The sequence below is a fragment of the Cupriavidus sp. 291-E7 genome, assembly GCF_057798835.1.
The window spans coordinates 224,233-281,786 of sequence record NZ_JBYOJV010000005.1; the positions used below are offsets into that span (position 1 = coordinate 224,233).

Annotated in this window: 49 protein-coding genes and 1 pseudogene (2 of these 50 only partly in view); 35 read left to right on the forward strand and 15 right to left on the reverse strand. The window is 65.1% G+C overall.

All coding sequences use genetic code 11. The annotated features are described in order from the left end of the window. From leuC to AC3FLX_RS11500, 4 genes are all read left to right on the forward strand, one after another. A protein-coding gene (gene leuC, locus AC3FLX_RS11485) for a 3-isopropylmalate dehydratase large subunit (protein WP_488696577.1) crosses the window boundary here: on the forward strand, positions 1–953 show its 3' portion. The gene continues 463 nt to the left of window position 1, outside the view; 953 of the gene's 1,416 nt are visible here — the last part of the coding sequence; the start codon falls outside the window, past its left edge; its stop codon occupies positions 951–953. 13 nt (positions 954–966) lie between these two features. Then, a complete protein-coding gene (gene leuD / locus AC3FLX_RS11490; protein ID WP_488696579.1) occupies positions 967–1,623 on the forward strand; it encodes a 3-isopropylmalate dehydratase small subunit in 657 nt (218 codons plus the stop codon). After that, positions 1,623–2,501, forward strand: a complete 879-nt coding sequence (locus tag AC3FLX_RS11495; protein ID WP_488696581.1) for an alpha/beta fold hydrolase — start codon at positions 1,623–1,625, stop codon at positions 2,499–2,501. Before leuD ends, AC3FLX_RS11495 begins: the two co-directional genes overlap by 1 nt. 561 nt (positions 2,502–3,062) lie before the next feature. Beyond that, complete coding sequence (locus AC3FLX_RS11500; RefSeq protein ID WP_488696582.1) at positions 3,063–3,650, forward strand: acyloxyacyl hydrolase; 588 nt, start codon at positions 3,063–3,065, stop codon at positions 3,648–3,650. A 15-nt stretch (positions 3,651–3,665) separates the two neighbouring features. Here AC3FLX_RS11500 and AC3FLX_RS11505 read toward each other — a convergent pair whose 3' ends face one another. After that, positions 3,666–5,114, reverse strand: a complete 1,449-nt coding sequence (locus AC3FLX_RS11505) for an aminotransferase-like domain-containing protein (protein WP_488696584.1) — start codon at positions 5,112–5,114, stop codon at positions 3,666–3,668. A 315-nt stretch (positions 5,115–5,429) separates the two neighbouring features. Here AC3FLX_RS11505 and aptA point away from each other — a divergent pair, with 315 nt between their 5' ends. From aptA to AC3FLX_RS11520, 3 genes and pseudogenes are all read left to right on the forward strand, one after another. Then, entirely contained in the window at positions 5,430–6,761 is a 1,332-nt protein-coding gene (aptA, locus tag AC3FLX_RS11510) for an omega-aminotransferase AptA (protein WP_488696586.1), read from the forward strand. 30 nt (positions 6,762–6,791) lie between these two features. Then, complete coding sequence (locus AC3FLX_RS11515; protein ID WP_488696588.1) at positions 6,792–8,309, forward strand: CoA-acylating methylmalonate-semialdehyde dehydrogenase; 1,518 nt, start codon at positions 6,792–6,794, stop codon at positions 8,307–8,309. Positions 8,310–8,572: 263 nt separating this feature from the next. Further along, positions 8,573–9,798, forward strand: a pseudogene (locus tag AC3FLX_RS11520) (amino acid permease). 12 nt (positions 9,799–9,810) lie between these two features. On the opposite strand, the gene AC3FLX_RS11525 reads toward AC3FLX_RS11520, so the two are convergent. Further along, positions 9,811–11,211, reverse strand: coding sequence for an aminotransferase-like domain-containing protein (locus AC3FLX_RS11525; RefSeq protein WP_488696590.1), 1,401 nt, complete (start codon positions 11,209–11,211; stop codon positions 9,811–9,813). Between the two features lie 180 nt (positions 11,212–11,391). On the opposite strand from AC3FLX_RS11525, the gene AC3FLX_RS11530 reads away from it, so the two are divergent. The 4 genes from AC3FLX_RS11530 (at position 11,392) to AC3FLX_RS11545 (ending at position 16,709) form a co-directional block, all read left to right on the forward strand. Further along, on the forward strand, positions 11,392–11,730 hold the full coding sequence (locus tag AC3FLX_RS11530) for a DUF2917 domain-containing protein (protein WP_488696772.1): 339 nt from the start codon (positions 11,392–11,394) through the stop codon (positions 11,728–11,730). 260 nt (positions 11,731–11,990) lie between these two features. Continuing rightward, positions 11,991–15,278 (forward strand): fused isobutyryl-CoA mutase/GTPase IcmF, encoded by a 3,288-nt coding sequence (icmF, locus tag AC3FLX_RS11535; protein ID WP_488696592.1) that lies wholly within the window; start codon positions 11,991–11,993, stop codon positions 15,276–15,278. 102 nt (positions 15,279–15,380) lie between these two features. Continuing rightward, a complete protein-coding gene (locus AC3FLX_RS11540) occupies positions 15,381–15,818 on the forward strand; it encodes an HIT family protein (protein ID WP_488696593.1) in 438 nt (145 codons plus the stop codon). A gap of 36 nt (positions 15,819–15,854) precedes the next feature. Further along, the gene (locus tag AC3FLX_RS11545) at positions 15,855–16,709 is read left to right on the forward strand and encodes a 3-hydroxybutyryl-CoA dehydrogenase (RefSeq protein ID WP_488696595.1); all 855 of its coding nucleotides are present in this window, start codon (positions 15,855–15,857) and stop codon (positions 16,707–16,709) included. 69 nt (positions 16,710–16,778) lie between these two features. Here the strand turns inward: AC3FLX_RS11545 and AC3FLX_RS11550 are convergent, their stop codons facing one another. Beyond that, complete coding sequence (locus AC3FLX_RS11550) at positions 16,779–17,459, reverse strand: Crp/Fnr family transcriptional regulator (protein ID WP_488696597.1); 681 nt, start codon at positions 17,457–17,459, stop codon at positions 16,779–16,781. A gap of 240 nt (positions 17,460–17,699) precedes the next feature. Between AC3FLX_RS11550 and AC3FLX_RS11555 the strand changes: the two genes are divergently transcribed. The 7 genes from AC3FLX_RS11555 to AC3FLX_RS11585 all read left to right on the forward strand — a co-directional run bounded on the left by AC3FLX_RS11555 (position 17,700) and on the right by AC3FLX_RS11585 (position 26,358). Then, entirely contained in the window at positions 17,700–19,664 is a 1,965-nt protein-coding gene (locus AC3FLX_RS11555) for an AMP-dependent synthetase/ligase (protein WP_488696599.1), read from the forward strand. Between the two features lie 24 nt (positions 19,665–19,688). Then, on the forward strand, positions 19,689–20,630 hold the full coding sequence (locus AC3FLX_RS11560; RefSeq protein WP_488696601.1) for an ABC transporter ATP-binding protein: 942 nt from the start codon (positions 19,689–19,691) through the stop codon (positions 20,628–20,630). A 13-nt stretch (positions 20,631–20,643) separates the two neighbouring features. Further along, positions 20,644–21,558, forward strand: a complete 915-nt coding sequence (locus tag AC3FLX_RS11565) for a branched-chain amino acid ABC transporter permease (RefSeq protein WP_488696602.1) — start codon at positions 20,644–20,646, stop codon at positions 21,556–21,558. An 81-nt stretch (positions 21,559–21,639) separates the two neighbouring features. Then, positions 21,640–22,716 (forward strand): branched-chain amino acid ABC transporter permease, encoded by a 1,077-nt coding sequence (locus AC3FLX_RS11570; RefSeq protein WP_488696604.1) that lies wholly within the window; start codon positions 21,640–21,642, stop codon positions 22,714–22,716. Between the two features lie 51 nt (positions 22,717–22,767). Further along, a complete protein-coding gene (locus AC3FLX_RS11575; RefSeq protein WP_488696606.1) occupies positions 22,768–24,105 on the forward strand; it encodes an ABC transporter substrate-binding protein in 1,338 nt (445 codons plus the stop codon). A 169-nt stretch (positions 24,106–24,274) separates the two neighbouring features. Continuing rightward, a complete protein-coding gene (locus tag AC3FLX_RS11580) occupies positions 24,275–25,090 on the forward strand; it encodes an ABC transporter ATP-binding protein (RefSeq protein ID WP_488696608.1) in 816 nt (271 codons plus the stop codon). Between the two features lie 17 nt (positions 25,091–25,107). Continuing rightward, positions 25,108–26,358, forward strand: coding sequence for a phenylacetate--CoA ligase family protein (locus AC3FLX_RS11585; protein ID WP_488696610.1), 1,251 nt, complete (start codon positions 25,108–25,110; stop codon positions 26,356–26,358). A gap of 10 nt (positions 26,359–26,368) precedes the next feature. On the opposite strand, the gene AC3FLX_RS11590 is transcribed toward AC3FLX_RS11585, so the two are convergent. From AC3FLX_RS11590 to AC3FLX_RS11620, 7 genes are all read right to left on the reverse strand, one after another. Beyond that, positions 26,369–26,839, reverse strand: a complete 471-nt coding sequence (locus AC3FLX_RS11590; RefSeq protein WP_488696612.1) for a YbaN family protein — start codon at positions 26,837–26,839, stop codon at positions 26,369–26,371. Between the two features lie 30 nt (positions 26,840–26,869). Continuing rightward, entirely contained in the window at positions 26,870–27,847 is a 978-nt protein-coding gene (locus AC3FLX_RS11595; RefSeq protein ID WP_488696613.1) for an NAD(P)H-dependent flavin oxidoreductase, read from the reverse strand. Between the two features lie 293 nt (positions 27,848–28,140). Next, complete coding sequence (locus AC3FLX_RS11600) at positions 28,141–29,334, reverse strand: class I SAM-dependent rRNA methyltransferase (RefSeq protein ID WP_488696615.1); 1,194 nt, start codon at positions 29,332–29,334, stop codon at positions 28,141–28,143. 4 nt (positions 29,335–29,338) lie between these two features. Beyond that, entirely contained in the window at positions 29,339–29,647 is a 309-nt protein-coding gene (locus AC3FLX_RS11605) for a YbeD family protein (RefSeq protein WP_488696617.1), read from the reverse strand. Positions 29,648–29,667: 20 nt separating this feature from the next. Beyond that, positions 29,668–30,873: a D-alanyl-D-alanine carboxypeptidase family protein gene (locus tag AC3FLX_RS11610; RefSeq protein ID WP_488696619.1), complete on the reverse strand. Its 1,206-nt coding sequence runs from the start codon at positions 30,871–30,873 to the stop codon at positions 29,668–29,670. A 43-nt stretch (positions 30,874–30,916) separates the two neighbouring features. Further along, positions 30,917–31,561, reverse strand: a complete 645-nt coding sequence (locus AC3FLX_RS11615; RefSeq protein ID WP_488696621.1) for an alpha/beta hydrolase — start codon at positions 31,559–31,561, stop codon at positions 30,917–30,919. Positions 31,562–31,635: 74 nt separating this feature from the next. Then, positions 31,636–31,956, reverse strand: coding sequence for a (2Fe-2S) ferredoxin domain-containing protein (locus AC3FLX_RS11620; protein ID WP_488696623.1), 321 nt, complete (start codon positions 31,954–31,956; stop codon positions 31,636–31,638). Between the two features lie 448 nt (positions 31,957–32,404). Here AC3FLX_RS11620 and AC3FLX_RS11625 point away from each other — a divergent pair, with 448 nt between their 5' ends. From AC3FLX_RS11625 to AC3FLX_RS11635, 3 genes are all read left to right on the forward strand, one after another. Further along, the gene (locus AC3FLX_RS11625; protein WP_488696625.1) at positions 32,405–33,694 is read left to right on the forward strand and encodes a dicarboxylate/amino acid:cation symporter; all 1,290 of its coding nucleotides are present in this window, start codon (positions 32,405–32,407) and stop codon (positions 33,692–33,694) included. Positions 33,695–33,824: 130 nt separating this feature from the next. Then, a complete protein-coding gene (locus AC3FLX_RS11630; RefSeq protein ID WP_488696627.1) occupies positions 33,825–35,843 on the forward strand; it encodes a sensor histidine kinase in 2,019 nt (672 codons plus the stop codon). Positions 35,844–35,865: 22 nt separating this feature from the next. Then, on the forward strand, positions 35,866–37,188 hold the full coding sequence (locus AC3FLX_RS11635) for a sigma-54-dependent transcriptional regulator (RefSeq protein WP_488696774.1): 1,323 nt from the start codon (positions 35,866–35,868) through the stop codon (positions 37,186–37,188). A 12-nt stretch (positions 37,189–37,200) separates the two neighbouring features. Here AC3FLX_RS11635 and AC3FLX_RS11640 read toward each other — a convergent pair whose 3' ends face one another. The 3 genes from AC3FLX_RS11640 to AC3FLX_RS11650 form a co-directional block, all read right to left on the reverse strand. After that, positions 37,201–39,309, reverse strand: a complete 2,109-nt coding sequence (locus AC3FLX_RS11640; protein WP_488696776.1) for an ATP-dependent helicase — start codon at positions 39,307–39,309, stop codon at positions 37,201–37,203. Between the two features lie 153 nt (positions 39,310–39,462). After that, a complete protein-coding gene (locus AC3FLX_RS11645; protein ID WP_488696628.1) occupies positions 39,463–39,999 on the reverse strand; it encodes a TlpA disulfide reductase family protein in 537 nt (178 codons plus the stop codon). A gap of 120 nt (positions 40,000–40,119) precedes the next feature. Next, positions 40,120–40,614 carry a thioredoxin fold domain-containing protein gene (locus AC3FLX_RS11650; RefSeq protein ID WP_488696630.1) on the reverse strand — a complete coding sequence of 165 codons (495 nt, stop codon included), beginning with the start codon at positions 40,612–40,614 and terminating at the stop codon, positions 40,120–40,122. Positions 40,615–40,730: 116 nt separating this feature from the next. Here AC3FLX_RS11650 and AC3FLX_RS11655 point away from each other — a divergent pair, with 116 nt between their 5' ends. After that, positions 40,731–41,318 (forward strand): hypothetical protein, encoded by a 588-nt coding sequence (locus AC3FLX_RS11655; RefSeq protein WP_488696777.1) that lies wholly within the window; start codon positions 40,731–40,733, stop codon positions 41,316–41,318. 28 nt (positions 41,319–41,346) lie between these two features. Next, positions 41,347–42,000 (forward strand): LysE family transporter, encoded by a 654-nt coding sequence (locus tag AC3FLX_RS11660; RefSeq protein WP_488696632.1) that lies wholly within the window; start codon positions 41,347–41,349, stop codon positions 41,998–42,000. Positions 42,001–42,280: 280 nt separating this feature from the next. Here the strand turns inward: AC3FLX_RS11660 and AC3FLX_RS11665 are convergent, their stop codons facing one another. Together AC3FLX_RS11665 and AC3FLX_RS11670 are read right to left on the reverse strand one after the other, a co-directional pair. Then, positions 42,281–43,819 carry a YifB family Mg chelatase-like AAA ATPase gene (locus AC3FLX_RS11665; RefSeq protein WP_488696634.1) on the reverse strand — a complete coding sequence of 513 codons (1,539 nt, stop codon included), beginning with the start codon at positions 43,817–43,819 and terminating at the stop codon, positions 42,281–42,283. An 82-nt stretch (positions 43,820–43,901) separates the two neighbouring features. Continuing rightward, positions 43,902–44,165, reverse strand: a complete 264-nt coding sequence (locus tag AC3FLX_RS11670) for an accessory factor UbiK family protein (protein WP_488696636.1) — start codon at positions 44,163–44,165, stop codon at positions 43,902–43,904. A 527-nt stretch (positions 44,166–44,692) separates the two neighbouring features. On the opposite strand from AC3FLX_RS11670, the gene AC3FLX_RS11675 reads away from it, so the two are divergent. The 12 genes from AC3FLX_RS11675 to gshB form a co-directional block, all read left to right on the forward strand. Beyond that, a complete protein-coding gene (locus AC3FLX_RS11675; protein ID WP_488696637.1) occupies positions 44,693–45,499 on the forward strand; it encodes a TorF family putative porin in 807 nt (268 codons plus the stop codon). A gap of 68 nt (positions 45,500–45,567) precedes the next feature. Next, positions 45,568–45,906, forward strand: coding sequence for a P-II family nitrogen regulator (locus tag AC3FLX_RS11680; protein ID WP_488696639.1), 339 nt, complete (start codon positions 45,568–45,570; stop codon positions 45,904–45,906). 32 nt (positions 45,907–45,938) lie between these two features. Then, on the forward strand, positions 45,939–47,474 hold the full coding sequence (locus AC3FLX_RS11685; protein WP_488696641.1) for an ammonium transporter: 1,536 nt from the start codon (positions 45,939–45,941) through the stop codon (positions 47,472–47,474). 466 nt (positions 47,475–47,940) lie between these two features. Further along, positions 47,941–49,569 (forward strand): hypothetical protein, encoded by a 1,629-nt coding sequence (locus AC3FLX_RS11690; protein WP_488696642.1) that lies wholly within the window; start codon positions 47,941–47,943, stop codon positions 49,567–49,569. Positions 49,570–49,587: 18 nt separating this feature from the next. Then, entirely contained in the window at positions 49,588–49,968 is a 381-nt protein-coding gene (locus AC3FLX_RS11695) for an allophanate hydrolase-related protein (protein ID WP_488696643.1), read from the forward strand. A 43-nt stretch (positions 49,969–50,011) separates the two neighbouring features. Continuing rightward, a complete protein-coding gene (locus tag AC3FLX_RS11700) occupies positions 50,012–50,677 on the forward strand; it encodes a cysteine hydrolase family protein (RefSeq protein WP_488696644.1) in 666 nt (221 codons plus the stop codon). A 14-nt stretch (positions 50,678–50,691) separates the two neighbouring features. After that, positions 50,692–51,618 (forward strand): oxamate carbamoyltransferase subunit AllH family protein, encoded by a 927-nt coding sequence (locus AC3FLX_RS11705; protein WP_488696645.1) that lies wholly within the window; start codon positions 50,692–50,694, stop codon positions 51,616–51,618. Then, a complete protein-coding gene (gene fdrA / locus AC3FLX_RS11710) occupies positions 51,615–53,195 on the forward strand; it encodes an acyl-CoA synthetase FdrA (RefSeq protein ID WP_488696647.1) in 1,581 nt (526 codons plus the stop codon). Before AC3FLX_RS11705 ends, fdrA begins: the two co-directional genes overlap by 4 nt. Then, a complete protein-coding gene (locus AC3FLX_RS11715) occupies positions 53,192–54,604 on the forward strand; it encodes a YlbE family protein (protein ID WP_488696649.1) in 1,413 nt (470 codons plus the stop codon). The genes fdrA and AC3FLX_RS11715 overlap by 4 nt, the downstream gene beginning before the upstream one ends. 9 nt (positions 54,605–54,613) lie before the next feature. Beyond that, positions 54,614–55,579, forward strand: coding sequence for a carbamate kinase (locus AC3FLX_RS11720; protein WP_488696650.1), 966 nt, complete (start codon positions 54,614–54,616; stop codon positions 55,577–55,579). A gap of 406 nt (positions 55,580–55,985) precedes the next feature. Next, a complete protein-coding gene (gene gshA, locus AC3FLX_RS11725) occupies positions 55,986–57,281 on the forward strand; it encodes a glutamate--cysteine ligase (protein WP_488696651.1) in 1,296 nt (431 codons plus the stop codon). A 91-nt stretch (positions 57,282–57,372) separates the two neighbouring features. Continuing rightward, a protein-coding gene (gene gshB, locus AC3FLX_RS11730) for a glutathione synthase (RefSeq protein ID WP_488696653.1) crosses the window boundary here: on the forward strand, positions 57,373–57,554 show its start. It continues 772 nt past the right edge of the window; only the first 182 of its 954 coding nucleotides appear in the window; the start codon lies at positions 57,373–57,375; its stop codon lies beyond the right edge, outside the window.

Here is a 57,554-nt window from a genome sequence, read left to right on the forward strand (position 1 = left end):
TGGCGACGCAGACGCTGGTCTACCGGCTGGCGCGCGACATGCGCATCCGCGTGGATGGCCTGCTGCCGGCGGGCACCACGTCGAAGGACCTGATTCTCCACATCATTTCGCGCATCAGCGCGCAGGGTGCGCGGGGCTATGTGGTCGAGTTCACGGGGAGCGCCATCCGTGCCCTGTCGATGGAGGCGCGCATGACCCTGTGCAACATGACGGTCGAAGCCGGCGCGCGTGGCGCGTTGATCGCGCCCGATGCCACGTCGATCGGGTACGTACTCGCGCGCGCCAACGACATCGACACCGAAATGGCGCAGCGCGCGCGGGCAGCCTGGGCGGAGCTGGTATCCGATGCCGACGCGGCCTTCGATACCGAACTGGCTTTCGATGCCTCGGTCGTCGAACCGTATGTGACATGGGGCACCAGCCCCGACCAGGCGATTCCGGTCAGTGCCGCGATACCGCAGCCGGCCGATGCGGCCGACGCCATCGCGCGCGCATCGGCCGAGCGGGCGCTCGACTATATCGGGCTGACGCCGGGCAGCCATTTGCAGGGCCTGCCGGTGCAGCGGGTGTTTATTGGCTCGTGCACCAACGGCCGCATCGAAGACCTGCGCGCCGTGGCGGATGTGGTGCGCGGCCACAAGGTGGCGGCCGGCGTGCGGGCGATGGTGGTGCCGGGTTCCGGTGCCGTGCGCGAACAGGCCGAAGCCGAGGGCATTGCCGCGCTGCTGCGCGAAGCGGGCTTCGAATGGCGCAAGCCGGGTTGTTCCATGTGTCTGGCGATGAACGATGACGTGCTGGCGCCGGGCGAGCGCTGCGCGTCGACGACCAACCGCAATTTCGAAGGCCGCCAGGGGCGTGCCGGGCGCACGCACCTGATGAGTCCGGCGATGGCCGCCGCCGCCGCCATCACCGGCTGCATTACCGACGTGCGCCAGCTTGGCCAATCCCGCTGATCCGGAGACCGATATGTCCGAATTCACGCTGATCGAAGGCACCGGCGCGCCGCTGCCGCTGCCCAACCTCGATACCGACCAGATCATGCCGAAGCAGTTCCTGCGGGGCATCGACAAGGCCGGGCTGGACCGTGGCCTGCTCTACGACATGCGCTTTGACGAACAAGGCACGCCGCGCGCGGACTTCGTGCTGAACCAGCCCGCCTGGCGCGACACCCGCGTGCTGGTGGCCGGCCCGAACTTCGGCTGCGGCTCCAGCCGGGAGCATGCGGTGTGGGGCCTGCAGCAATACGGCATCCGGGCCGTCATCGCGCCGAGCTTCGGCGAGATCTTCTATTCGAACGCGATGAACAACCGCCTGCTGCTGGTGATGCTGCCGCAGGCGGACGTCGACTTCCTGACGCAGGCGGTGAGCAATCCCGTGGCGCCGGCCTCGATCCGCATCGATCTCGATACGATGACCGTGCGCACGGCGGACTTTTCAGCGCGGTTATCGATGTCGGACCGTCACCTCGACATGTTCCGGCGCGGCCTGGACATCATCGGCATGTCATTGACCCATGCCGATGCCATCGCCGACTTCGCCAGCCGTCATCATGCAGCCAGCCCCTGGCTGCGCGACGTGGCCGCAACTACCATGACACGGCTGGCAACACAGGGAGACAACTGATGTTCGAAGGTTTCGAGACGCATCGCATCGTCCACGACGAGGTGCCGATCCATGCCGTGGTGGGCGGGAACGGCCCGCCGCTGTTGCTGCTGCACGGTCATCCGCAGACGCACGTGATCTGGCACAAGGTGGCGGGCGAACTGGCGCGCCACTTCACCGTGGTGGCAACCGACCTCCGCGGCTATGGCGACAGCGGCAAGCCGGCCGGTCTGCCCGACCACAGCAACTACAGCAAGCGGGCGATGGCGGCGGATCAACTGGCGGTGATGCGCCAGCTTGGCTTCGAGCGGTTTCGCGTGCTGGCGCACGACCGGGGCGCGCGCGTGGCGCACCGGCTCGCGGTCGATCATCCGCAGGCCGTGGAAAAGCTGGTCACGCTCGACATCGCCCCCACGCTGGCCATGTACGCGCAGACCAATGAAGCGTTCGCGCGCGCCTACTACCACTGGTTCTTCCTGATTCGTCCGGCGCCGTTCCCGGAGACGCTGATCGAAGCCGACCCGGCGTTGTACCTGCGCCAGACGATGGGCAGCCGCAGCGCCGGCCTGACGCCGTTCACCGAGGCGGCGCTGTCCGAATACCTGCGCTGCCTGCGGTTGCCGGGCGCGGCGCATGGCTTGTGCGAAGACTATCGCGCCAGCGCGGGCATCGATCTGGAGCACGATCGCGCCGATATCGAGGCCGGCCGGATGGTCGAGTGCGAGATGCTGGCGTTGTGGGGCGCCAACGGTGCGGTTGGAAATTGTTTCCAGCCGCTCGACGAGTGGCGCAAGGTTGCGCGTCGCGTTCAAGGCCATGCACTGCCGTGTGGCCACTACATCGCCGAGGAAATTCCGGAGCAACTACTGGCCGAAGTCCTGCCGTTCCTGCGCGGCTGACCGCTGGCAAGTCCCTGATATTGCAGATGTTTCCGCCGCAGCCGCCTTCGCGCGGCTGTGCGCCTCAGTCTCCTCCCGGCAAGCCCGCCCCGCGCGCGGCCGTGCAGTGGTCCGGACGCCGCGTGGCCTCCGATCACATATCGCACCGCAACGTCTTCAATTTCTTTGATCCGTCTGTTTAACGGTCCGTCTGCAGGGTTGCTCGCGTGCTGGCATCATCCAGAACTGGACGAATTCTGATGAATCTATTTGTGGCTTAAGCGGACAGCCACGGATGCTCGATACATGCATTCATGAATGTATGTATAATGCGTCGCAAAAATTCCATCAGAAACCGTCCTTTGCCGTTAATTCCCACAATGACGTACCGATTTATTGCAAGCTGCCTCGCTGTCTGGCTCGGGATCTGTGTTGCCGCGAGTTGGGTGGTGGAGCGGCTCTGGGCCTGACCCGTCCGGAGCGCCAAGGTGCTTCGGCGGGTTTGGCAGTCGATCCCGTCTAGTTGCCGAGCCACTCTCTTCGATGCCTTCTTTCATGAAGTCAGAACAACAAGAACGTCGCATGCACCTTGCCAAATCCCCCCGAACCCTGTTTGTCGTCCGTGCGCTGGCTGTCGGCGCGATGGTTGCTGGTGCCAGTTCGGCCGCCAGCGCCGAAGAGCTGGTCGGCTGGAGCCATCCGGCCGTCCACGTTGCCGTTGGCCGCGATACGAGCCATGACGTCAACAAGTACGAAGTCGGCCTGAACTTCAACACCCCGATCCAGTACGGTAATCCGCAGGGCTGGCTGTTCCGCCTGCAGGCGGAATTCAACGTGGCTGGATGGGACGCGCGTGGCGGCACCAACCAGCAGAATCTGTTCGAATTCGGCATCTCGCCGATCCTGCGCGTGGAAAAGCGCGGCAGCTACTTCGTGCCCTTTGCCGAGGCATCCGTCGGCGTGCGTGTGCTGACGCATACCGGTACGTCCGACCAGCACCGCATGGGCAGCGCCTTCCAGTTCTCGGACATGGTTGGCGTGGGTGTGGGCTTTGGCAAGAACGCCAACACCGAAGTGGGCTTCCGGTTCCAGCACATCTCCAATGCCGGTATCAAGGAACCGAACCCGGGCAGCAACTTCTACACCGGCTACGTCCGCTATCGCTTCTGAGCCAGCGCGCCAGCGCTAGGCGGCCCGGGCGCTTTTCGTCCGGCCGCCGCGCACGGCATCGAAGAACGCCCACAACTGGGGCGCGTCACCGGTGGCCACATTGAAGCGGATCCACGGCGAGTCCGTTTCATCGGGTTCGAAATACGATCCCGGCGCCAGCCAGATGCCGTGCTCCAGTGCCAGCGTTGCCAACTGGTTGCCGGACAGGCTGGCGCGATCGTCATCCTGCGCCAGCCGCGCCCAGGCAAACATCCCGCCATCGGGCCGCAGCATCATCTCCAGCCCGTGCGCTTCCATCTTTTCCGCCACGCGATCCTGTTGCGCGCGTAGCCGCTCGGCCAGCGCGGCAACGTGCCGGCCGTAGTGGCCGCTCGTCAGCACCGAGTACACGAGCCGCTCGGTAACTTCGGACGACGTCAGACCCACCGCCATCTTGGTGCGGGCAAACGCCTTGGCCAGGTCGGGGCTGGCCGCCAGGTAACCCACGCGCAGCGATGGCGTGATCGTCTTCGAGAATCCGTTCACATAGACCACCTGAGACAGACCATCCATTGCGGCCAGCATCGGTGAACCGGCCGGTGCCAGCTCGCGGTAGATATCGTCTTCCACCACCAGCAGCCGGTGCTGCTCGGCCAGTTGCAGCACGCGAAACGCGTTCATGCTGGTCAGGCTTGCCCCGGTGGGGTTCTGCAGCACCGTGTTGACGAACAGCGCGCGTGGCGTGTGCTGGCGAATGGCGTCCTCCAGCGCGTCGGTGTCCAGCCCGGCTTCCGTGCGCGGTACGCCGATGGCTCGCAGTCCTGCCAGGCGCAGGATCTGCAGCAGGTTGCAATAGCAGGGCGATTCCACCAGTACCGTGTCTCCCGGCCGGAGCAGGGTGCGGACGACCAGATCCAGCGCCTGCGTGGCGCCCTGGGTCAGTACCACCTGCTGCGATTGCACGGGGATGCCGTATTGGCTCAGATGCACGGCAATGTGCTCGCGCAGCGCGCCAAAGCCGAACGGGTGGCCATAGCCGGAAACCTGCGCGGCCGGTACACGTGCCGCGCTGCGCATGGCCTGGTGCAGACCTTCCTCGTTGAGCCAGTCGCCGGGCAGCCATCCCGCGCCGGCCTTGATTGGGACGGAATGGTCGGCGAACACATCGGAGAGCAGCCAGGCGGCATTGAGCACCGGGGCTTCCCAGTTCGACGATCGGGCATGACCGGCCGGCGCATGCCGGTGCGCCACGGTGTAGCCGGAACCGGGCCGCGCCGTGAGGTAGCCCAGCGCGGTCAGCCGTCCATACGCCTCCGCCACCGTGAACGTGCTGACGTTGTGCTGTTGCGCAAAGCGGCGCACCGACGGCAGCAGCACGCCCGCGCGCAAGGCACGCTGGTCCACCAGCGCGGCAATCGCAGCGACGATCTGCTCGGTGAGGGTCTCACCGCCACGGCGGCTGCGAACAAGGTTCAGGTTGAGCATCAGGCGTCTGCGGGACAGGAAACCTGTACAGTGTACTGGCAAGGACCGCCGGATGCCGTCATCGGTCCGAGATTGATGCGCCGCAACGAAAATCGGCTGTTTCACCGCTGTAACAGCGCACCACAGGGCCCCGAGTGTGCGGCATCGCACGATGCGAGCCTGTACGGTTGGCGATGACTAAACTGTACGGTAAGGCAGCGATCTCATGACCGTATATTCTTTACGCCAGACCCCGCCGGTAGAGTTGCCGGAAACCGATGCACGGCCGGGCACAGCCGCGCCACCCGCATATCGCACACCACGCCAGGAGAACGTATGGACGCCGCCAAGACCGTGATTCCCGATCTCGAAGCACTGTGGATGCCGTTCACTGCCAATCGCCAGTACAAGGCCGCTCCGCGCCTGCTGGCATCGGCCAGCGGCATGTACTACACGACCCACGATGGGCGGAAGATCCTCGACGGCTGCGCCGGTCTCTGGTGCGTGGCCGCGGGCCATTCGCGCAAGGAGATCGTCGAAGCGATCGCGCAGCAGGCGGCAACGCTGGACTATGCGCCGCCGTTCCAGATGGGTCACCCGCTGGAATTCGAAGCCGCCACCAAGGTGGCCGCGTTGATGCCCAAGGGGCTGGACCGCATCTTCTTCACGAACTCGGGTTCGGAATCGGTGGACACGGCGCTGAAGATCGCACTGGCGTACCACCGCGCGCGCGGCGAAGGCCAGCGCACGCGCATCATCGGCCGCGAGCGCGGCTACCACGGCGTGGGCTTTGGCGGCCTGGGCGTGGGCGGCATCGGACCGAACCGCAAGATGTGGTCGGCCAACGTGATGCCGGGCACCGACCACCTGCCGGCCACGCTGAACATCGCCGAGGCGGCTTTCTCGAAGGGCCAGCCGCAATGGGGCGCCCATCTGGCCGATGAGCTGGAACGCCTGATCGCGCTGCACGACGCCTCGAACATCGCCGCCGTGATCGTCGAGCCGATGGCCGGCTCCGCCGGCGTGCTGATTCCACCGGTCGGCTATCTGGAAAAGCTGCGAGAGATCACCAGCAAGCACGGCATCCTGCTGATCTTCGACGAAGTGATTACCGCGTTTGGCCGCCTGGGCGCCGCCACCGCTGCGGAACGGCTCAAGGTCACGCCGGACCTGATCACGATGGCCAAGGCCATCAACAATGCCGCCGTGCCGATGGGTGCCGTGGCAGTGCGCCGCGAGGTGCACGACGCCGTGATCAATGCCACGCCGCAGGGCGGCATCGAGCTGCCGCACGGCTACACGTACTCGGGCCATCCGCTGGCAATGGCGGCGTGTATCGCCACGCTGGATCTGTACAAGCGCGACAAGCTGTTCGAGCGCGCGGCGGAGCTGTCGCCGAAGTTCGAATCCGCCGTGCATGGCCTGCGTGGCGCGCCGTATGTGAAGGACATCCGCAACCTCGGCATGGTGGCTGGCGTGGAACTGGAATCGCGCCCCGGCGCGCCCGGCGCGCGCGCCTACGAGGCGTTCCTGAAATGCCTGGAGCTGGGTGTGCTGGTACGCTACACCGGCGATATCCTGGCGTTCTCGCCGCCGCTGATCATTTCAGAGGCCGAGATCGACCAGTTGTTCGATACCGTGAAGCAGGCCCTGCAGACCATCAAGTAAGACCTGCCAGAGACATAAAGGAAGACCGCAGTGAACATCGCAGAAAACCGGCAGATTGCCGAAATCCATCACTACATCGGCGGCACCATGCAGCGCGCGGGCACGGACCGCTTTGCCGATGTGTTCAACCCGGCCACGGGCGACGTTGCCGCCCGCGTGGCAATGGGTACCACCGATGACGTGGCCGCTGCCGTGGCTGCCGCCAAGGCAGCATGGCCGGCCTGGGCCGAGATGCCGCCGCTGCGCCGCGCGCGCATCCTGTTCAAGTTCAAGGAACTGCTGGACCGTCACCACGACGACCTGGCCGCGCTGATCACGCGCGAGCACGGCAAGGTGTTTTCCGATGCCAAGGGCGAAGTCACGCGCGGTATCGAAGTGGTGGAATTCGCCTGCGGTATTCCTAACCTGCTCAAGACCGACTTCACCGACAACATCGGCGGTGGCATCGACAACTGGAACCTGCGCCAGCCGCTGGGCGTGGTGGCCGGCATTACGCCGTTCAACTTCCCGGTGATGGTGCCGATGTGGATGTTCCCGGTGGCGCTGGCGTGCGGCAATACGTTCGTGCTCAAGCCGTCCGAGCGTGATCCGTCGCCGAGTCTGCTGATCGCCGATCTGCTCAAGCAGGCCGGCCTGCCCGATGGCGTGTTCAACGTGGTGCAGGGCGACAAGGTGGCCGTGGACGCGCTGCTGGCGCATCCCGACGTGCAGGCGCTGTCGTTCGTCGGTTCCACGCCGATCGCCGAGTACATCTACACGGAAGGCACCAGGCACGGCAAGCGCGTGCAGGCGCTGGGCGGCGCCAAGAACCATCTGGTGGTGATGCCCGATGCCGATCTCGATCAGGCCGTGGACGCGCTGGTGGGTGCGGCCTACGGCTCGGCCGGCGAGCGCTGCATGGCGATCTCGGTGGCGGTGGCGGTGGGCGACGTGGCGGACAAGCTCGTGCCCCGTCTGGCCGAGCGCGCCGCATCGCTGAAGATTCGCAATGGCATGGAAGGCGACGCCGAGATGGGCCCGCTGGTTACTGCCGCGCACAAGGCCAAGGTCGAGGGCTACATCGCCAAGGGCGTGGCCGAAGGCGCGCAACTGGTGACCGATGGCCGCGGCCACAAGGTGGACGGCCACGAGAACGGCTTCTTCGTCGGCGGTACGCTGTTCGACAACGTCAAGCCGGACATGACGATCTACAAGGAAGAGATCTTCGGCCCGGTGCTGTCGGTGGTGCGCGTGCACGACTTTGCCGAGGCAGTCGATCTGATCAACCGTCACGAGTTTGGCAACGGCGTGTCGTGCTACACCAGCGACGGCGGCATCGCCCGCGCGTTTGCGCGCCAGATCCAGGTGGGCATGGTCGGCATCAACGTGCCGATTCCGGTGCCGATGGCCTGGCATTCGTTCGGCGGCTGGAAGCGCTCGCTGTTTGGCGATCACCACGCCTACGGCGAGGAAGGCGTGCGCTTCTACACGCGCTACAAGAGCGTGATGCAACGCTGGCCAGACAGCATCGCCAAGGGCGCGGAGTTCACGATGCCGGTGGCGAAGTAAATCGCGTTTTGCTCTGATGCCTGATGGCATCGTCGTCTTGAAGGCGCTCCCGAGTGGAGCGCTTTTTTTTGCCGATGGCTTGTGGCAATTCGTTGCACACGTACGAGTTTGCGAGGTCGCGCGGCCATGACAAGCGCCGAGCCGGCGCGTATCATCGCGCCCTTCCGCCGGCACCCCTGTCGTTCAAAAGATGCGCAGCCCAGGTCGCCGGTGCGATTCGTACAACCTATAGTCAATGCACCGACTTTTGCCCGGAGCCGCCCATGAGTCTCTTCCGCACCAAGAACATCGAATCGATGCTCGATGTCAGCGAGCATGACGGATTGCGCAAGGTGCTGGGACCGGTGGATCTGGTGCTGATGGGCATCGGCGCCATCATCGGCACGGGCATCTTCGTGCTGACCGGCACGGGAGCGCTGACTGCTGGTCCCGCGTTGACTGTGTCGTTCATCATCGCCGCGATGGCCTGCGGCTTTGCGGCCCTGTGCTATGCGGAGTTTGCCTCCGCCATCCCTGTTTCCGGATCGATCTACACGTACAGCTATGCCACGCTTGGCGAGATCATCGCGTGGATGATCGGCTGGGATCTGCTGCTCGAATATGGCCTGGCCACGTCGGCGGTATCGGTGGGCTGGTCGGGTTACTTCCAGTCGTTGCTGGCCGGCTTCGGCCTGCATCTTCCCGCCGCGATCACGGCCGCTCCCGGTTCGGTGCCCGGCGTGGAAACGTTCGTGAACGTCCCGGCCATCCTGATCATGCTGGCGATCACGTGGGTGGTGTCCTACGGCGTGCGCGAATCGGCGCGGCTCAACAACGTCATGGTCGCCATCAAGATCAGCGTGGTAGTGCTGTTCATCGTGGTGGGCGTGTGGCATGTCCAGCCGGCCAACTGGCAGCCGTTTGCGCCCTTCGGCTTTTCGGGCATTTTCAATGCGGCCGCGCTGGTGTTTTTCGCGTTCATCGGCTTCGATGCCGTGACTTCCGCCGCGGAAGAAGTTCGCAATCCGGGCCGCGACCTGCCAATCGGTATCATCGGTTCGCTGGCGGTCTGCACCATCCTGTACGTGGCCGTGGCGGCCATCATGACCTGCTGCCCGAGGCGCTGTCCAGCGTGCATCCGGTGCACGCCACGCCATTCACCGCCACATGGACGGTCGGCATCATCTTCGCGGCCATCGCCGGCTTTGTGCCGCTGAACGTGCTGGCCGAGCTGATCAATATCGGCACGCTGTCGGCGTTCACGCTGATCTCGGTCGCAACGCTGGTACTGCGCCGCACGCATCCGCATTTGCACCGTACGTTCCGTTGCCCCGGCGTGCCGTTCGTGCCGCTGCTCTCGGTCGCGTTCTGCGTGTTTCTGATGGCGCATCTGCAGATGCTGACCTGGGTCGCCTTCCTGTGCTGGCTGGCGCTGGGGCTGGTGATCTACTTCGCGTACTCGCGCCGTAACGCCGTGCTGCACAACCACGGCGGCCAGGCCGAGGGATAGGACGCAGATGGCTCAGCGCGCGCCTGCTTCCTCGAAGAATGCGCGCGAGCGCGCTTCTCCCGCGTAGGCGGAGTTGATCCGCACCCAGGCCGAGGTCTCCCCGCCGGGGCGAAAGAAATGTCCCGGCGCCAGCGAAATCCCCTGGGTCTCCGCCATCGTGACGAGTTCGCGGGAGTCTTCGATGCCGGGCGCACGCGCCCACAGGAAGTTGCCGCCGGCCGGTTCGCAAAAGACTTCCCAGCCATACTGACCGAGAATTTTCACCGCATCGGCCGTCACTTCGCGCGTGCGGACGCGCAACCTTTCCACATACTTGCGATACGCGCCGCGTTCGAGCATCGTCGCGGTCACCGCTTCCGCAAAGTGCGACCCGGCCACGCTGGTCAGCACCTTCACATCGATCAAGTCCTTGATCAGCGTCTTGTCGGCGACGATGTAGCCCACACGCAGCGCCGCCGATACCGTCTTCGAGAATCCACCGATATAGATCACGTGCTCGAGTTGGTCCAGCGTGGCCAGCCGGTCGGTGAAGTTGAGCTGGAAGTCCGAGAAGATGTCGTCTTCGACAAAGCGGAAATTGTGGCGGCGCGCCAGTTCGAGCAGGCGGAAGGCGACCGGCGGCGCCAGCGTCGAACCGGTCGGGTTCTGCAGCACACTGTTGGTGAAGAACAGCTTCGGCTTGTGATCGCGCAGCAGGCGCTCGCAGGCTTCCGGATCGGGGCCGTTCGGCGTGTGCGGCACGCCAACCAGCTGCACGCCGTGCATGCGTAGCAGACCAAACAGGTTGTAGTAGCCGGGGTCTTCAACGAATACCGTATCGCCGGGCTTGAGCAGGTGGCGCACCACCAGGTCCAGCGCCTGGCTGGCGCCCGAGGTGATCAGCACCTGGGACAGCTCGGCCTCGATGCCAACCTGCCGCACGCGCGTCAGCACGTGCTTGCGCAGTGCCGGATGGCCGAGCGGCGTGGCGTAGTGAATCACGCTGTCGATGTCATGCCGCGTGATATGGCGGATGGCCTGCGTCAGTCCTTCCACGTCGCGCCATTCCTCTGGCACGAAGCCGCCCGCCAGCTTCAGCGTGCCGCTCGGATGGTGGAACTGGTCGATGATGTGCAGCGACAGGTCTTCGGCCAGGCTCGGATCGGACCATCCGCGCCCCCTGCGTCCCGTCAGCGCGCTTTCCGCCACGTAGAACCCGGACCCCTGGCGCGAGTCGATCAAGCCCTGCGATACCAGCCGGTCGTACGCCTCGATCACGGGAAAGCGGCTGATCCGGTGCTCGGCGGCCAGCGCGCGAATCGAAGGCAGGCGCGCGCCAGGCGTAGCTTCACGGGAGCTGATCCACGTTTTCACGCCCAGCACGATCTGTTCGGTCAGCGGGACGCCGGTGGATGGGTCGAGTATGAGTTTCATGAGTGACGGGGGCGGCAACTGTCAGTCAAAACTACTGAACAGTTCAACGAAAACTGTTCGGAACTGTGCATGGGATTGTAGCGCTCGCCATGAATAATTGGAGGCATGGCGCAGCGCCCCCTCAATCCGCCCGATCCATTGATCCAGAGCGGCTGCGCCGGGCAAGACATGGAGACACCGATGCGTGAACTCAGGACATTCGAACTCGACGAACCAGGCCGGCCAGTGAGCTGGCGCGCGCGCCACGGCCAGACCGTGACGGCGCTGGAAGGCCGGCTCTGGCTGACCGTGGAAGGCCACCACCGCGATATCTGGCTGCGCCCCGGCGACACATACGCGCTGGCCGAAGGCGAGCGCGTATGGCTGTCCGGCGACGCGCCGGAGGCCCGCTTTCTGCTGACCGAAACGCCGGCGCTGTGGACGCTGCGCAGGGGCCTGTTCATCGCCCGCCAACTGGCGCGCCGCTGGGGCGAACGCAAGACCGACGCCTTTGGCGACTGCCCGCAGATCCACGCCTGAACCTCTTCTCCTGGGACCCAGGGGCCGCCACCAGCCTGCGCCGACCTCCCGCGGCGCAGGGCGGCCTCCGGGCCCTTCTTCATCTCTCCGCGCTGTGAGACGATGCCGTCAGAGACGATCGGTGCTTACCCGCGTCCCTGGACTTACGTTAACGTAAACGTCATATAATCGTCCGGCCCCTGTGAGTGCGGTCGCCAGAACCGCCGGCATACCAGCCAGCCGCATCGGGCAGCCAGCCACATAACAGAGCGGTGGAGACAATGACTGATCTTTCGGATGTGAGCAGGACGGCGGCCGCCCGGCCCCAGGTGGCGCAGGGCACCGGCCCGGCCAACAAGGTGCGCTTTGTTACCGCGGCGTCGCTGTTCGACGGCCATGACGCGTCGATCAACATCATGCGGCGCATCCTGCAGTCGCATGGCTGCGAGGTGATCCACCTGGGCCACAACCGATCCGTGCACGAGGTGGTGACCGCGGCACTGCAGGAAGACGTGCAGGGCATCGCCATCTCCAGCTACCAGGGCGGGCACGTCGAATACTTCAAATACATGATCGACCTGCTGCGCGAGCATGGTGGCGAGCACATCCAGGTGTTCGGCGGCGGCGGCGGGGTGATCGTGCCCGAGGAAATCCGTGAGCTGCAGGCTTACGGCGTGGCGCGCATCTACAGCCCCGAGGACGGCCAGCGCATGGGCCTGGCCGGCATGATCGCCGACATGGTGCAGCGCTGCGACATCGATCTCACGCGCTACGCGCCTTCGACGCTCGATGCCGTCTCCCAGGGTGACCGCCGCGTGCTGGCGCAATTGATCACGGCGCTCGAAAACGGCCGCGCCGCGCCGCAGCTGGTCAGTGCATTGCATGACAACGCCAAGGCGGCTGCCACGCCAGTGCTCGGCATCACCGGTACCGGCGGCGCGGGCAAGTCGTCGCTGACCGACGAACTGATTCGCCGCTTCCGCCTGGACCAGCACGACGCGCTGTCGATTGCCGTGATTTCGATCGACCCGTCACGACGCAAGTCGGGCGGCGCACTGCTGGGCGACCGCATTCGGATGAATGCGATCAACCATCCGAATATTTTCATGCGCTCGCTGGCCACGCGCGATGCCGGCTCGGAAATCTCCCAGGCGCTGCCTGATGTGATCGCTGCCTGCAAGGCTGCGAAGTTCGACCTGGTGATCGTGGAAACGTCGGGCATCGGGCAGGGCGATGCGGCGATCGTGCCGCATGTCGATCTCTCGCTGTATGTGATGACCCCCGAGTTCGGCGCGGCAAGCCAGCTTGAGAAGATCGACATGCTCGACTTTGCCGACTTCGTGGCCATCAACAAGTTCGACCGCAAGGGCGCGCAGGATGCCTGGCGCGATGTGGCCAAGCAGGTGCAGCGCAACCGCGAGCAGTGGCACGCCAGGGCGGACGAGATGCCGGTCTACGGCACGCAGGCGTCGCGCTTCAACGACGATGGCGTGACCATGCTCTACCAGGGCCTGGTCCAGGCACTGGCCGAGCATGGCCTGAAATTCAAGCCAGGCGCATTGCCGCAGGTGGCGGGCCGAATTTCAACGGGCCAGAACGTGATCGTGCCGCCGGCGCGCAACCGCTACCTGGCCGAGCTGGCCGATACCGTGCGTGCCTACCATCGCCGCGTGGCCGAGCAGAGCCGCCTGGCGCGCGAGCGTCAGCAGCTGCGCGCCACCGGTGCGATGCTGAAATCGGCGAACACCAATGCCGATGGGCAGGCAATCGAAGCGCTGGCCGCCGAGCGCGACGCATCGCTGGGCAGCGTCGAGCGCAAGCTGCTGGCGATGTGGCCGCAGATGCAGGCGGCCTATAGCGGCGACGAGTACGTCGTAAAGATCCGCGACAAGGAAATCCGTACCGGCCTGATCACAACGACGCTGTCCGGTACCAAGGTCCGCAAAGTGGTATTGCCGCGCTTCGAGGATGAAGGCGAAATCCTGAAATGGCTGATGCGCGAAAACGTGCCGGGCAGCTTCCCGTACACGGCGGGCGTCTTCGCGTTCAAGCGCGAAGGCGAGGACCCCACGCGCATGTTCGCGGGCGAGGGCGATGCGTTCCGCACCAACCGCCGGTTCAAGCTCGTGTCCGAAGGCATGGATGCCAAGCGGCTGTCCACCGCGTTCGACTCGGTCACGCTCTATGGCGAAGACCCGCACGAGCGACCCGATATCTACGGCAAGGTGGGTAACTCGGGTGTGTCGATCGCCACGCTCGACGACATGAAGGTGCTGTACGACGGCTTTGATCTGACCAGCCCGAGCACGTCGGTGTCGATGACGATCAACGGGCCGGCGCCGACCATCCTGGCGATGTTCATGAACACCGCCATCGATCAGAATCTGGACAAGTTCCGCGCCGACAACAAGCGCGAGCCGACCGCCGACGAAGAGGCCAAGATCCGCGCATGGGTGCTGCAGAACGTGCGCGGCACGGTGCAGGCGGACATCCTCAAGGAAGATCAGGGCCAGAACACGTGCATCTTCAGCACCGAGTTTTCGCTGAAGGTGATGGGCGACATCCAGGAATACTTCGTCCATCATCAGGTGCGGAATTTCTATTCGGTGTCGATCTCGGGTTACCACATTGCCGAGGCGGGCGCGAATCCGATCTCGCAGCTCGCGTTCACGCTGGCCAACGGCTTCACCTATGTGGAAGCGTACCTGGCGCGCGGCATGCATATCGACGACTTCGCGCCGAACCTGTCGTTCTTCTTCTCGAACGGCATGGACCCCGAGTACAGCGTGCTGGGCCGCGTGGCGCGCCGCATCTGGGCCGTGACGATGCGCGACAAGTACGGCGCCAACGAGCGCAGCCAGAAACTCAAGTACCACATCCAGACGTCGGGCCGTTCGCTGCACGCGCAGGAGATCGACTTCAACGACATCCGCACGACGTTGCAGGCGCTGATCGCCATCTACGACAACTGCAACTCACTGCACACCAACGCCTATGACGAGGCGATCACCACGCCGACCGCCGAATCGGTGCGCCGCGCGCTGGCGATCCAGCTGATCATCAACCGCGAATGGGGCGTGGCCAAGTGCGAGAACCCCAATCAGGGCAGCTTCCTGACGGAAGAACTGACCGATCTCGTGGAAGAGGCCGTGCTGCAGGAGTTCGAACGCATTGCCGAACGCGGCGGCGTGCTGGGCGCGATGGAAACCGGCTACCAGCGCGGCAAGATCCAGGAGGAATCGCTGTACTACGAGCAGCTCAAGCACGATGGCACGCTGCCGATCATCGGCGTGAATACCTTCCGCAATCCGAATGGCGACCCGACGCCACAAACGCTGGAGCTGGCGCGTTCGAGCGAGGAAGAAAAGCAGAGCCAGCTGACCCGCCTGGCGGAATTTCACGGCGCCCATCCGGTCGATGCACCGGCCATGCTGGAGCGGCTGCGTCAGGCCGTGATCGATAACCGCAATGTATTCGCGGTGCTGATGGATGCCGTGCGCGTGTGCTCGCTGGGGCAGATCACGCATGCGCTGTTCGAGGTGGGCGGGCAATATCGTCGCAACATGTGAAAAACCAGCGGGGAAATGCAGGGGAATTGCGGGGCGACGGTTCCCGCGGCGGAGCGCTGGCGCTACACTCGGTGCTCCGCCGATATCTCTTGCGAGACCGTCATGCAAGCCGAGTACGACAGCAACAATATCTTCGCCCGCATCCTGCGTGGCGAACTCCCGTGCTTCAAGATCTACGAAGACGCCGACACGATTGCGTTCATGGACATCATGCCGCAGTCGGATGGTCACGCACTCGTGGTGCCGAAGGAAGCGTCCGTGGATCTCTTCGGACTCTCAGAGCAAGGCGCGGCCGCTGCGATCCGCGCCACGCAGATCGTGGCGCGCGGCGTGCGCGATGCATTCCAGCCGGACGGCATCGTGATCAGCCAGTTCAATGGCGAGGCAGCGGGACAGACCGTGCCGCATGTGCACTTCCATATCGTGCCGCGCTATGCGGCCCAATCGCTGCGCGGCCATGCCCGCGAACAGCAGAGCATGGACGTGCTCAAGCAGCATGCGGAGCGCGTGGCAAGCGCGCTGGCCAGGCTGCAAGGCTGACCGAATACATTCTTTGACAACACCAGGAAGCGAGACATGGCAATCAAGACAGTGGGCATCGTAGGTGCCGGCACGATGGGCAACGGCATTGCGCAGGCATGCGCGGTAGCGGGGCTGGATGTGGTGATGGTCGATATCAGCGACGCCGCCGTGCAGAAGGGCATCGCCACCGTGGCAAGCAGCATGGACCGCCTGATCAAGAAGGAAAAGGCCACCGAGGCCGACAAGGCCGCCGCGCTGTCGCGCATCCACGGCAGCACGTCGTATGAAGACTTCAAGCGCGCCGACATCGTCATCGAAGCCGCCACGGAAAACTACGACCTCAAGGTCAAGATCCTGAAGCAGATCGACGGTATCGTCGGCCCGGACGTGATCATCGCGTCGAACACGTCTTCGATCTCGATCACCAAGCTGGCCGCCGTGACGTCGCGCGCCGACCGCTTCATCGGCATGCACTTCTTCAACCCGGTGCCGATGATGGCGTTGGTGGAACTGATTCGCGGCCTGGCAACCAACGATGCCACGCACGCCGATGTGGAAGCGCTGTCGAAGCAGCTGGGCAAGTACCCGATCACGGTCAGGAACAGCCCGGGCTTCGTGGTCAACCGCATTCTCTGCCCGATGATCAACGAGGCGTTCTGCGTGCTCGGCGAAGGTCTGGCGTCGCCGGAGGAAATCGACGAGGGCATGAAGCTCGGCTGCAATCACCCGATCGGCCCGCTGGCGCTGGCGGACATGATCGGCCTCGATACGATGCTGGCCGTGATGGAAGTGCTCTACACCGAGTTCGCCGATCCGAAGTACCGTCCGGCCATGCTGATGCGCGAGATGGTGGCGGCCGGCTATCTGGGCCGCAAGACGGGACGTGGGGTGTACGTGTACAGCAAGTAAGGCCCGATCATCCGTAGTGCGCTCCCTCTCCCACCACGCGGGGGAGGGAGTGGAACCTCCGCGGCGATATCACTCCCCGTACTGCCGCAACCCCTCCAGATCGAGCACGTCGATCACGCCGTAGTCCACGCGCACCAGCCCCTGCTGTTCCAGTACCTTCAACGCCTGGTTTGCGCGCTGGCGCGAAATGCCCGCCAGCAGGCCGATTTCTTCCTGCGAAATTTCCAGCGTCGAACCGATGCCCGGATAAAGGTGCTCGTTGAACAGTGACGACACCGCGCGCGCCACGCGCGAATCGATGTCCAGCAATCGTTCGTATTCCACCGCGGCAATGAACTGTCCGAGCCGCTCGTTGAACTGCATCAGCAGAAAGCGGGTGAATGGCAGGCTGGTATCCAGCAGCCACTGAAAAGTCTCGCGTGGTACGAATGCGATACGCGAGCGGCGCAGCGCCATCACGTCGTATTTGCGGATTTCCTGCTTGAGCACCGCGCCTTCGCCAAACCAGCCGCCGGTGGGTACGCCGGTAAAGGTGACCGACTTGCCGGAAGGCGACACGGTGGTGATCTTGACGATGCCTTCGACCACGCCCAGCCAGTGCTCGGCCATTTCGCCCTTGTGACAGACGTAGTCGCCTTGTGCGTACTCGCGCACCGTCGTCACGCGTTTGACATGCGCGCGCTGCTCGGCGCTCAGGTCGGCGGCCCAGGCGGCGCCGTCGACGAAACTGGATAAGTCAGCGGTAGGCATCTGGCTCCGTAGGGATTAACCCGGAATTGTCGCCGGCGCGACAACCGGGGGAAATGGCATCGGCTATCTTACGATCACACACGGAACCGGCCCTGCCAGCAATCCTCACCCAATAAGGCAAGGCGGGCGTGATGCAGCGCGGCAATGCCGCGCCCGGCAAACGCCCAGTATAGCGACCGGTCTTGCGGCTTGATACCCGGCATGGCCCTTAGGCCATCCGCAGGGGGAGAGGAGACAGCGATGCAGGAATCGTCGGCAACGACCTTTCCGCGATGGCTGCTGGCACACGCCACGCAGCGGCCCGGCCATCCGGCCTATCGCGAGAAGGACCTCGGCATCTGGCAGGCCTATAGCTGGTCACAGGCAGCGCGCGAAGTGCGTGCGCTGGCGTGCGGGCTGGCGGCGCTGGGCTTCCGCCGTGGCATGAACCTGGCCGTGGTCGGTGACAACCGTCCGCGTCTCTATTGGGCGATGACCGCCGCGCAGGCGCTGGGCGGCGTGCCCGTGCCGCTCTATCAGGACGCCATCGCGGGCGAAATGGTCTACGTGCTTGACGATGCCGAGATCGAATTCGCCATCGTCGAGGATCAGGAACAGGTCGACAAGCTGCTCGAAGTGGAATCGCAACTGGCGTCGCGCGGCCGCGCGGTGCGCCACGTCATCTACGAAGATCCACGCGGCCTGCGCGACTACGATCATCCGTCGCTGCTGTCGTACGAACGCGTGCAGGAGATCGGCCGCGAATACGACCAGGCCAACCCCGGTTTCTTCGATGCGCAGGTGCAGGCAGGCATGTCCGACGACACCGCGATCATCCTCTACACATCGGGTACCACGGGCAAGCCGAAGGGCGTCTGCCACTCGCACGCGGGGCTGATCGGCGCGGCGCGCAATGGCTGCCAGTTCGACGGACTGGGCGCGGACGACGACGTGCTGTCGTACCTGCCGATGGCATGGGTGGGCGACAACCTGTTCTCGTATGCGCAGGCGATGGTGGCGGGCTTCACCGTGAATTGCCCCGAGTCGCGCGAAACCGTGATGACCGATCTGCGCGAAATCGGGCCGACGTACTACTTCGCGCCGCCGCGTATCTACGAAGGGCTGCTCACGCAGGTCATGATCCGCATGGAAGACGCGGGCTTGCTCAAGCGCAAGATGTTCCATTGGGCGATGGGCGTGGCGCGCCGTTGCGGCGCCGACATCCTCGACAAGCGGCCGGTACCCGCGCTCGACAGGCTGCGCTACGCGGTCGGCGAATTCCTGATCTACGGCCCGCTGCGCAATGTGCTCGGCATGAGCCGCATCCGGGTTGGCTACACGGCCGGCGAGGCAATCGGCCCGGACCTGTTCCGCTTCTATCGCTCGATCGGTATCAACCTCAAGCAGTTCTACGGTCAGACCGAAACCTGCGCCTATGTCTGTCTGCAACCCGACGGCCAGGTCAAGTTCGATTCTGTTGGCCCCGCCGCACCGGGCATGGAGATCCGCATCGCCGATAACGGCGAGGTGCTGGTGCGTGGCGTGGGCCTGCTCAAGGCGTATTACAAGCGCGACGACGCCACGCGCGAGGCGATCAACGACGAGGGGTACTTCATGACCGGCGATGCCGGCGTGATCGATGCCGACGGCCACCTGAAGATCATCGACCGCGCCAAGGACGTCGGCAAGCTGGCCGATGGGTCGATGTTCGCGCCCAAGTACATCGAGAACAAGCTGAAGTTCTTTCCGTACATCAAGGAGGCGGTGGCGTTCGGCACCGACCGCGACCGCGTCTGCGCCTTCATCAATATCGACTTCGACGCCGTGGGCAACTGGGCCGAGCGGAGGCACCTGCCGTATGCGGGATACGTCGACCTGGCCGGGCAGCCCGATGTGATCGCCATGATTGGCGAGTGCGTGGAACAGGTGAACGCCGACCTGGCCGCCGACGCCATGCTGGCCGGCTCGCAGGTGGCGCGCTTCCTGATCCTGCACAAGGAACTCGATCCCGATGACGACGAGCTGACCCGCACGCGCAAGGTACGGCGCGGGTTCATCGCGGAAAAGTACGCGGTATTGGTGGAAGCGCTCTATGCGGATAAGGCGGAGCAGTTCATCGACACGCGCGTGAAGTTCGAGGATGGCCGCGAAGGCAGTGTGTCGGCCACGCTGAAGCTGGTGGACGTCAAGCGCTTTCCGCCCGTGGGCGGCGCGCGCGCGGCCTGAAGAAAGCAGAGGGGAGAGCGACAGATGACGGCAACCCAGACAGCGTGGCAGGGCGGCATGGCGCGCGTCGACGCATCGGGCACGATGGTTTCGCCCGGTACGATCGCACCGCCGGGACATGCGGAAGGCGCGCACGGCGACGCCCCGCGTACCGGCGACGCGCATCAGTCGGACACGACGGCCCGCGCCCACACGCGCGGCGATGTGATCCTCGACCTGCAGAACATTTCCCTGTCCTTCGGCGGCGTGAAGGCGTTGACCGATATTTCGTTCGACGTTTGCGAGCACGAGATCCGCGCCATCATCGGTCCCAATGGCGCGGGCAAGAGTTCGATGCTGAACGTGATCAACGGCGTGTACCACCCGCAGCAGGGCCGCATCGTGTTCCGTGGACAGGAGCGCCGCCAGATGCATCCGACGGCCGCCGCGCGCCAGGGCATCGCCCGCACGTTCCAGAACATTGCGCTGTTCAAGGGTATGACCGTGCTCGACAACATCATGACCGGCCGCAATACACAGTTCCGCACCGGGCTGTTCGCGCACGCATTGTGGTGGGGGCCGGCACGCGCCGAGGAAGTGCGCCATCGCCGCAAGGTGGAGGAAGTGATCGACTTTCTGGAGATCCAGGCGATCCGCAAGACGCCGGTGGGGCGCCTGCCATATGGCCTGCAGAAGCGCGTGGAGCTGGCGCGCGCGCTGGCGGCCGAGCCGTCGATGCTGCTGCTGGACGAACCGATGGCTGGCATGAACGTGGAGGAGAAGCAGGACATGTGCCGCTTCATCCTCGACGTGAACCATCAGTTCGGCACGACCATCGTGCTGATCGAGCATGACATGGGCGTGGTCATGGATATTTCCGACCGGGTGGTGGTGCTCGACTACGGCAAGAAGATCGGCGACGGCACGCCGGAAGAGGTCAAGTCGAACCCCGACGTGATCAAGGCCTATCTGGGCACCTCGCACTGAAAGGCCCGCGACCATGACCTTCTTTTTCGAAATCCTGATCGGCGGTCTGCTCTCCGGCCTGATGTACTCGCTGGTGGCGCTGGGCTTTGTGCTGATCTACAAGGCATCGGGCGTGTTCAACTTCGCGCAGGGCGCGATGGTCTACTTTGCCGCGCTGGCCGTGGTGGGACTGATGGACAAGGGCATGCCGATGTGGGCTGCCGTGATCGGCGCGTTCATCGTCATGATCATCGTGGGCATGAGCACCGAGCGGTTCGTGCTGCGCAAGCTGGTCAACCAGCCGCCCATCACGCTGTTCATGGCGACGATCGGCCTGTCGTTCTTCCTGGAAGGACTGGGGCCGCTGCTGTTCGGCAACGAGGTGCGGCCGATCCAGCTTGGCATCGTGGATGAGCCAATCGAGTCGATCCTGACGAAGTTCAATATCGTCGTGTCGAAATTCGATCTTGCGGCCGCGCTGATCGCCGCGGTGTTGGTGGCGGTACTGGCGCTGTTCTTCCAGTACACGAAGGTTGGACGCGCGTTGCGCGCGGTGGCCGACGATCACCAGGCGGCGTTGTCGCTGGGCATTCCGCTGCAGAACATCTGGGCCATCGTCTGGGGCGTGGCGGGCTTTGTCGCGCTGGTGGCCGGCATGCTCTGGGGGTCGCGCAACGGCGTGCAGTTCGCGCTGACGCTGACCGCGCTCAAGGCGCTGCCGGTGCTGATCCTGGGCGGCTTCACGTCGGTGCCGGGCGCCATCGTCGGCGGGCTGATCATCGGCGCGTCGGAGAAGCTGGCCGAGATCTATATCCCACCGGTGTTTCAGTCGATGTTCGGCGGCAACTTCGGCGGCATCGAGGGTTGGTTTCCGTATGTATTTGCGCTGCTGTTCCTGCTGGTCAGGCCGGAAGGGCTGTTCGGCGAGAAACACATCGATCGCGTATAGCACGCAATGTGTTTTCGGCGAAGGCCGGTGGAGGGGAAGCCCCCACGATGCCTTTCCAAATGCTGAAGTCTGGAGAATTTCATGCTCTACCGCGAATCCGGCCAGTTCAAGACCAGCTACGTAGCCGACAGCCAGATCTTTCCGATTCGGCAAGATCGCATCTTCTTTGCCTTGCTGATGGTGGTGGCGTTCGTCGTCATCCCGTTCACCGGAAGCGAGTACTGGTTCAACGCCATCCTGACGCCGCTGCTGATCTTCTCGCTGGCGGCGCTGGGTCTCAACATCCTGACGGGCTACGCCGGGCAGCTCTCGCTGGGCACCGCGGCGTTCATGGCCGTGGGCGCTTACGCGGCCTACAACTTCCAGCTACGCATCGAGGGCATTCCGGTGCTGCTGACGTTCATCCTGGCCGGTTTTTCCGCGGCGCTGGTTGGCGTGGCATTCGGACTGCCATCGCTGCGCATCAAGGGGTTCTATCTCGCGGTGGCCACGCTGGCCGCGCAGTTCTTCGTGGTGTGGGCGCTGACCAAGTTTCCCTGGCTGTCGAACAACAGTTCGTCGGGCGTGATCACGGCGCAGCGGCTGGACCTGTTCGGGGTGGCGATCGACACGCCCGTGAAGAAGTACCTGTTCGTGCTGGCCATCGTCACCGTGCTGGCGATGGTCGCCAAGAATCTGGTGCGCTCGGCAACGGGCCGCGCCTGGATGGCCGTGCGCGACATGGACGTGGCCGCCGAAGTGATCGGCATTCCGCTGATGCGCACCAAGCTGCTGGCGTTTGCGGTGAGTTCTTTCTATTGCGGCGTGGCCGGTGCGCTCTATGCGTTCTGCTACCTCGGGTCCGTGGAGCCTGATGGCTTCTCGCTGGACCTGTCGTTCCGGATTCTGTTCATGATCATCATCGGCGGCGTCGGCAGCATTCTGGGATCGTTCCTGGGTGCCGCGTTCATCCTGCTGCTGCCGATTTTCCTCGATAACGTGCTGCCGGCGCTGGCGGCGCTGCTGCACCTGCCGTTCACGAATGCCACGGTCTCGCACATCCAGCTCATGGTGTTTGGCGGACTGATCATCTTCTTTCTGATTGTCGAGCCACATGGCCTGGCCCGGCTCTGGCAGATTGCCAAGGAAAAGCTGCGCCTCTGGCCATTCCCGCACTGATTTTTCGAGTCGTTCTCATAACAACGCCCGTTCGAGGTGAAGGAGACTGTCATGACAACCGTGTTTCGCAACGTGCAGCGCGCCGCCCTGGTGGTCAGCGTCGCGGCTGCCCTGCTGGCGCCATCGCTGCCGGCGCTGGCGCAGGCCAATGATCAATTCGTCGCGCTGCCGAGCTATCGCGTCGGCCCATATGGCGCGAACGGGCAATCGTTCTATGGTGGTTTTGTCGACTACCTGAACTACGTCAATCTCAAGGACAGTGGCGTCAATGGCGTCAAGCTCTCCTGGGAAGAGTGCGAGACCGAGTACAACAACGCCAAGGGCGTGGAGTGCTACGAGCGCCTGAAGGCCAAGAGCGCCCAGAGCAAGGGCACGGCCTACCACACGATGTCCACCGGTATCTCCTATGCGCTGGTCGACAAGACCGCCGCCGACAAGGTGCCGCTGGTGATGATGGGTTACGGACGCACCGATGCCGTCGACGGCTCCGTATTCCCCTATGCGTTCCCGCTCGTCACCACGTACCAGATGCAGGTATCGGCGATCGTCAAATACCTGGCGTCGAAGAACGGCGGATCGCTGGCAGGCAAAAAGATCGTCTACCTGTATCACGACTCGGCCTATGGCAAGGAGCCAATCGTCGCATTGCAGGCCGAAGCCAAGCTCAACAAGTTCAATCTCGTCGAGATTCCGGTGGCGCATCCGGGCAACGAGCAGGGCGCGCAGTGGCTGAAGATCCGCCAGGAGAATCCGGACTACGTGATTTTCTGGGGCTGGGGCGTGATGAACCAGACCGCGCTGAAGGCCGCGCAGAAAGTTGGCTTCTCGCGCGACAAGATGATCGGATCGTGGTGGGCGGGTTCCGAGGAAGACACCGTGCCGGCCGGCGATGCTGCCAAGGGCTATATGAGCGCGACATGGAACGTGGCGGGCAAGGGCGTGCCGCTGATCGCCGATATCGAGAAGGTGGTCTATGGCGCCGGCAAGGGCAATATGCAGGATCGCAACAAGGTCGGGTCGGTGCTTTATAACCGCGGCGTGTCCGCGGCGGTGGTGACCGTGGAAGCGATCCGCGTGGCGCAGGCGAAGTTCGGTAAGGGTAAGGTGATGACTGGCGACGAGATGCGCTGGGCCTTCGAAAACCTGAACCTGACCGGCGCGCGGCTGCAGCAGTTGGGCGCCACCGGGTTGCTGCCGGAAATCAAGACTAGCTGCGACAACCACGAGGGTTCCGGCAAGGTGAAGATCCAGCAGTGGGACGGCACCAAATGGGTGACGATCTCGGACTGGATCGAGGGCAACAAGAACCTGATCCATCCGCTGTTCAAGGCGACCGCCGCGCAATACGCGAAGGAGAAGGGCATCACGCCAGCGTGCGTGAAGTCGTAAAGCGCTGTCTTGCTGGCGGTTTTCTCCCCTCTCCCGCAATGCGGGAGAGGGGCCGGGGGAGAGGGCCCGGCGGCTCAATCGGCGGTATGTCGACAAGCAAAGCCGCGATGCCCTCTCTCCCAACCTCTCTCTCACAAGTGGGAGAGGGGAGCGAACATGAGGCATCCCTATGACCCTTCTATCCGTCAACAACATCGAAGTCATCTACGATCACGTGATCCTGGTGCTCAAGGGCGTGTCGCTCGATGTGCCGGAAGGCCGCATCGTGGCGCTACTGGGTGCCAACGGCGCGGGTAAGACCACCACGCTCAAGGCGATCTCGAACCTGCTGCACGCCGAGCGGGGCGATGTCACCAAGGGGTCGATCGAGTATCGCGGACAACGTGTGGATCAGCTCACACCCAACGATCTGGTCAAACGCGGCGTGATCCAGGTAATGGAAGGGCGCCACTGCTTCGCGCACCTGACCATCGAGGAAAACCTGCTAACCGGCGCCTATACACGGGGGCTGTCGCGCGGCGAGACGCGCGACGAGCTGGAGAAGATCTACGGCTACTTTCCGCGCCTGAAGACGCGCCGCAAGTCGCAGGCCGGCTATACGTCCGGTGGCGAGCAGCAGATGTGCGCGATCGGCCGGGCCATGATGGCCAAGCCGGCGATGATCCTGCTGGACGAGCCGTCGATGGGACTGGCGCCGCAGATCGTCGAAGAGATTTTCGAGATCGTGCGCGACCTCAATTCGCGCGAACGCGTGAGCTTTCTGCTGGCCGAGCAGAACACGATGGTGGCGCTGCGCTACGCGGACTACGGCTACATCCTGGAGAACGGCCGCGTGGTGATGGATGGCGATGCCGAATCGCTGCGCACCAACGAGGACGTCAAGGAGTTCTACCTCGGCGTGGCGGCTAACGATGCGGAAGGCGGTGCGCGCAAATCGTTCCGCGACGTCAAGAGCTATCGCCGCCGCAAGCGCTGGCTGGCCTGATTCCCCAAGGCACCGATATGGCTGAATATTTCGATTCGCTGGAAACGCGCGCGCCCGCCGAACGCGAGGCGGCGCTGATTGCCGCGGTGGCGCGCCAGGTGGCGCACGCTCAGGCCCATGCGCCGTACTTCGCGGAAGTCCTGTGCGACTTTGACGCGCGCGAGATCACTTCACGCGAGACGCTGGCGCTGCTGCCGGTCACGCGCAAGTCGGAACTCACCGCGCGCCAGCGCATGGTGCCGCCGCTGGGCGGACTCAATGCGACGCCGCTTGGCGGCCTGCGCCACATTTTCCAGTCGCCCGGACCGATCCATGAACCGGACGGGCACAACGCCGACTGGTGGCGCACGGCGCGCGCCATGTTCGCGGCGGGATTCCGTTCGGGCGAGCTGGTCTACAACACGTTCTCCTATCACTTCACGCCGGCCGGGATGATGATGGAGTCGGGTGCGCATCGGCTGGGCTGCTGCGTGTTTCCGGCGGGCGTGGGGCAGACCGAATCGCAGGTCCAGGCGTTGGCCAGTCTGCAGCCGTCGGCTTACGCGGGCACGCCGTCGTTCCTGAAGCTGCTGATCGAAAAGGGCGCCGAGATGGGACTGCCATGCCACAGCCTGTCCAAGGCGCTGGTGTCGGGCGAAGCGTGCCCGCCCGCGCTGCGCGCCTGGCTGCACGACCACGGCATCACTGCGCGCCAGATGTACGGCACGGCCGACGTGGGGCTGATCGCCTACGAAACTGAAGGGGGGGATGGCTGGGTCGTCGACGAGGGGGTGCTGCTGGAAATCGTCGAACCGGGCGGCAGCAAGCCGATGCCGGAAGGCGAGGTTGGCGAGGTCGTGGTCACCGTGCTCGGCAATGGCGACTATCCGCTGATCCGCTTCGGCACCGGCGATCTTTCGGCGATCGTCGCCGATTCATCGCACCGTGCCAGTCCGTGCGGACGCACCAACGTCCGGCTCAAGGGCTGGCTCGGGCGTGCGGACCAGACCACCAAGGTCAAGGGTATGTTCGTGCATCCGGGGCAGGTGGCCGAGGTCATGCGGCGCCATCCGGAGATCCGCGCGGCGCGGCTTGTGGTGACCGGCGCGGTGGGCAGCGACGTGATGACGCTCCATTGCGATGCCACGCGCGATGACGAAGGTCTGGCCCGGGCCGTGGCCGATTCGATGCGCGAGATCATGCGCCTGCGGGGAGAGGTGCGCTTTGTCGCCGCGGGGTCGCTGCCGCAGGACGGCAAATCGATCGAGGACGCGCGCCGCTACGACTGACTACGACTGACTACGGCTGGGAGGAAGAGCGGTCGCTCGTATCGGGATAACCTCCGGGTGGCCGCGTTGGCAGGCGCACCATCCAGATCGTCACCGCGATGCCGATGGCAATCAGCGTCAGCGACGAGACGGGGCGCGCCCGCAGCAGCCAGGCCGTGATGCTCATCGACGTCCACATCATCGATAGCGCGAGGCATTTCGCACGGAAGGGGATGCTGTGGTGGGCCTGCCAGTCGCGCACCAGCGGCCCGAAGCGCTCGTGCGTGATCAGCCAGTTGTGGAATTTCTCGGAGCCCCGCGCAAAGCAGGCGGCGGCCAGCAGCACGAAGGGCGTGGTCGGCAACAGCGGCAGAAAGATGCCGATGATGCCGAGCACAAGGCTGATGGCGCCGCACGTGACCCAGAATGCGCGAATCACGCGCTCGCGGTGCGTGAGCGATTCTGGTGGGCGGATCGATTGATCGGGGTCGGGCGGCGGCAACGGTTCAGGGTAAGGGGCGCAAAAACGCCCTTATGCTACCAGTCCCAGCCGGGCACGCGCCGCATCGTACTCGGCCTTCATGCGCGCCACGATCTCGCCGGCGGTGGGAATGTCGTGGATCTGGCCCACGCCCTGGCCGGCGCCCCAGATGTCTTTCCATGCCTTGGTCTTGGAACTGCCGCTCGAAAAGTCCATCTTGCTCTTGTCGGCCACGGGCAGTTCATCGGGATTCAGGCCCGAATTGACGATGCTCTCGCGGATGTAGTTGCCGTGCACACCCGTGAACAGGTTCGTGTAGATGATGTCCGACGCGGCCGAGCTTGTGATCGACTGCTTGTACTCCTCGCTTGCATGGCCTTCCTGCGATGCGATGAAGCGGGTGCCCACGTAGGCAAAGTCGGCGCCCATAGCCTGCGCGGCCAGTACCGCGTCGCCCGTGGCGATGGAGCCCGACAGCGCGATGGGGCCGTCGAAGATCTTGCGTACTTCGCCCACCAGTGCAAACGGCGAGAGCGTGCCCGCGTGGCCGCCCGCGCCGGCCGCCACCAGGATCAGGCCGTCGACGCCGGCCTCGATGGCCTTTTCCGCGTGACGGATGCTGATGACGTCGTGCAGCACGATGCCGCCATAGCTGTGCACGGCGTCGATCATTTCCTTGACCGGCGCGCGCAGCGACGTGATGAAGATCGGCACCTTGTGTTCCACGCAGACCCGCACGTCGTGCTCCAGGCGCGCGTTCGATGCATGCACGATCTGGTTCACGGCAACGGGGCCAACAGGCTTGCCCGGATTGGCCGCCTGGAACGCCGCCAGATCTTCCTGAATCCGCGTCAGCCACTCGTCGAGCAGCTCGGCGGGACGCGCGTTGAGCGCCGGGAACGAACCGACGATGCCGGCCTTGCACTGCGCCAACACCAGTTCCGGGTAGCTGACGATGAACATCGGCGATGCAATGACGGGCAGGGCCAGGTTCTGCAGGGCCGGTGGAATATGTTTGGCGGCAGGCATGGGAGTGTCTCCTCGAATCCTTATGATGGAACGAACAAAATGCACGATCGTTCGATTATAGGGAGTTTCGGTTTGGATGACGGTGGGTAGAGGATGCAGTCTACGACGCCGCTGCATTTGCTTGAACCAAAAAAAAGCCCCGCTGGGTAGCGGGGCGATTACCACGAAGACTGATAAGAAGAGACGGTCAGACACCTGCCAATGCCTTACCGTGAGACGAATCTTAGATGGCGTTTGTGACCACCAGAAGACAGTCTCAAGACAATTCCGGAAAACCCGTAAACGGACGGGATTCAGACCTTTTCCAGCAGCAGGCCCTTCAGGTATTCCCCTTCGGGGAAGGCCGCCGACATCGGGTGGTCGGTACCGGCTGACAGCCGTCGCAGAATGCGCGCGTCGGCGCGGGCGTCGGTCACGGCGCCGGCGATGATCTTCTGGAACAGTTCCATGCTGATCGCGCCCGAGCACGAGTACGTGAACAGCAGGCCGCCCGGACGCAGCAGTTGCATGCCGACGAGGTTGATTTCCTTGTAGGCCCGCGCTGCGCGGTCGATATGCTGAGCCGACGGCGCAAACTTGGGCGGGTCCAGCACGATCAGGTCGAACTGCCGGCCTTCGGCGCGGAATTCGCGCAGCGTCTTGAACACGTCCGCATCGAGCCACGTCGCGTGCTCAGGATCGAAACCGTTCAGCGTCACGTTGCCGGCCGCGATCTTCAGTGCATCGCCCGACGAATCGATCGATGTCACCGACGTCGCACCGCCGCGCAGTGCGGCCAGCGAGAAGCCGCCTGTGTAGCAGAAGCAGTTCAGGACTTCGCGCCCTTCGGCCAGGTCTCCGACGAGCTTGCGGTTGTCGCGCTGATCGACGTAGAAGCCGGTCTTGTGGCCATTGCGAACGTCCACGTAATAGCGCACGCCATGTTCCGTGACCGACAGCTGCGGGTCCGGCTCGGCGCCGGCCAGCACGCCGGTCACCAGCTCCAGCCCTTCGCGCTGGCGCACGGCGGCATCCGAACGCTCATAGACATTCGGGCAGCCGGTTTCCTTGATCAGCGCCTGCACCAGCGCGTCCTTCCACTGCTCGACGCCCGCTGCATTGAACTGGCAGACCAACTGGCCGGTTTCGCCCTGGCCGTAATAGTCGACGATCAGGCCCGGCAGGCGGTCAGACTCGCCGAAGATCAGGCGCACGGCGTCGGTGTCGCGCACCCAGCGCTTGCGGTGTGCCACGGCCGCGGCTACACGGCGCTTGAACATGGCGTGGTCGACCGGCTCGTTCTCGTCGAAGGTCCACACGCGCGCGCGGATCTGCGACTCGGGGCTGTAGGCGCCACGCGCCAGGAAGCGGCCGTCCGCGCTGCGGATGACCACCGTCGCGCCCGCCTCGCAGCGGCCTTCGGTGGACGCGATGCCCGTGGCATAGACCCACGGATGGCGCCGCAGCAAGGACTTTTCCTTGCCGGGCTTCAGGGTAATGACGTTCATGTGGTTACAGCACCACCTTGACCATCGGGTGCGATGTGAGCGCGCGATACACGGCGTCAAGCTGCTCGCGGCTGGTGACCCACACGGTCACGGTCAGGCCGAGGTAGTTGCCGTTGCGCGACGGACGCATCTCCATCTTGCCGGCGTGGAAGTTCGGATCGAATTCCCGCAGCAGAGTCACGATGGCCTCGGCAAAGCCGTCCTGCATCGCGCCCATGACCTTGATCGGGAAATCGCTCGGGTACTCGATCAGCGACTGCTCGGGCGGGATGTCACCCGGAATCAGCGGACCATCTTTGGAATCTGTCGTCATTGCTAGACCTTGCCGTGCGCTTACTTGCGCTTGAACCAGAGGCGGATCGTATCCCACAGGCGGCCAAAGAAGCCGGCCTCGGGCACTTCTTCCAGTGCCACCACGGGGAATTCGCCTACCTTGTTGTTGCCATCCATCAGCTTGACGGTGCCCACCTGCTGGCCCGCGGCGATCGGAGCGATCAGCAGCTCCTGGCGTTCCAGCACCGGCTTCAGGCGTCCGCCCGTGCCCTTGGGCACCGTCACGAACGTCTCGTTGGCCACGCCGATCTTGATGGTGCTTGCGCGGCCCTTGTAGATGTCGGGCGTGGCCAGGACCTGGCCCTTGTCATACAGGCGCAGCGTGTCGAAGAACTGGAAGCCGTAGTTCAGGATCTTCAGGCTTTCCTGCGTGCGGATCTGCTCCGTGGCCGTGCCGATCACGATCGACACCAGGCGGCGCGAGCCATTCGGCACGTTGGCCAGCGGGCGCTGGGCCGACGAGATCAGGCAGTAGCCGGCGGACTTCGTGTGGCCGGTCTTCACGCCGTCCACGGTCGGGTCGATGTACAGCAGGCGGTTGCGGTTGGGCTGCCTGATCTTGTTATAGGTGAACTCCTTCTGCGAGTACATTGCGTAGTACTCGGGGAAGTCCTTGATCAGGCGCGTGGTCAGCGTGGCCAGGTCCACTGCCGTGGTGTAGTGGTTCGGATCGGGCACGCCGTCGGTGTTCGTGAAGTGCGTGCCCTTCATGCCCATGCGCTGCGCTTCGCGGTTCATCATCGCGACGAAGCCTTCTTCCGAGCCGCCCACGGCCTCGGCCAGCGCCAGCGCGGCGTCGTTGCCCGACTGCACGATCAGGCCCAGCAGCAGGTCGTTCACGCTGACGGGCTTGCCGGCTTCGATGAACATGCGCGACTCATCGCTTTTCACCTTGCGCACGATCTCGGTCGGCGTGATGGTCTGGTCGAGCGTCAGGCGCTTTTCCTTGAGCGCCTCGAACGCCAGATAGGCGGTCATCAGCTTGGTCAGCGATGCGGGTTCGATACGCAGGTCGGCGTTCTGCGCGGCCAGGGCCTGGCCACTGGTCACGTCGTACAGCATCCAGGACTTGGCGGCCACCTGCGGCATCGGCACGCCCTGCGCCAGCACGGCGGCGGGGGCGGCGGCAAGCGCGGTGGCGATCGTCGCGGCAACGGCGACGGGAGCGAGGGCGGATGCAAAGTGCGGCGTGGCTCTGTTCAACATATGCGGTTATCCAACAAGAAAAGATTGGCGCGGACGGGACGGTTCACCGTTCCCACGCGTTGACGACAAGCTGCTTGATCAGGTGCAGCTTGCGGTGAAAAAAGTGATCGGCGCCCGGAATGACGATGACCGGCAGCTCCTGCGGGCGCGCCCAGTCCAGCACGCTCGCCAGCGGCACGGTGTCATCCTGCTCGCCATGAATCACGATGGTGTCCGCTGGTACGGTGGCTACCTCCCAGCGGCTCGTGGCCGTGCCCACCAGCACCAGCCGCTTGGCGGGCGTGCCCGCTTCGGCCAGGCGGCGCGCCACATGCGTCTGCACGAAACTGCCGAAAGAGAAACCGCCCAGTGCCAGCGGCAGCGAGGCCACGTCCGGCGACCACGCGGTCTGGGTGCGCATCCAGTCGATCACGGCCAGCAGGTCGTCCTGTTCGCCGATGCCCTGGTCATGCTCGCCCGCCGTGCCACCCACGCCGCGAAAATTCGGCCGCACCGTGGCATAGCCCAGCGCCACGAACGTGCGCGCCAGCGTCTGCGCCACCTTGTTGTCCTTGGTGCCGGCAAACAGCGGATGGGGGTGCGCCACCAGCGCCAGGCCGCGAACCGGCTCGTTCTGCGGCAGATCGATCGAGATGTCGATGGCGCCGACGGGGCCGGCGATGGTGGTGACCTGGGTATGCGCGTTCATGGTGGAAATGGCAGGAGACAACGGCACAACAAAAAACCGGGCGTCAACCCGGTACGGCTTGGCGGGTACCTCGATCAGCGATCCACCATCAGGCGCTCCACGGGCTTGCCGTGAATCAGATGGCTGTCGATGATCTCGTCGATGTCCTGCGCGTCGACGAAGGTGTACCAGACGGCCTCGGGGTAGACCACGAGCACGGGCCCGAGTTCACAACGGTTCAGGCAGCCGGCCTTGTTGATGCGCACGCGGCCTTCCGCGCCCGCGATGCCCAGCTCCTTGCAGCGCTTCTTGGCATATTCCTGCATCGCCTTGGCGTTGTGGTCGGCACAGCAGGCCTTGCCGTCGTCGCGCTGGTTCAGGCAGAAGAAGACGTGGTGTTTGTAGTAGCTGCTCATGACGGCGAACGGAACTGCGCGGCCTCGCCGCGGTAACGCGGGCACAGGCGCGGCATGAATCTAGGAAGCTCGGAATTATACGTGGTCGCGCCCCCCGTTCCGTGTGGCAGCGGTGCCCGGAAATCCGGAAAGACGGCCGCTCTATCCCGCGCCGGCGGCCTGTCCGTCCATCAAAACACCGTCGCGGATGCTTCCGGACACACTTTTCCGCCACCAATCGGCATCGCCGGCGTCCGGATTCCCGGAGTGGCGAATTCCGGAATTCCGGAATCCCGGAGCACCTCGGCCCGAAAATTCCTCTGTCTTCCTTGTAAATCAATGACTTGGCCGCGCCGGGGCGCGTGGCACGGCTGTTGCAAATAGTTACTTCCAGACGCGCTCGATCGTAGGCGCGCAACGTGGGCGCCGCCGAGCGCCCGGTACCGGTCAAAACACCGAGGAAGACATCATGAGGAAACCCTTCTACAAGATCCTGTACGTGCAGGTCCTGTTCGCGATTGCCGTAGGCATTCTGCTCGGCCATTTTGCGCCCGATACCGGCGTGGAAATGAAGCCGCTGGGCGACGCGTTCATCAAGCTGATCAAAATGATCATCGGCCCGATCATCTTCTGTACCGTGGTGTCCGGCATCGCCGGCATGCGCGACATGAAGAAGGTGGGTCGCGTGGGCGGCAAGGCACTGCTCTACTTCGAGATCGTGTCGACGTTCGCGCTGCTGATCGGCCTGATCGCTTCGCACGTGCTCAAGCCTGGCGTGGGCTTCAACATCGATCCCGCCACGCTGGACACCAAGACGATCTCGCAATACGTGTCGAAGGCGCATGGCCAGAGCACGGTCGAGTTCTTCATGCACATCATTCCGGACACGATCTTCAGCGCGTTCGCCAATGGCGACATCCTGCAGATCCTGCTGGTCTCGTTGTTCTTCGGCTCGGCACTGGCCGTGGTGGGTGAGCGCGCGCGCATCATCCACGACATGGTGGATCAGGTCTCCAAGGTGTTCTTCCACATCGTGCATGTGATCACCAAGGTGGCTCCGATCGGCGCGTTCGGCGCGATGGCGTTCACGATCGGCAAGTACGGTCTGGGCTCGCTGATCCCGCTGCTGAAGCTGATCGGCACGTTCTACTTCACCGCCATCGTGTTCGTGCTGGTGGTGCTGGGCACCGTGGCGCGCCTGACCGGCTTCTCGATCGTCCGCTTCGTCGCGTACATCAAGGAAGAGCTGCTGATCGTGCTGGGTACCAGCTCGTCGGAAGCCGCGCTGCCGCACCTGATGGAGAAGATGGAAAAGCTGGGCTGCTCGAAGTCGGTGGTCGGCCTGGTCGTGCCCACCGGTTACTCGTTCAACCTGGACGGCACCAACATCTACATGACGATGGCCGTGATCTTCATCGCCCAGGCCACCAATATCGAGCTGACGCTGATGCAGCAGCTGACCATCCTGGCGGTGGCGATGGTGACGTCCAAGGGTGCCAGCGGTGTGACGGGCTCCGGCTTCATCACGCTGGCCGCCACGCTGGCCGTGGTGCCGACCATCCCGGTGGCCGGCATGGTGCTGATCCTCGGCATCGACCGCTTCATGAGCGAATGCCGCGCGCTGACCAACATCATCGGCAATGGCGTGGCCACCGTGGTGGTGTCGGCATGGGAACGCGAGCTTGACCGCGCCCGCCTGAACCGCGTGCTGCGTGGTGGCGACGATGACAACGTCGAACTCGCCGACGCCAGCGTCTGATGTGACCCGGCCTGTGTCCGGCGCGCCTGCAACGGGCGCCGCCGGCACAGGCTTGCATCCCCCTGCTGGCGACCCTGACTCCGGGGTCGGTCAGCGGGTATCATCGGCGCGACAGCTCCCGCGCGCGCCGATGCCCCATTCCGACGACTTCCTTGCCGTGCACGATTCCCCCGCGCCTGACTCCGTGCATGCGCCGGAGAACAGTTCGCGCTGGTGGGGCTTTGCCGTCGCGCTGCTGGCCGGATTGCTGGCGCTGTGCGTGCTGACCTGGCTGCTTTCGGTGCAGCGTGGCATCGCTGCGTTGCAGCAGTCCACCGCCATGCGTGCCGACCGCTATGCGGGCACGCTCGAATCCACGCTCGACCGTTACGAATTCCTGCCGGCGCTGGTGTCGCTGCATCCGTCGGTGCGCGCACTGCTGGCATCGCCACAAGACCCGGCGCGCATTGCCGCGGTCAACGACTACCTGGTGGAGGTCAACAGCCGCGCCCGCGCATCGGCCACCTATGTGATCGCCGCCAACGGACTGGCGCTGGCCGCCAGCAACCACGGGGAACCGGGCAGTTTTGTCGGCACCGACTATCGCTTCCGCCCGTACTTCCAGATGGCCTCGCGTGGCGAGGTGGGCCGTTTTTACGCGATTGGCGTCACCAGCGACGAGCCCGGCTACTACATCGCCCAGCCGATCGAGGCCGGTGGCAAGGTGATCGGCGTGACGGTCGTGAAGCTGAACCTCGAATGGTTCCAGCGTGCCGGTTCGGGCCGCGGGGAGCCATTGATGGTGTCGGACGACCACGGCGTGATCTTCCTGTCGTCGGTGCCGGGCTGGCAGTACCGCACGCTGCGGCAGCTACCGCCCGAGCTGCAGGCCGAGATGCATCGCACGCGGCAGTATCACGACGTCGATGTGACCCCGCTGCCGATGCAGCCGCTGACGTCCCCGGTCATGCGCTGGCTGGCCCACAACACGCTCAGCGATAACCAGCGGCTGGTGCGGGTGGGACCCACTGACAGGAAGCCGGGCGACAATGCGCCCGACGGGATCGACGGCGCGGGGTTGCGCCTCGGCATCGCGGACCTGTCCGATATCGGCGGCGACCGCTACCTGGCAATCAATCGTGCCGTGGGGCCCGCCGGCTGGAATATGCAGGTGATGGCGCCGCTCGATCCGGTGCTGGCCAACGCACGGAGCGCCACCATCGGCGCCGCGCTGGCCTATGCGTGCATCTGTCTGCTGCTGGTGAACCTGCGCCAGCGTCGCCAGCGCGCGCGCGACATGCTCTACAGCCGGCGCCTGCTGGAAGCGGCGTACGACGAGCTTGAGCGCCGTGTCGAGGCCCGCACGGCCGACCTCATGGCGATCAACGAGCAGCTTGAGGGCGAGGTGGCCGAACGCACGCGCGCCGAAAGCGAGCTGCGCGCAACGCAGGACGAACTGGTGCAGGCCAGCAAGCTGGCCGCGCTGGGCCAGATGGCGGCCGGCATCACGCACGAGCTGAACCAGCCGCTGGCCGCGTTGCGTACGTTCTCGGACAACACGCGGGTGCTGCTGGAGCGAGGGCAGCTCGATGCGGCGACGGGCAACCTGTCCGCAATCGCCGACCTGACCGAGCGCATGGGCAAGATCACGGGACAGTTGAAGCTGTTCGCCGGCAAGGCGCGTCAGCGGCGCAACGCGGTGCGCGTGCGCGCGGCAATCGACCATGTACTGCAATTGATCGCGCCGCGTCTGGGACACGTGATGCTGCGCGTGCGCGGCCTGGACGGCGCGGCCGCGGACCTGGCCGTCTGGGCCGACGAACTGAAACTGGAGCAGGTGCTGCTGAACCTGGTGGGCAATGCACTCGATGCCATCGCCGCCGAAGGGCAGGCCGATGGCAGTGTGGAGATCGCCATCGGCGCCACCGAGGAGCAGGTCCGCATCGCAGTGCGCGACAATGGCACCGGCATTGCGCCGGAGGCGCTGCCGCACCTGTTCGAGCCGTTCTACACAACCAAGGAGATCGGGCAGGGCCTGGGCCTTGGTCTGGCCATCTCGTCGTCGATCGTGCGCGAATTCGGCGGGCAACTGGTGGCCGGCAATGCGGATGGCGGCGGCGCGGAATTCGTGGTGACGCTGCGGCGGGCACGCCAGCCCGTGGCGGCGTGATGAGGATAGGGAAATGATTGCGATGCAAGACGGACTGCGCGTGCTGTTTGTCGAGGACGAACCGCTGGTGCGCCAGGCCACGGTGCAGAGTCTGGAACTGGCAGGGTTTGCGGTGCTGGCGCTGCCGTCGGCGGAGGCGGCGATGCCGCACCTGACCGCGGACTTTCCGGGCGTGCTGGTGACCGATGTGCGCCTGGGTGGCGCCAGCGGGCTGGACCTTCTGCACCATTGCCGCAATACGGCGCCGGGCTTGCCGGTGATCCTGGTCACCGGCCACGGCGATATCACGATGGCCGTGCAGGCGATGCGTGAAGGCGCCTACGATTTCATCGAGAAACCATTCGGTGCGGATCGCCTGACCGATACGGTGCGACGCGCGCTCGAACGCCGCGCGCTGGAACTGGAAAACGTGGCGTTGCGCCGCGAGCTGGCCGGGCCTGCCGCCGGCACGCGCATCATCGGCCGGTCGCCGGCGATGGCGCAGGTGCGCGACCTGATCGCCAACGTCGCGGAAACCGACGTGCCCGTGATGATCAACGGTGAAACCGGCACGGGCAAGGAATTGGTGGCGCGCAGCCTGCACGCGCTGTCGACGCGCCGCGACGCGCCGTTCATTGCGCTGAACTGCGGTGCGGTGCCCGAGGCGATTTTCGAAAGCGAGATGTTCGGCCACGAGGCCGGTGCATTCACGGGCGCCGGCAAGCGCCGCATCGGCAAGCTGGAGCATGCATCGGGCGGCTCGCTGTTCCTGGACGAGATCGAGAGCATGCCGCTGGCGCTTCAGGTGAAGCTGCTGCGCGTGTTGCAGGAAGGCACGCTGGAACGGCTGGGGTCGAATGCCTCGCTGCCGATCGATGTGCGGATCATCGCTGCCGCCAAGGGCGACATGGAGGGATTGGTGGCGCAGGGCACGTTCCGCCAGGATTTGCTGTACCGGCTCAACGTGGTGACCATTCCGCTGCCGCCGTTGCGCGAGCGGCGCGAGGACATCGTGCCGCTGTTCGAACACTTCATGCTGGTGGCCGCCGTGCGCTATCAGCGCCCCGCGCCGATCCTGTCGGAAATGCAGCGTCAGCAACTGATGCAGCGCCCGTGGCCCGGCAATGTGCGCGAGCTGCGCAATGCGGCGGATCGCCTGGTGCTGGGCGTGCCGGAAGGCGGCCATGCCGGCAAGGCCGAAGGCGCGGACGAATCGATTCCGCTGCGCGAGCGCATGGAGCGCTACGAACGGGCCGTCATCGCCGATGCGCTGGCGCGCACCGGGGGCGCCGTCAGCCAGACCGCCGACCTGCTGCAGGTGGGCAAGGCCACGCTGTACGACAAAATCAAGCGCTACGGTCTGTAACCGCGCGGCCGCCTACTTCCACATATTGCGCATGCGCGCGGCGAGGTCGACCTGCGGCAGCGCCGGCTTGGCCTGCTCGTCACCCGGCATGGGCGGGGGCGGCCAGGACCGGCTGTAGAAGTTCGGCATCACGCGGTTCGGCAGAAAGCGCGTACGCGACGCGTAGACATGGCGGTCGCCGAAGCCCACCTGGTTGTGCACGTAGAACCGCTGCGGAACGATGACGTCCAGGTGATCGCGCGCACGGGTCATCGCCACGTACAGCAGCCGGCGCTCCTCTTCGATTTCCTCGGTGGTGCCCGTCGCCAGGTCCGACGGCATGCAGCCATCCACGGCATTGAGCACGTACACGGCCTTCCATTCCTGACCCTTGGCGGAATGGATCGTGGACAGGATCAGGTAGTCTTCATCGCGTGACGGCACGCCCGATTCATCGCTCGACGCGCTCGGCGGATCGAGCGTGAGTTCGGTCAGGAAGCGCTCGCGCGAGGCATAGGTCGCGGCGATGCGCTCGATCTGCTGCAGGTCGGCCTGCCGCGCGGCCGCATCGTCGTGCATGCGTTCCAGGTGCGGCTGATACCAGGCAATGACCTGCTCGAATTCGGACGGCCACGGCGATGTGGGCGCCATCAGCGTGCGGGCCAGCGTGAGCAGGTCATCCCAGGCAGGCGCGGCGGCGGGCGGGGCTTCGAACGCTTCGAGTGCCAGCAGCGGTTCGGTGGCGGCTTCGAGCCCTTCCAGCACGCGAGCGGCGGTTTTTGGCCCGACACCCGGCAGCAACTGCAGCGTTCGGAAACCGGCCATGCGGTCGCGCGGATTTTCGAGCCAGCGCACCACGGCCATCACATCCTTGACGTGCGTCGATTCCAGAAACTTCAGGCCGCCGAATTTCACGAACGGGATATTGCGCCGCGCCAGTTCGATTTCGACCTGAGCGCTGTGGTCGGCAGCGCGAAACAGCACGGCCTGGTGCATCAGTGCCAGGCCGGATTCGCGCCGCGCCAGTATCTGCTCGACCACGAAGCGCGCCTGGTCGGCTTCATCGTTGACCACGACCACGCCAGGCTTTTCCGCCGATTCGCGCAACGACCAGAGGTCTTTGGTGAAGCGCTCGGCGGCCAGGCCAATCACCGCATTGGCGGCCTGCAGAATCGGCTGCGTGGAACGGTAGTTCTGCGACAGCGTGACCTGTTCCGCCGATGGGGTGAACCGCGAAGGAAAGTCGAGGATGTTGCGCACCGTGGCGCCACGGAATGCGTAGATCGATTGCGCGTCATCGCCCACCACGGTCAGACCACGACCGCTGGGTTTCAGCGCCAGCAGGATCGACGCCTGCAGTGCGTTGGTGTCCTGGTATTCGTCGACGAGCACGTGGTCGAAGCGCGCGCCCATGTCCTGCGCCAGCGCGGGTTCGCTCATGGCCTGCGCCCAGTAGAGCAGCAGGTCGTCGTAGTCCAGCACCTGCTGTTTCTGCTTGGCATCGACATAGGCGGCGAACAGTGTCTTGAGCGCATCGGCCCACATCGCGTAGCGTGGAAACTGGGTCTTCAGCACCACCTCGATCGGTAGCTGCGTGTTGACCACGCGCGAGTAGATGGCCAGGCAGGTTTCCTTGCGCGGAAAACGCGAGGTCTGTTCGGACATGCCCAGATCGTGGCGTACCACGTGCATCAGGTCCGCCGAATCGCCACGGTCGCTGATCGTGAAGGTGGGCGCCAGGCCCAGCGTTTCGGCATATTCGCGCAGCAGTCGCGCGCCGATGGCGTGGAACGTGCCGGACCACTGCAGCGCCGCGCGTCCGGCACCGCTGTTCGTACCCAGTGCCTGGTCGACGATGCGCTCGACGCGGCGGCCCATTTCCGCCGCGGCGCGGCGCGAGAACGTCAGCAGCAGGATGCGGCGCGGATCGGCGCCGCCCACCACCAGATGGGCGACGCGGTGCGCCAGCGTATTGGTCTTGCCGGAACCCGCGCCCGCGATGATCAGCAGCGGTGCCTGGCCCGCATATTCCACCGCCGCGCGTTGCTCCGGATTCAGCTTCGACAGGTACGCGGGCGCCTCCGCAACGTCGGCGCGCAGGTCGGTATGGGGAGCAGCTTCGGGGACGAGATCCGGTAACACGGCGGGAAAAGGTCTGAGCAGGATGAGAAAAATCTGACCGCCCACTGTATATCCATACAGCTTCGGCTGGCAAGCTGGCCGCGCTCGATACGTGACCGGGCAACAAAAAAGGTGCCGCTTGGGCACCTTTTGCGTTGGCTTTACGTCAGCCGTTCATGCGGCGCTGGCCAGCGCCGAGTCCAGCAGCTTGTGCAGCGCATCCCACTCGGGCTCGCCCACGTAACGCTTCAGGATCTTGCCGTTCTTGTCGACCACGAACGTGGTGGGCGTGAGCTGGACATCGCCAAATGCCTTGGCAGCGGTGCCGTCGGAGTCCATCGCCACCTTGAAGGGCAGTTCGCGCGTCTGAGCGTAGTTGGCCACGTACATCGGCGGGTCGTAGTTCATGGCGACGGCCACGAAGTCCAGGCCCTTGTCCTTGTACTGCTTGTACGTATTGATCATCTGCGGCATTTCCTTGACGCAGGTGACGCAGCTGGTGGCCCAGAAATTGACCAGGTACACCTTGCCCTTGAGATCGCCCGTGGTGACCTTTTCGCCGGACAGCAGTGTGAACGTGGCGGCCGGGACGCTGTTGGACGGGGCCATCGCCCGGTAGCCAAAGAAGCCGAGCAGCGCGACGATCACGACCGCGACGGCGATCGGCCAGCGCTTGCGCGAGGAATTGGCGGGAGTAGCGGTGTTGGACATGGGGTAGCGGAGCCAGAAAGCCATCGGCGGACAGCGGCTATTCTACTGCCGCGCGCGCCAGCCGGCAGCGTTGCCGGTTGGCCGCCTTGATTCTGCGGCAATTCGTCGCGGCTGCGGCGCTTACCGCACAGCGTCGGACCTCGCGGCAACCTTGGCGCGGGCCTCGTCGATGGCCTGCTCCAGATAGGCGCCGTAAAAGTCGGCCTGCATGCCGCGCAACGGGCTGGCCAGGTTGCGGCCCTGGCGGTCCAGGAACAGCACGGTGGGCGCCACGGAGATATTCCGGGCGCGCGCCCACTGCTTGGCCGTGATGACCGTGCCGTCGACGTCGCGGATCGGTGTATCGGCCGTCATGTCGATCTCGCGGGCCGCGATTTCACCGGCCGCCACCTGGGGGCCGAGGTAATTGCGGCGTACCGTGTCGCAATACGTGCAGTCGGGCAGGCTGACCAGCACCACCAGTGGTTCGCCGTGTTTCGCGGCGGCCGCCGATTGGGCGCCGATATCGGTCACGGGAGGCAAGTGCGCGCCCGCGGCAATGGCACCGGCGCTGGCCAGCAACGCCAACATGGCGAGCGTGGACGTCATGAAGCGGGGCAGGGGGCGGACAGACATGGGTACCTCACAGACAGGCGCCGCCCGGCGACGGCGAAATGCGCAACATGCGCGATGCGCGGGCAGGCGGCTTCCCGGATAATACCGGCTTGCGCACGACTGCGCCGACCATTCCGATGCCCCCGACAACGATCCGCTCCCGCCATTTCCTGCTGCCGCTGCTTGCCGTGCTCTGGCTCGCGCTTGCTGGCTGCTCGCCGCGCTACGACTGGCGCACCATCGTCTCCAGCGATGGCAAGTACGCTGCGCTCTATCCGGCCAAGCCGACCAATGCCGCACGTGACGTATCGATTGCCGGGCGCAAGCTGCCGATGGTCATGGAGGCGGCGAATATCGATGGCACGCTGTTCGCGGTCGGTGTGATCACGCTGCCGAGCGACGATGCGCAGTTGCGCCGCGAGGCACTGGACGCCATGCAGGCGGGGCTGATCGCCAATCTTGGCGCGCACCCCGACGCACCGGCCAGGGCGCGCCCGGTCACGGTGAAGTCCGCGGCCCAGCCGCCCGTGCCGCTCGATGGCGTGGAGGTGTCGGTGGCCGGCGTGTCGCCGCAGGACAAGGCACCCCGCCGGCTGACCGCGCGACTGGTGGCTTCGGGGGCAAGGGTCTACCAGGCCGTGGTGCTGGAAGCCGGCGACGCCGCGCGCGATACGCGCCAGGCCGAGCAGGTCGAACAGTTCCTGACCGGCTTTCATCCGTTTTGAGTTTGATTTTTCGACAAGGAGTGCAGTGATGCGTTGGGAAGTGTGGCTGGCATATTTCGCCGCGTGCTGGGTGATCGCCGTATCGCCGGGGTCGGGGGCGGTGCTGTCGATGAGCCACGGCTTGTCGTATGGCCTGAAGAAGACATCGACCACGATCCTCGGTTTGCAGACCGGGCTGGTCGTCATCCTGCTGGTGGCCGGTGGCGGTCTGGGCGCGCTATTGCTGGCGTCCGAGCAGGCGTTTCTGGTGGTGAAGACCGTCGGCGCGATGTATCTGATCTACCTGGGCGTCCAGCAATGGCGCGCCAGGGTGGAGTCCGCCCCGCAGGACGCGACTGACGGCCCGGCCGGCGCGGTGCGCGTGGCGGTGATGAGCCGGCGCCGGCGCTTTGCCACGGGTCTGCTGACCAACGTCACCAACCCCAAGGGCATCATCTTCATGGTGGCCGTGCTGCCGCAGTTCATCGATCCCGGCCATCCGCTTGCCACCCAGCTGGCCATCCTGGCCGCCACGATGTGCTTTGTGGACCTGATCGTGATGCATGGCTACGCGCTGCTGGCGTCGCGCATGCAGGGCCTGTTCCGCAATGCGCGCGCCGTGCGCTGGCAGAACCGGTTCTTCGGCGGTGTGCTGGTGGCAGTGGGTACCGCGCTGTTCTTTGTGCGCCGCCATCACGCCTGAAGTCTCGCGGCGGCTGGCATAGTGCGGCAGCGTTTGCTTCAATGGGGAGTGACCAGGAATTCATGGAGACCCAGATGCGCGATGTCGGCCTGAATGCCCACCGGGAACCCCCGCCCGGCGAACCGCCTCCACCCGGCTTTCCACCGGACCAGCCTCCGATCGAGGAGCCGCCACCGCCGCCCGTGGAACCTCCGGTGTGACATTGGGGGGATGAGGATGGCCCGCGCTAGCGGGCCATTTTGCTTTCGGACGTCACGGTCTTCCCGCGCTCCACATTGCCTTATCCCGTCCGCAACACCCGCCGGTACTGAATGGCCTCCGCCACGTGCCGGGCGTCGAGCACTTCCGCGCCGCCGAGATCGGCGATCGTCCGCGCCACCTTCAGCACGCGAAAGTACGCGCGCGCCGACCAGCCCAGTTTTTCCATCGCGCCACGCAGCAGCGCCTGCGCGTCGTTATCGAGCGGGCAGTGTCGGTCGATCTCCCGGCCGGACAATTCGCAGTTCGGCACGCCCTGGCGCGCGAGCTGGCGGCCCCTTGCCGCAGCGGCCCGCTCCCGGACGGCGTGGCTCGGTTCACCTGGCGGGCCGTCCAGTACCTCGTGCTGGCCCTGCGCGGGTACTTCGATCTGCAGGTCCACGCGGTCCAGCAGGGGACCCGAAATACGCGACTGGTAGCGCTGCACCTGGTCGGGCGTGCAGCGGCACATGCGCGTGGGATGCCCGAGATAGCCACACGGGCAGGGGTTCATCGCGGCGATGAACTGGAAGCGCGCCGGAAAGTCGACCTGCGCGGCGGCGCGTGAAATGGTGATGTGACCGGTTTCCAGCGGCTCGCGCAGGACTTCGAGGACGCGCCGCTCAAATTCGGGCAATTCGTCCAGAAACAGTACGCCGTGATGGGCCAGCGAGATTTCTCCGGGCCGTGGGTTGCCGCCCCCGCCCACCATCGCTGGTCCGCTCGCCGTGTGGTGCGGGCTGCGGAACGGCCGCCGTCCCCATTGCGACGACTGGAAGCCGCCCGGCATCAGGCTCAGGACCGCGGCGGCCTCCAGCGCCTCGGCTTCGGTCATGGGCGGCAGCAGGCCCGGAAAGCGCTGCGCGAGCATCGACTTGCCCGTTCCGGGCGGACCAACCAGCAGCACCGAATGTTGTCCGGCGGCGGCAACCTCCATCGCGCGCCGGGCCTGTAGCTGCCCGCGCACGTCGCGCAGGTCCGGGCCATCGCCGGCGTCGGTCCCGCGCGCTGGTGGCCGGGCGCGCCGCAGCGTCTGCTCCGGCAGAAGCCCGACGTGGTGGCAGACCTCGCGCAGCGTGCCGCCGGCATAGACGGGCAGGTCGTCGACCAGTGCCGCTTCCGGGCCGTTGTCCGTGGCCACCACAAAGGCGCGCGGGGGCTGTTCCGTGGCCTGGCGCGCGCGGTTGTCGCGCGCCAGGCCCATCGCCATCGCCAGCGCGCCGCGCACTGGCCGGAGATCGCCGGCCAGCGACAGTTCCCCGGCGAATTCGAAAGCGTCAAGGCCGGTGCCCGGCAACTGGCCGCTCGCCGCCAGGATGCCCAGTGCGATGGCCAGGTCAAAGCGCATCGGTTCCTTCGGAAGATCGGCAGGGGCAAGGTTGACCGTGATGCGGCGGTTCGGGAACTCGAAGTCGCTGTTGAGCAGTGCGGCGCGCACGCGCTCCCGGCTTTCGCGGACTTCGGTATCGGCCAGCCCGACGATGTTGAACGCCGGCAAGCCATTCGCCAGGTGGATTTCGACAGAGACGGGCGGTGCGTCGATGCCGCTCAGGGCACGGCTGCGCAGGACGGCAAGGCTCATACGTTTGCGAAAGTGTTAAAGAAAAAGGCCACCGGAGTCCGGTGGCCTTTCTGGCAGTGCGGGTGGGCGCCAGGCGCCTGGGTCATACCCCGCCGGAGGGCGGTGCGCCGATGCCGGCGCGGGCTTCCAGGGCGGCCACGCGGGCCTCGAGTTCTTCCAGGCGTGCGCGGGTGCGTGCCAGCACCTGCGATTGCACGTCGAATTCCTCGCGCGTAACCAGATCCAGGCGCGCAAAGCCCTGGGTCATCATGCTGCGCACGTTTTTCTCGATGTCTTTGGCCGGCGAGTTACGCAGCGCCTCACTGACCTTCTGCTGGAGGTCGTTGAAGAGATCGGTCGGTTTCATGGTGAAGCTCCTGTTGTGACCAATTTGGATCATTCGGGTCCGGGCCGCATCGCGCGCACGGCATGTCGTGACGAGTCCGCCTGGCATGCACCGCAATGGGGCGCTTCGCTGCGGCGTGTCGCACACGTGGTTGCCCCGTCCATGCACCTGACTGGGGCGCGCCGAAGCCGGCGTCCTGCAGGCCGGCCGGCCTCCTCTCTCATACGCCAAGCACGCAGCACTTGACCCTTCATGACGCGGATTATGGCGCTTCGGCGCCCGCCATGAAAGGTTTGGCAAGGCCTGGACACATCTTTTAACGGATTCCTGGCGCGCGGGAGCCCATCCCGGCGTCGTTGCGCCAAGTGGCGCAGTCATCGCTCAGGGCCGCAGTCTACCGCCTGCCGGCCATGCGCCGCCACGGGGCGGCATAGCTGGCACGGCAGTTGCAGTACCGGTTGCCAGGAGCGTCAAGACCCTAGAGCAATAACGAAGCTGCAGATCCCTCAAAACGAGCCCGCAAGATTTCAGGAAAAGGAGAGAACCAGATGAAGACGTCGAGCCTCGCAGTCAGCGCCGCTGCGGTACTGCTCAGCCTGGCAGCCCCGGTTGCGTTCGCGCAGACCGCCCCGGACGCCGCCGCGCCAGCAGCCGCCGCACCCGCCGCCGAGCCGGCATCGCCCCACACGTTTTCGGCCAACGTGTCGCTGGTGTCTGACTACCGCTATCGCGGCATCAGCCAGACCAACCTGCGCCCGGCCATTCAGGGCGGGTTCGACTATTCGCATGAAAGCGGTTTCTACGTCGGCAACTGGAACTCAAGCATCAGCTGGCTCGAAGACGCCGATTCGTCGGTCTCCGCACCGGTCGAGATGGACTTCTACGGCGGCTACAAGAACAAGTTCGCGGTAGGCGGCGAGGAATTCAACTACGACGTGGGCGTGCTCCAGTACTACTACCCGGGCGGCTACACGACCACGCGTCCGTACACGACCGAACTCTATGCCGGCATCGGCTGGGGTCCGGTGTTCCTGAAGTACTCGCACGCGGTCACGAACCTGTTCGGCATCGATGACAGCAAGAACAGCTACTACGTCGACCTGAGCGCGAACGTGCCGCTGAATTTCTGGGACCTGACGCTGAATGCGCACGTCGGCTACCAGGGTGTGACGCATCACAGCGATGCGTCGTACACGGACTGGAAGATCGGCCTGACGAAGGATCTCGGCAAGGGCTTCGCGCTGTCGGTGGCCTATGTCGACACCAACGCCAAGGAGTCGTTCTACACCAGTGCCAACCGTGGCCGCTACCTCGGCAAGGCCGCTGCGTGGGCATCGATTACCAAGACTTTCTGATTCCAACAACAGCACACATCCGAAGCCGGGCGGCCTGACCCATCGGGCTGCCCCAAGGAGAACCCCCAATGAAACTCATCATTGCAGTCATCAAACCGTTCAAGCTCGACGAGGTGCGCGAAGCGCTCTCCGACGTCGGCGTGTCCGGTATCACCGTGACCGAGGTCAAGGGCTTCGGCCGCCAGAAAGGTCATACGGAGCTCTATCGCGGCGCCGAATACATCGTCGACTTCCTGCCCAAGGTGAAGATCGAAGTGGCGGTGCCGGACGACGTGGTGGAGCGCGCCGTCGAGGCCATCGAAAAGTCGGCCCGCACCGGCAAGATCGGCGACGGCAAGATCTTCATCGCGCCAGTCGAACAGGTCATCCGCATCCGCACCGGCGAGACCGGCGCCGATGCGCTGTGACACCAGAACTACGAGAGACAGAGGTTAGACACATGAAAACCTGGTTCAAGCGATTCCTGACGGCCGGCGCAATGACGCTGGCGCTCGGCACGGCCGGTCTCGGCCTGTCCACCCATGCCGTGGCGCAGGACAAGCCCGCCCCCGAGGCCTCGGCCCCGGCAGCGGCCACCGCTCCCGCGGCTGCACCGGCTGCTGCTGCCGCGGCCCCGGCCGCTGCAGCGCCGGCCGAAGCGGCTCCTGCCGCCGCACCGGCTCCGGTTCCCAACAAGGGCGACACGGCCTGGCTGCTGGTGGCTACCGCGCTCGTGATTCTGATGACGCTGCCTGGCCTGGCGTTGTTCTACGGCGGCCTGGTCCGTTCGAAGAACATGCTGTCGGTGCTGATGCAGTGCCTGGTGATCTTCTCCCTGATTGCGATCCTGTGGGCCATCTACGGCTACAGCTTCGCGTTCACGGAAGGCAACGCGTTCTTCGGCGGCACCGACCGGCTGTTCATGAAGGGCCTGAACGTCGACGCCGTGGCGGCCACCTTCAGTAAGGGCGTGGTCATTCCGGAACTGGTGTTCTTCGCCTTCCAGTGCGCGTTCGCCTGCATCACCTGCGGCCTGATCATCGGTGCCTTCGCGGAGCGCGCCAAGTTCTCGGCTGTACTGGTGTTCGTGGTGCTCTGGTTCACGTTCGCCTACATCCCGATGGCGCACATGGTCTGGTTCTGGCCGGGTCCGGACGCCTACACCGACGCCGCAGCGGCAGCCGCGGCCACGGCCAAGTCGGGCTGGCTGTTCCAGAAGGGCGCGCTCGATTACGCGGGCGGTACCGTGGTGCACATCAACGCCGCAGTGGCGGGCCTGGTGGGTGCCTTCATGTTCGGCAAGCGCATCGGCTTCGGCCGCGAAGCGATCCGTCCGCACAGCCTGACGTTCACGATGGTGGGTGCCTCGCTGCTGTGGTTCGGCTGGTTCGGCTTCAATGCCGGCTCGGGCCTGGAAGCCAACGGCGGTGCCGCGCTGGCCTTCGTCAACACGCTGCTGGCGACCTGCGCCGCCGTGCTGTCGTGGACCTTCGGTGAATGGATTGGCAAGGGCAAGCCGTCGATGCTGGGCGGTGCTTCGGGTGCCGTCGCTGGCCTGGTGGCGATCACCCCGGCCGCTGGTTTTGTCGGCCCGATGGGCTCGATCGTGATGGGCCTGGTAGCTGGCCTGCTGTGCCTGTGGGGTGTATCCGGCCTGAAGCGCATGCTAGGCATGGATGACTCGCTGGACGTGTTCGGCGTGCACGGCGTGGGCGGTATCGTCGGCGCGCTGCTGACCGGCGTGTTCGCGGCACCGAGCCTGGGCGGCGTGGGCATCTACGACTACGTTGCCAACAAGGTGGCTGACGACTATTCGATCGCCGGCCAGCTCTGGATCCAGTTCGAAGGTGTACTGACCACGGTGGTGTGGTCGGGTGTGGTGTCCCTGGTGGCCTACAAACTGGTGGATATGCTGATTGGCCTGCGCGTGCCGGAAGAGGAAGAGCGCGAAGGTCTGGATATCACTTCGCACGGCGAAACGGCCTATGAAGTCTGATATCCACAACAGAGTTGTGCTGGAGAGCTGATTGGGAATCTTCTCTCAGGAGTTTTGCCCCGGCCTTGCGCCGGGGCTTTTTTATTTTGCGCGCCCGTATCGCGCGCGTATCGCGCGGATGCCGCTCTACCGGCTTCAATCTCCCCAGGGCTGAAACGCCTGCACGCATTCTGGAACGATCCGCCGCCGCCATCGCAGCAAGCGCCCAGACCTTTGATTTGAGGCATCGCGGCGGGGTGCGGCCGCCACTACCATCGTTGCAGTTTTTTCGCCGCGCCGTGCCACTGCATCAAGCATCCGGATTGCCAGATTCTGCAATGACACGGACGACCGCCGTTCCTGATTTTCTGAACTAGATTTTGTAGGTCGCACTACACAAGACAAAACGAACGATTGCCTTCCGGCAGCCGGCACGACACAGCGTCTTCCCCAATTTCACAAATTCTGATGCAGAAGGAGAGTCATCGTGAGCCAGACTACTTCAGGGGTGCCGCCGCTGGCCGCCAGCGAGCGTCCGCGACTATGGGTGACGGGGGACCTTAACGCGTTCTTCGGCCTGTTCACCAACGTGTTGCTGAACGTGCTGGTGCTGTCAGGGCTGGCGCTGTACGTCGTGCAGATGCCGAATGAAACCGTCTACGGCCGGATCCTGCCGGCGCTGGGCATCGCGCTGCCGCTGGGCAACCTGTTCTACGCGTACCTGGCCTGGCAGCTCGCCAGGAAGGAAGGGCGCGACACCGTGACGGCCATGCCGTACGGCCCCAGCGTGCCACACATGTTCATCGTGGTCTTCGTGGTCATGCTGCCCACTTACCTGACCACGCACGATCCGATTCTGGCCTGGAAGCTCGGGCTGGTGTGGGCGTTGATCGTGGGCATCATCGTGCTGCTGGGCGCGTTCGTCGGACCCACCATCCGCAAGTACACGCCGCGCGCGGCCATGCTGGGTACGCTGGCCGGCATTTCCATCGCGTTCATTTCGATGCGCCCGGCCTACCAGATGTTCGAGGGCGCGTGGATCGGGCTGATCTGCTTCGTGATCATCCTGATGTCCTGGATCGGTAACGTGCGCCTGCCGTTCAATGTGCCGGGCGGGCTGGCGGTAGTGCTGGTCGGCTCGGGCATGGCGTGGATCGCCACCGCGCTCGGCTGGAGCGACCTGATGCAGCCAAGTGCCGTGGGCGAGGCCATCCAGCATTTCTCTCTGCACCTGCCGATCGTGACCGGCGATGTGCTGTCGATTCCGTTCGAGCAGGTGTGGCCGCTGCTGGTCACGGCCATCCCGCTGGGGATCTACAACTTCACGGAAGGCATCAACAACGTCGAGTCGGCCAGTGCAGGCGGTGACAACTACAACCTGCGCGCCGTCCTGATGGCCGATGGGGCCGGCGCTATTGTCGGCGCGTTCCTGGGCTCGCCGTTCCCGCCGGCCGTCTATATCGGGCATCCGGGCTGGAAGGCAATGGGCGGACGCATCGGCTATTCGCTGGTCACTGGCGTGGGCGTCGGCATTCTTTGCTTCCTCGGTCTGACCGCGCTGCTGCTTTCGGTGATCCCGCTGGTTTCCATCGTGCCGATCCTGCTGTTCATCGGGCTGGTGATCGGCGCGCAGGCTTTCCAGGCGTCGCCGAAGCGCCACGCGCCTGCCATCGTGCTGGCGCTGGTACCGAATATCGCCGAGTGGGCCAAGACGCAGGTCGATGGCGCGCTGGGTGCGGGCGGCATCAATATCGGGGCGATACCGGACAAGGTCTTCGCCGACCTGGCCAATGCCGGGGTGCTCTATCAAGGCATGGAGCTGGCCGGCGGCGGCGCGGTGCTGGCCGGTCTGATGATCGGCGCCATCGCGGTGTTCGTGATCGACCGGCGCTTCAACTGGGCGGCGGTCTACGCCGGCGCGGCCACACTGCTTTCATTCTTCGGCTTTATCCACGGGGCGCATCTGGCCGTCAATGCATCGCCCGGCGTCTCATTTGGCTACGGGCTGGCCACGTTGACCTTCATCTGGATGGCATGGCAGCAGAAGCGATCCGGCGAAGGCATCAGCTGGGCCCCGTCCAATGACGACGAAGAATCCGATACCCCTCACGTCTGACCACGGAGCAGACCCATCATGGCGAAGACCCTGTTTGTAAACGGCACACTCATGCGCGGCCTGGCCCTGCACGGCAACCTCGCGGGTGCCGAATTCCTTGGCGAATTTCGCACCAAGCCGATCTATCGCATCCATTCGATCAACGACGTGCATCCCGGCATGTACCGGGTGGATACCGGCGGCGTGTCGGTGGTGGGCGAGATGTACCGCATGAGCGACGAGACCTGGGCCCGCGTGGAAGCGGGCGAGCCGCCGCACCTGTATTGCGGTCCGGTGGAGCTGGAGGACGGCAGCGTGGTGGACGGCATTCTCTACCCGCAGGCGCAGATCACCGCCGCGCACACCGACATTTCGGCATTCGGCGACTGGCGTGCCTATATGGCGTCGCGGCGCGCATGACGAACCACAGCGACCTTATCCGTTCAGTCCTGGAGAAGCAGTGATGACAAAGACAATCAAGGCGGAACCGTACGACCTTTCCTTCGACCCGGCAACCACCGCGCTGGTCATCATCGACATGCAGCGCGATTTCCTGGAGCCCGGCGGCTTTGGTGCAATGCTGGGCAACGACGTGTCGCTGCTGCGCGGAGCCATCGCGCCATGCAAGGCGCTGCTGGAGACCGCGCGCGCCAAGGGGCTGCTGGTGATCCACACCCGCGAAGGGCACAACCCGGACATGACCGATTGCCCGCCCACCAAGCGGGCGCGCGGCCGGCTGGACACCGGTATCGGCGACATGGGCCCGATGGGACGCATCCTGGTGCGTGGGCAGGCCGGACACGACATCATCCCCGAACTCCAGCCCATTCCAGGCGAGCCGGTGATCGACAAGCCGGGCAAGGGCGCCTTCCATGCCACCGACCTGGAGGCCAGACTGCGCAATTGCGGCATCCAGACGCTGATCGTTTGCGGCGTGACCACCGAGGTGTGCGTCAACACCACGGTGCGCGAGGCCAACGACAGGGGTTTCGAATGCGTCGTAGTGGCGGATGCCACCGGTTCCTACTTTCCTGAGTTCCAGCGCATCGGCCTGGAAATGATCAAGGCGCAGGGCGGCATCTTTGGTTGGGTGGCGTCGTCGACGGCCGTGATCGCGGCCCTAGGCTGACGAGCGGCATCGCCATGCGCACACTATCGATCGGCGCCGACCTGCGCCTGCCCGACGGGCAGGTCATGCACGCGCTGGTGCAGGCCCGCTTCGACCGGGCGATTCACCTGACGCTGGACGACGGACGGCTGCTGACGCTGCTGCAGGGCGATTCGCCGCGCGGCATGCGGGTCATCAATGTGGACCGGATGGACTGGCCGGCCCTGCATCGGTGCCTGGATGCCGGCAGTCACGCCACGCTGTCCGGGACGCAACTGACCCACGCACGCTTCGTTCTGCCGCTGGATGGCGCGAGCCTCTGGCGGTCGCCGGAGCTGACTGGCGACGAGCCGTCCGCCGAGGCAGTGCAAGCGTGCCGCGCCTGGCTGCATCGTCGGCAAGGCGTCGCGGAGGCGGGCATGCCTGTATCCGCGTGGCGATTCTGGCGTGCCGCGCTGGCTGCGTTTATCCGCGTCGTCGATGCCTTGCCATCGCATGTTGGGGCGGATGGCGCGGACAAGGTCGACGCGGCAGTCGGCCAGGCGCTGGGACTGGGTCCAGGCCTGACCCCAAGTGCCGACGACATGATCGCTGGCCTGCTGATCGGGCTGCGCATGAATCCGGTCATGACACGACACACGGCCCGGCTTGCCACCAGCGTGCGGCGCCATTGGCACGCCACGTCGGCCGCCAGCCGCGACGCGCTGGATCAGGCCATGCTGGGCTGGACCACCTCACGCATGGCGGACGTCTGCATGGCGCTGACGTGCGCGGCCGAGGCGGACGGTCTGGAACACGCGCTGGCCGCGCAATCCACCATCGGCCAATACTCGGGCATGGACACACTGATCGGCTTTTGCGCGGGCCTGGAGGCTGGTCTGGCAGACCGCTCCGGTGCCACGCAATTTCAAGCCGGCCTGCAGGGGCGCCACACGGCGCCGTATGAAAGGATTTCTGTATGACATCCACCGCTTCCCGCTTTTTCCCGAATCTCTACCGAGATTCCGTAGCGTTGATGCAGCTCTCCGCACGCCTTGGCAAGTTGCCCGGCGTGGCGGAAGCGTCGGCGCAGATGGCCACCCGGGCCAATCTCGAATTGATGGCCGGCGCCGGTCTGCTCGATGCGATGCCGGAGCCGCGCCCCAACGACATTCTGTTAGTGGTGCGCGGTGAAGCCGACGCGCTGGAGGGTGCGCTGGACCATGCCGCCGCGTTGCTCGACGAGAAGGCTTCAGGCGAGTCCCAGGACACGCAAGCCGAACCGCTGCGCAGTGTGCAGATGGCCTTCGAGGCCGGCGGCGGCAAGGCCAATCTCGTGCTGATTTCCACGCCGGGCGATTACGCGGCGGCCGAGGCCATGAAGGCGCTGCGGCTGGGCATGAACACGATGCTGTTTTCGGACAACGTCAGCGTGGCGTCGGAAATCGCCCTCAAGCGATATGCGCAATCGCGCAACCTGCTGGTGATGGGGCCCGATTGCGGCACGGCCATCATCGATGGGTTGCCACTGGCGTTTGCCAATGTCGTTGCGCGTGGCGACATCGGCGTGATCGCGGCATCGGGCACTGGCCTGCAGCAGGTGACCTGCCTGATCGACCAGTACGGATGCGGAATCACGCATGCGATTGGCACGGGCGGGCACGATCTTTCCGAGGCCGTGGGCGGCATCACGATGCTGACGGCGCTGGCGCAGCTGGCGGAAGATCCAGCCACGCGGGTCATCGTGCTGGTTTCCAAGCCGCCGGCGGCCTCCGTGGCCGACAAGATCCTGACGGCCGCGCGCGGCACTGGCAAGCCCGTGGTGATCTGCTTCCTGGGTGCCGATCCGGCGGGGGTGCGGGCCGCGGGGCTGGTGCCGGCCATCACCCTGGAGGATGCGGCACGGCAGGCGGTGGCGCTATCGCGTGGCGTGCCGGCACAAGGCATACACGCGGCTGCCGATCTGGCGGAGCGTGCCGGCGCGCTGGCACGGCGCCTCAAGCCGGAGCAGACACAACTGCGCGGCCTCTATAGCGGCGGCACGTTCTGCTATGAGGCGTTGCTGCTGTTGCAGGACATCCTGCCCGGCCTGCAGTCGAACACGCCCACCGGCAAGGTGGTGCGCGTCGCGGACCTTTGGCATAGCCAGGGCAACACGATCCTCGACCTCGGCGACGACGATTTCACGCGCGGGCGGCCGCATCCGATGATCGATCCGGGCCTGCGCAACGAGCGCATCGTGACCGAAGCGTCCGACCCGCGGGTCGGCATCGTCCTGCTCGACTTCGTGCTTGGCTACGGTGCCCACGAGGACCCGGCCGGGCAGGTGGTGCCATCGATTCAAGCGGCGCGCGAGGCCGCGGCCCGTGCAGGCAGAGACGTGCTCTTCATCGGGCATGTCTGCGGCACGCGCGGCGACCCGCAGCAACTAGACGCCCAGCGCGCGACGCTGGTGGGCGCGGGAGTGGAACTGGCGGAAAGCAATGCGCAGGCCGTCGCCTTGTGTCGCGCGGTGCTGGAAGCCACCGTGGGCACGCAGCAGACTGGAGCCGGAGTATGACCTCACTGATCACGCAGAAACCCGTTGTCATCAATGTCGGCCTGGCGGCGTTTGCCGACAACCTGCGCCAGTGCGGCGGCGAGGCACAGTCGCTGCAATGGCAACCACCCGCCGAGGGCGATGTCGACGCGGGCTGGGCCCTGGCGCGGCTGCTCGCCGATCCGCGCATCGAAGAGGCCAACCGGACGGCCTACGCGCGATACCTGGCCGCCCAGCCGGTGCTGACCGGGGTTTCGACCGCCGCACAGGCGATCCCGGGGATGGATGGCAAGCGCATCCTGCATTCCGGCCCGCCGATCGAATGGGCGCGCATGTGCGGACCTCAGCAGGGCGCGGTGCTGGGCGCCATCCTGTTCGAAGGCTGGGCCGAATCGCTGGAGCAGGCGCGCGCGCTGGTGGAAAGCGGCGAGGTGCGCCTGGCGCCGTGCCATCACCACGGCGCGGTCGGGCCGATGGCCGGGGTCATCAGTCCGTCGATGCCGGTCCTGGTGGTACGCAATCCGGCGCGCGGCAACGAGGCCTACTGCAACCTGAACGAAGGGCTGGGCAAGGTGCTGCGCTTCGGGGCCAATGGTGAGGAAGTCATCCAGCGGCTGCGCTGGATGGCCGACACGATGGGGCCGACGCTGGCGGGCATCCTGGAAGAGATCGGCGAGCTGGAACTGAAGCCGCTGATGGCGCAGGCGCTGCACATGGGCGACGAGGTCCACAACCGCAATGCGGCGGCCAGCGGCTTGCTGTTCCGCAAGCTGACGGTGGCGGCGCTGGGCTCGTCCCGGCTCGATGCCCGCAAGGTGGCCGAGACGCTCGCCTTCATCGCCGGCAATGACCACTTCTTCCTGAACCTGTCGATGGCGGCGTGCAAGGCGATGCTCGACGCCGCCCACGGCGTGCCGCATTCCACCCTGGTGACCGTGATGGCGCGCAATGGTGTGGACTTCGGCATCCGGCTGTCAGGTCTCGACCAGTGGTTCACCGCCCCGGCGGCGGTGATCGACGGTCTGTTCTTCCCCGGCTTTGGCCCGGCGGATGCGGCGCGCGACCTGGGCGACAGCGCCATTACCGAGACCGCCGGCGTGGGCGGGTTTGCGATGGCGGCCTCGCCGGCCATCGTCCAGTTCATCGGCGGCACCCCGCGCGACGCCCTGGCCAACACGCGCCGCATGCTGCATATCACGCTGGGGCAGAACAGTGCGTTCACGCTGCCGGCGCTCGATTTCACGGGCACGCCGGCGGGTATCGACGCCCGGCGCGTGCTGGACACCGGCATCCAGCCCGTGATCAACACGGGTATCGCACACAAGGATGCCGGGGTGGGCCAGATCGGCGCGGGTATTACCCACGCGCCGCTGGCGTGCTTTACGCAGGCCATCCAGGCCTTGGCCGCGACATTGCCTGACACACAGTAAGGGGGCGAGATGACAGACCAAGCAAGCCAACAGGCGCCGATCGCCGTGATTGCCGTCGGCGGCAACGCCCTGGCCCCCGAAGGTGGTGGCACGAGCCTGCACGACCAGGCTCGCGCCGCGGCCAGCGCGGCCAGCCATATCGTCGACGTGGCGGCCCAGGGCTGGCGCGTCGTGCTGACTCACGGCAACGGGCCGCAGGTGGGTTACATCCTGCGGCGCTCGGAATTGGCCATGAAGGAGGTGCCGCCGGTGCCGATGGACTACGCCACGGCCGACACCCAGGGCGCCATCGGCGACATGTTCCAGCGCAGCCTCTATAACGAACTGCACCGGCGCGGGCTGGCCATGAATGTGGCCACCGTGGTGACCCAGGTGATCGTCGACGAGGCCGATCCGGCGTTCCAGAATCCCAGCAAGCCGATCGGGTCGATCATGGATGCCGCCACGGCGCAGCAACTGGCGCAAGCCAACGGCTGGAGTGTCATGGAGGAACCCGGCCGAGGCTGGCGGCGGTGCGTGGCGTCGCCGCGGCCTCAGGCCGTGGTGGAGATCGAGACCATCCACACCTTGCTGGACAGTAACCACATCGTCATTGCATGCGGCGGGGGCGGCATTCCGGTCACGCAGGCGGCGGATGGCACGCTGTGCAACCGCGAGGCGGTCATCGACAAGGACCTGGCGTCCGCGCTGCTGGCCCGGCAACTCCAGGCGCAGCGCCTGCTGATCGTGACGGCCGTGCCGAAGGTGGCGATCCACTTCGGCAAGCCGGAGCAACGCTGGCTCGACCACCTGACCATTGCCGAAGCCGAGCAGTTCATGCGCGAAGGGCATTTCGGCAAGGGATCGATGGGGCCGAAGGTCGAGGCCGTCCTTGATTATGTGATTAAAAATTCACATGGAGAGGGCGTCATCACCGACATCGTCCATATGGGCAAGGCGTTGTCGGAGGGCGGCGGAACTCGCATCAGCGGATGACTTTGGGATGCCCGCCAACAGGCGTTGGCATCCCTTCAACGGCGTGACAAGGGCCGTCGGGATATTCGCAGGGTGCTTAAATCGGATCTTAAAAAGTCTCAATTGTCTTTAGTCGGGAGCGGGCATAGAGTGCCAGTGAGGCAGTTTCCTCCACCTGCAGAACGCTCCCCGTATCTGTCAGGCCATTTGAAAGCGCGGCAGCACGCCGCGCTTTTTTTTTGCCCGCGCGCCACGTCGGGCGGCCTGTCCGGGCCAGAACACGGCGGGCTTTGAAATCCTTCGATCGTCCCCATATCCCCATACCCAAAGCCGGCCGCCGCATATGGTTATGCGGCAAGAGCCAGCAGGACGATAGCCGTTCCCTTACAATCGGGGCGGACAATTAAGCTGATTTCTTAGGATGGATATGGTCCCGCATCTCATCACCGCGCTGAACGGTCCGCTGCTCGAACTGGAAAAGAAGATCCTGGACGCTACCCCGTCCATCGAGCGCTGGTTCAGGCTGGAATGGCAGGAACATACTCCGCCGTTCTATTGTTCCGTGGACCTGCGCAATGCCGGTTTCAAGCTGGCGCCGGTCGACACGAACCTGTTCCCGGGCGGTTTCAACAACCTGGCCCCCGAGATGCTGCCGCTGGCCGTGCAGGCCGCGATGGCCGCGATCGAAAAGATCTGCCCGGACGCCAAGAACCTGCTGCTGATCCCGGAACGCCACACGCGCAACATGTTCTACCTGCAGAACGTGGCGCGGCTGTCGCTGATCATGCGCCAGGCGGGGCTGAACGTGCGCCTGGGATCGCTGTCCGAGGAAATCACCGAACCCACGCCGATCGAACTGCCGGATGGCCAGACCCTGGTGGTGGAGCCGCTGGCGCGGCTGGGCACCAAGGGCCGCCGCCTGGGGCTCAAGGATTTCGATCCGTGCTCGATCCTGCTCAACAACGACCTGTCGGCCGGCATTCCGCCGATCCTGGAGAACATCCAGGAGCAGTACCTGCTGCCGCCGCTGCACGCCGGCTGGTCCACGCGCCGCAAGAGCAGCCACTTTGCCGCGTACGACGAGGTGGCAAAGAAGTTCGCCAAGCTGATCGATATCGATCCGTGGATGGTGAACCCGTACTTCGCGCGCCAGTCGGGCGTGAACTTCCATGAGCGCATCGGTGAGGAGGAACTGGCCGATTCCGTGGAAGGCGTGCTCAAGAAGATCGCCAAGAAGTACCGTGAATACGGCATCAAGGAAACGCCGTACGTGGTGGTCAAGGCAGATGCCGGCACTTATGGCATGGGCATCATGACCGTGCGGGACCCGTCCGAGATCAAGGGCCTGAACCGCAAGGAACGCAACAAGATGAGCGTCGTGAAGGAAGGCCTAGAGGTCTCCGACGTCATCATCCAGGAAGGCGTGCACACGTTCGAGAAGGTCAACGAGGCCGTGGCGGAGCCGGTGGTGTACATGATCGACCGCTATGTGGTTGGCGGCTTCTATCGCGTGCACACCGGTCGTGGCAACGACGAAAACCTGAACGCGCCGGGCATGCACTTCGTGCCGCTGGCGTTCGCGCCGAACGGCATTCCGGATAGTCATGCCAAGCCGGGCGCCGCCGTGCCGAACCGCTTCTACATGTACGGTGTGGTGGCGCGCCTGGCGCTGCTGGCCGCGTCGCTGGAACTCGAAAAGACCGACCCGAATCCGATCCTCTGATTCTCCGGGGCCTGGCCGCCGGTCACGCACGCCCACGGTCCGGCGCGGCTGAGCCGGACCCTTCTACCTGACGCCAACGCGACGAGCCATCATGCGCATTCTTTTCATCACCGACCCGCTGGAAACCTTCAAGACGTATAAGGATTCCACCTACGCCATGATGACCGAGGCGGCCGCGCGCGGGCATGAGTTGTTCTTCTGCCTGCAGTCGCAGCTTTCGCTGGCTGGCGACGTGGTCGAGGCCGTGACGCGGCCGCTCGAACTGCTTGACGA

What these genes read in the sequence shown, in the direction of transcription:
- leuD (WP_488696579.1), top strand. Translation starts at nt 967, where the DNA reads ATGTCCGAATTCACGCTGATCGAAGGCACCGGCGCGCCGCTGCCGCTG.
- AC3FLX_RS11495 (WP_488696581.1), top strand. Translation starts at nt 1,623, where the DNA reads ATGTTCGAAGGTTTCGAGACGCATCGCATCGTCCACGACGAGGTGCCG.
- AC3FLX_RS11500 (WP_488696582.1), top strand. Translation starts at nt 3,063, where the DNA reads ATGCACCTTGCCAAATCCCCCCGAACCCTGTTTGTCGTCCGTGCGCTG.
- AC3FLX_RS11505 (WP_488696584.1), bottom strand. Translation starts at nt 5,114, where the DNA reads ATGCTCAACCTGAACCTTGTTCGCAGCCGCCGTGGCGGTGAGACCCTC.
- aptA (WP_488696586.1), top strand. Translation starts at nt 5,430, where the DNA reads ATGGACGCCGCCAAGACCGTGATTCCCGATCTCGAAGCACTGTGGATG.
- AC3FLX_RS11525 (WP_488696590.1), bottom strand. Translation starts at nt 11,211, where the DNA reads ATGAAACTCATACTCGACCCATCCACCGGCGTCCCGCTGACCGAACAG.
- AC3FLX_RS11530 (WP_488696772.1), top strand. Translation starts at nt 11,392, where the DNA reads ATGCGTGAACTCAGGACATTCGAACTCGACGAACCAGGCCGGCCAGTG.
- icmF (WP_488696592.1), top strand. Translation starts at nt 11,991, where the DNA reads ATGACTGATCTTTCGGATGTGAGCAGGACGGCGGCCGCCCGGCCCCAG.
- AC3FLX_RS11540 (WP_488696593.1), top strand. Translation starts at nt 15,381, where the DNA reads ATGCAAGCCGAGTACGACAGCAACAATATCTTCGCCCGCATCCTGCGT.
- AC3FLX_RS11545 (WP_488696595.1), top strand. Translation starts at nt 15,855, where the DNA reads ATGGCAATCAAGACAGTGGGCATCGTAGGTGCCGGCACGATGGGCAAC.
- AC3FLX_RS11550 (WP_488696597.1), bottom strand. Translation starts at nt 17,459, where the DNA reads ATGCCTACCGCTGACTTATCCAGTTTCGTCGACGGCGCCGCCTGGGCC.
- AC3FLX_RS11555 (WP_488696599.1), top strand. Translation starts at nt 17,700, where the DNA reads ATGCAGGAATCGTCGGCAACGACCTTTCCGCGATGGCTGCTGGCACAC.
- AC3FLX_RS11560 (WP_488696601.1), top strand. Translation starts at nt 19,689, where the DNA reads ATGACGGCAACCCAGACAGCGTGGCAGGGCGGCATGGCGCGCGTCGAC.
- AC3FLX_RS11565 (WP_488696602.1), top strand. Translation starts at nt 20,644, where the DNA reads ATGACCTTCTTTTTCGAAATCCTGATCGGCGGTCTGCTCTCCGGCCTG.
- AC3FLX_RS11570 (WP_488696604.1), top strand. Translation starts at nt 21,640, where the DNA reads ATGCTCTACCGCGAATCCGGCCAGTTCAAGACCAGCTACGTAGCCGAC.
- AC3FLX_RS11575 (WP_488696606.1), top strand. Translation starts at nt 22,768, where the DNA reads ATGACAACCGTGTTTCGCAACGTGCAGCGCGCCGCCCTGGTGGTCAGC.
- AC3FLX_RS11580 (WP_488696608.1), top strand. Translation starts at nt 24,275, where the DNA reads ATGACCCTTCTATCCGTCAACAACATCGAAGTCATCTACGATCACGTG.
- AC3FLX_RS11585 (WP_488696610.1), top strand. Translation starts at nt 25,108, where the DNA reads ATGGCTGAATATTTCGATTCGCTGGAAACGCGCGCGCCCGCCGAACGC.
- AC3FLX_RS11595 (WP_488696613.1), bottom strand. Translation starts at nt 27,847, where the DNA reads ATGCCTGCCGCCAAACATATTCCACCGGCCCTGCAGAACCTGGCCCTG.
- AC3FLX_RS11600 (WP_488696615.1), bottom strand. Translation starts at nt 29,334, where the DNA reads ATGAACGTCATTACCCTGAAGCCCGGCAAGGAAAAGTCCTTGCTGCGG.
- AC3FLX_RS11605 (WP_488696617.1), bottom strand. Translation starts at nt 29,647, where the DNA reads ATGACGACAGATTCCAAAGATGGTCCGCTGATTCCGGGTGACATCCCG.
- AC3FLX_RS11610 (WP_488696619.1), bottom strand. Translation starts at nt 30,873, where the DNA reads ATGTTGAACAGAGCCACGCCGCACTTTGCATCCGCCCTCGCTCCCGTC.
- AC3FLX_RS11615 (WP_488696621.1), bottom strand. Translation starts at nt 31,561, where the DNA reads ATGAACGCGCATACCCAGGTCACCACCATCGCCGGCCCCGTCGGCGCC.
- AC3FLX_RS11620 (WP_488696623.1), bottom strand. Translation starts at nt 31,956, where the DNA reads ATGAGCAGCTACTACAAACACCACGTCTTCTTCTGCCTGAACCAGCGC.
- AC3FLX_RS11625 (WP_488696625.1), top strand. Translation starts at nt 32,405, where the DNA reads ATGAGGAAACCCTTCTACAAGATCCTGTACGTGCAGGTCCTGTTCGCG.
- AC3FLX_RS11630 (WP_488696627.1), top strand. Translation starts at nt 33,825, where the DNA reads ATGCCCCATTCCGACGACTTCCTTGCCGTGCACGATTCCCCCGCGCCT.
- AC3FLX_RS11635 (WP_488696774.1), top strand. Translation starts at nt 35,866, where the DNA reads ATGCAAGACGGACTGCGCGTGCTGTTTGTCGAGGACGAACCGCTGGTG.
- AC3FLX_RS11645 (WP_488696628.1), bottom strand. Translation starts at nt 39,999, where the DNA reads ATGTCCAACACCGCTACTCCCGCCAATTCCTCGCGCAAGCGCTGGCCG.
- AC3FLX_RS11650 (WP_488696630.1), bottom strand. Translation starts at nt 40,614, where the DNA reads ATGTCTGTCCGCCCCCTGCCCCGCTTCATGACGTCCACGCTCGCCATG.
- AC3FLX_RS11655 (WP_488696777.1), top strand. Translation starts at nt 40,731, where the DNA reads ATGCCCCCGACAACGATCCGCTCCCGCCATTTCCTGCTGCCGCTGCTT.
- AC3FLX_RS11660 (WP_488696632.1), top strand. Translation starts at nt 41,347, where the DNA reads ATGCGTTGGGAAGTGTGGCTGGCATATTTCGCCGCGTGCTGGGTGATC.
- AC3FLX_RS11665 (WP_488696634.1), bottom strand. Translation starts at nt 43,819, where the DNA reads ATGAGCCTTGCCGTCCTGCGCAGCCGTGCCCTGAGCGGCATCGACGCA.
- AC3FLX_RS11670 (WP_488696636.1), bottom strand. Translation starts at nt 44,165, where the DNA reads ATGAAACCGACCGATCTCTTCAACGACCTCCAGCAGAAGGTCAGTGAG.
- AC3FLX_RS11675 (WP_488696637.1), top strand. Translation starts at nt 44,693, where the DNA reads ATGAAGACGTCGAGCCTCGCAGTCAGCGCCGCTGCGGTACTGCTCAGC.
- AC3FLX_RS11680 (WP_488696639.1), top strand. Translation starts at nt 45,568, where the DNA reads ATGAAACTCATCATTGCAGTCATCAAACCGTTCAAGCTCGACGAGGTG.
- AC3FLX_RS11685 (WP_488696641.1), top strand. Translation starts at nt 45,939, where the DNA reads ATGAAAACCTGGTTCAAGCGATTCCTGACGGCCGGCGCAATGACGCTG.
- AC3FLX_RS11695 (WP_488696643.1), top strand. Translation starts at nt 49,588, where the DNA reads ATGGCGAAGACCCTGTTTGTAAACGGCACACTCATGCGCGGCCTGGCC.
- AC3FLX_RS11700 (WP_488696644.1), top strand. Translation starts at nt 50,012, where the DNA reads ATGACAAAGACAATCAAGGCGGAACCGTACGACCTTTCCTTCGACCCG.
- AC3FLX_RS11705 (WP_488696645.1), top strand. Translation starts at nt 50,692, where the DNA reads ATGCGCACACTATCGATCGGCGCCGACCTGCGCCTGCCCGACGGGCAG.
- fdrA (WP_488696647.1), top strand. Translation starts at nt 51,615, where the DNA reads ATGACATCCACCGCTTCCCGCTTTTTCCCGAATCTCTACCGAGATTCC.
- AC3FLX_RS11715 (WP_488696649.1), top strand. Translation starts at nt 53,192, where the DNA reads ATGACCTCACTGATCACGCAGAAACCCGTTGTCATCAATGTCGGCCTG.
- AC3FLX_RS11720 (WP_488696650.1), top strand. Translation starts at nt 54,614, where the DNA reads ATGACAGACCAAGCAAGCCAACAGGCGCCGATCGCCGTGATTGCCGTC.
- gshA (WP_488696651.1), top strand. Translation starts at nt 55,986, where the DNA reads ATGGTCCCGCATCTCATCACCGCGCTGAACGGTCCGCTGCTCGAACTG.